Source organism: Rossellomorea sp. FS2 (assembly GCF_047915635.1).
Taxonomy (GTDB): domain Bacteria; phylum Bacillota; class Bacilli; order Bacillales; family Bacillaceae_B; genus Rossellomorea; species Rossellomorea marisflavi_A.
Window position 1 is genome coordinate 331,052 of record NZ_JBLRVS010000007.1, and the last position, 56,379, is coordinate 387,430.

A 56,379-nucleotide genomic window follows, 5' to 3' on the forward strand; every position below is an offset into this window, starting at 1 on the left:
CAGCTGAAGCGGCTCACCGTCCACCCCGCAGGAAAGCGAACGACCGCAGCGGAACGGAACGAACCCTTCCACCCACCAGACTGCCCAAAATGGTTTCCACCCCTCCCCGACAGGGTAACCCTAAAACACAAGGAGGAAAAAACATGACCATCTTTCATAACCAAGCACTGCAAAACCAGCACATCCTCATAACCGGTGCCACAGGAGGCATCGGTCACGAAACGGCCATCGCCGCCATTGAGGCAGGGGCGAACGTCACCGTAACCGGGCGGAACGAAGACAAACTTGCCAAACTCAAAGAATCCGTCCAGTCCCCCCATAATCTCCACGTCTTCCCCGCAGACCTGACCAAACAGGACGACCGGAAGCAGCTCATCTCCCATGCAATTGAAGCGTTCGGTCCCATTACTGGACTGGTCAACTCTGCCGGCATCGGGGGCGGCGACCTTGTTGAGAAACTCTCCGATGAAGACATGCGCACCATCATGGAGCTTAACTACTTTTCCCTCGTCTCTATCACCCAGGACGTGTATCGAGGTATGAAGGAACATGGAGAAGGATCCATCGTCAATCTATCGTCCCTTTCCGGCTTACGGGGAACACATGGAAACAGCGCCTACAGCGCCTCCAAATTCGCTGTCACTGGCTTCACCCAGGCATTCGCCCATGAAGCCATCGAGCACGGCGTGAGGGTCAATGCGGTGTGTCCTGGCTATGTCGACACCGAGATGGGACAAAAAGCCATCGCCTCAAAAGGCAAACGGGAAAACCGCACATATGAAGAGCAGCTGGAAGTCGCAAAGTCTGGAATTCCATCCAACCGGCTGACTTCTCCCCGCGAGGTGGCTAACGTCATCCTTTTCCTGCTGAGCGACGCCGCCTTCAATGTGGTAGGCGAGTCCATGAAGATCTCAGGTGGAAGCGTCATGAGATGATAAAAAAGGAAGCCGCCGATTGCTTCGGCGGCTTCTCTCATTGTTCGTTTTTGATCTTTTCTTTAAGCTCCTCGATGTATTTCTGTTTTTCTTTTTCATTTTTCAGCGTGTCGGCGTTTTTATCTTTTATATAGTCCTGCAGTGCTTTCTCAATGTCTTCTTTCGTGGCGTTCTCAGGTATCTTACCTGATTCTTTCAGCGTTTTGATGATCTGTTCATCGTTGGCTATGATATCCAAATGTTCAACACCCTTTTCTGCCTCGGGAACGACGGTTTCTTCCGCATCGTCCTTCGGCTTTTCTTTAGATGATCCATCTGTACCGCACCCGCTGAGGATGACGGCCAGACTCATGACACCAGAGAGGATCAAGCGCGTTTTCATGCAAGCACTCCCTTTCAAAGGACTGTCTAGTAACCTTCTACTTTCCAAGTGAAAAAGCCTTCTTCCCGGGAAAAGAAATGAAATTAGTGCCATCCTCACTTTTAGCTGATGCCTTAATATGGTTTAATTAGTAGTACATTGGTATGAATAGTGGATGACAGGTTGTTTTTTTATAACGATTTTATTCTTTATATAGTAAAAGGCGAGATTTCTCTCTCTTTTTTTTACTACAAAACCGAACATACGTTCTAATGGTGGTGAAAAAAATGGACACATTGATGACCCGGTTTTACAAGCATTACCCTCATCTCAAGCATAACAAAGCGGTCGATTCGTTTATCAGCAAGCAGGAAAACAGAACATTGATCGAACAGTTCCTCCTTGAACCGAACGCTGAAAGGGAATACGAATTGAACGAAGCATTCAAGTCCCATTATTTTGATATCCGTTTTACGGCCTATGTGAGTTCCTCCCTGTATTTCCATAGTGTCAATTTTGATAAGAAGCATCGGACGTATTCCGAGCGGCATCCTCTCACTCTTGATAAGAAAACCGATCAGGGGGACGGGCAGGCGTTCATCGATCTTGTTCCTGATCAGTCGGACAGCCTGTCGCCATTCATGAATTACTCGACACTGGCAGAATGCCTTGAGGACGACGATCTTCTCACAGGCTACAGGGCACTTACAGAGAGACAGCAAAGGATCCTTGACCTCGCTTACGTCCAGGAATGGAGCGACACGGAAATCGCTAGGAGCATGGGGGTATCCCAGCAGGCCATATCCAAGAGCCATAAAAAGGCTTTGAATGCATTACGAATCCTATTACAGAAAAAGGAGTAGATGCAATGGGCGCACTTTATGAAATGGTAAAAGAAGCACAGGCTACAGGTGAATATGAAACAAAGGTGATTACGTCATTCGAACCGAAAATCAAGAAATCCCTCTACATGACCCGTGCTGAAAACCGTGATGATCTTGAGCAGGAGCTTAAAATCAAGATTATTCACTATGTGAGGGAGTATTCGATGGACCGCATTCCAGGACTGTTTGATTTGGAGTAATGACAATGATCGACCGGCTGAATCCAGCCGGTTTTTTTATGCCTTGTTTTCGAATTTTTCCAGGGAGGTTGTAGTTCTGCTCCCTTCTCTTTCTTTAGTAAGTGTAAGGCAAACGAAACGGTCGCGATGAGGTTGGGATGACTTCAATCGCCGTACCGCATCCCTTTGGTTTGTCTCTTACCATTCATATCATAGGGAGAGATGTTACATGAACTGGACAAGGACAATGAAGCAAGGTGACTCTGGTAACGATGTTCGAGAATTGCAAATCCGGGTGGCAGGATGGGCAGCTGCCTCGCCGGCAAAGACTCATGTGGCCGTTGATGGCGTATTCGGTGCAGGGACTGCAGCAGCCGTCAAGCGATTCCAAAGCGCTTATGGCCTGACAGCAGACGGCGTTGCCGGTCCTCAGAGCCATACTCAATTGAACGCACTGGAAGCAAGTGACGGATCGACTGCCCACTTCAACTTCTCTGAATTTTATTCCAAGGACGGAAGCACCTTCAATGGAGGGAACGTCGGATCCACTCAGGTCAGGGAGAATATCCGCCGCCTCATGTACAAGCTGGAAGCACTTCGCAAAAAGCTCGGAAACCCTCCCGTCACCATCAACTCAGGATTCCGAAGCATCAGTCATAACCGCAGTGTAGGAGGAGCCTCGAACTCCCAGCACACCTACGGGATCGCAGCGGATATCAACCCTTCCGGAAAGACCCCTTCACAGGTGGCGGAAGTGGCCAAAACATGCGGATTCAGCGGAATCATCAAATACAATACGTTCCTGCACGTCGACAGCCGCGCGGAATACTCATACGGCGCCCAAACGTACTACTGGGCTTAAATCAACCTTAAAAACAGGAGGAATACCATTATGCCAATCATCGTACTAGACCCGGGACACGGCGGCTCTGATCCAGGAGCCATCGGGAACGGTCTTCAAGAAAAGAATCTTGCTTTAACGATCGGACTTAAGGTGAAAGCCTATCTCGAATCCAATTACGGCGCGGATGTCCGCATGACCCGCTCCACCGACGTCTTTATCGAATTATCCCAGCGGTCCGCTTTTGCCAATGGACTCGGTGCTTCTTACTTTGTCTCTCTTCACCATAATGCAGGCGGTGGAACTGGATTTGAAAGCTTCGTCTATACCGGCACGAGGGAAACTGAAACCGGCCGCAGGCAGGATGTCGTCCACGCTGAGATCATGAAGTTCTATTCCCAGTATGGCCTCCGTGACCGCGGCAAGAAGGTAGCTAACTTCGCCGTACTTCGTGGAACGTCCATGCCGGCCATCCTCCTCGAGAATCTGTTCATGGACAGCGTGAATGACACGAATCTATTAAAAAGTGCATCGTTCATCCAGGGATTATCGAATGCCATCGGCCTTGGCATTGCCAAAGCACTTAATCTGTAAATCCAGGGCGGGCTTCCCGCCCGCTTTCTTATAAGGAGGAATGATCATGGATTATTCTGTGTTCGTCCAATTGCTCGGTAACTTCGGATTCCCCATCGCCGTCACCCTTTTCCTGCTCGTTAAATTGGAGAAGAAGCTTGAGCAGTTGGAGCAGGCCATTCAGGCCCTGTCCCAGACTTTCTCCAAAGAAGACAGGCAGTAAGGAGGTTCATGAATGTGATATCATATGTATCCAATTTGGTCGCCATCGGGATCGGCATGGTGGGGATCGGACTTTGGTTGAGTCAGTTCCATGCATGGATGGCTGTGCTGCTTCTGATCGGAAGCGTGCTGATGTTAAGAATGGATAAGAAGGGTTGAGCGCCGGGGCTCTGCCCTTTTTTTGTTGCAAAAAAAGAGACCTGAACGGCCTCTTTATCTATTGCTTTCCTTCAATGGTGGAAAGGTCCACTTTATACAGTTTGTCATCCTGCTCTCGCGGGATGCCCCTTCCGTCCGTATTATTCGTTGTGAAATAGAGAGTTTCCCCATCTACATGGACATCGCGGATCCTGCCAAAGCCATCCAGCAGATCAGTGACCTCTTTGGTGTCCGGGTCGAACTGCTTGATGCTCTGTCCTGCGAGGGTCGCAAACAGGAGCTTCCCTTCACTGAAATCGGCTCCCGACGGGGCCCATGATGGCTCACCTGAATGAGCGAGAGGAGGAATGGTCCCTTCCTTTTCTTCGTCACCCTTTACATCCGGCCAACCGTAGTTTGCCCCTTTTTCAATCATATTGACTTCATCATAGCCTTTCGGTCCATGCTCCGTCGCATATAGGGTCTCCCCATCCCAGGCCAAGCCCTGTGGATTTCGATGTCCATAACTGTACAGATAGCTATCGGAAGGATTGTCGCTCGGGATGCTTCCGTCGAGATTCATCCTCAAGATTTTCCCGCCAAGGTATTCGGGATCTTGAGCCTTCTCGTCATTTGTGGCATCTCCTGTAGTGATATACAGTTTCTCATCCGGTCCGATTTTGAGACGACCTCCATGATGGAACTGACCGCTCGGGATCCGGTCGAGAAGAACGTCCTTCTCCTTCCAGGATTGATCCTTCCTTTCAAGAAGGACAACCCTGTTATAAGGGGAGCCTTCATCGTCATAGGTGTAATAGGCATACGCTTGCTGATTTTGAGCAAAATCCGGATGAAGGACAAAACCCAACAGGCCTGCTTCCGGGTTGTCCGATAACGGCTTTTCCAGGGAAACGTCCTTTTTCACTTTCTTCCCGTCCTGTACTTCTACAATGGAACCTGTCCTCTCGGTTACATAAAGCGTCTCTCCGTCTTGGTCGATGGACCATGGAATGGAGAGCGAATCGGCTACGACTTCATATTCAACGCTTGGTTTTTCGACTGATGCATGTTCTTCCTGCTGTTTTTCCTCCTGATCGGCACATCCCGCGATCAGGACCAAGCTGAAGATGATCCATATGAATGGATGTTTCATGCATTCAGCTCCCTTTATGATTTTTCACCAGTATAGCCTGTTTTTCTTCATTTCAGTCCTGTTCCGACTGCTCCATTGCGTCCAGGATCGCTTTTGCCACACCGTCTTCACGGTTAGTAGCCGTCACGTGGGAACAGAATTCCTTCACTTCAGGGAGGCCATTCCCCATGGCGACCGGACGGCCCACAACCTTCATCATGGACAGGTCGTTCAAATTATCCCCTATGGCCATGGCGTCTTTTACATTCAACCCTTTTGATGATAATACTTTTTCAATGGCTACCCCTTTTTGTGCGTGGATGCTATTGATCTCAAGGTTGTTCTTACCTGAAGAGCTGACGGCAAGATACTTCAGTTCTGCCAGCAAAGATTGGGCCTGCTGAAGCTTTTCCCGATCTTTGGAGAATACGAGGAATTTGAAGACAAGATGTTCCGAATCTTCGAAAAGGACTTCATAATCTTCCACGACATTGATGCGACCTTCGTCGTACCTTTCCTTCGCAGCCTGCCTCACCTGTGCTTCAGATACGTCGGGATTCGAGGTCTTGAAGATGTCGATGATGAGATCGATCCCCTTCTCATAATCTTCTGTGTATGTACCCTGATTCGTATACACCTCAAAATAGATACCGAGCTCGTTCAGTCTTGCCGCGATTTGCCTCGAATGATCATCCTCGATTCCCGCCTGATAGACGATTTCCCCATCAGCATCCCGGACCTCGGCTCCATTGGCACAGATGATATCACAGTCGATCCCTGCCTCTTTCACAACATAGGAGGCTTCTTCGTAAGAGCGGCCCGTTGCCACAATCACTTCAATTCCAGCTTGTTGGGCTTTCAGGATTGCCTCTTTATTCCCTTCGCTGATTTCTTGTTTTTCATTCAATAATGTTCCATCCATATCGCTTGCTATGCTTGTAATCATTGATCAGACACCTTTCTTTCAGGAAAATATTCTTAATTAGGTTATTGTATCATGAACCGCTATCATTTATTAGTTTGCACCACTCTACTTGAAGAAAACCCCTTTAAATGAAAGGGTTTTCAAACCTTTTATAGAACTAAGTAGGGATATCAATTTTTCACATAGCCTAAAGGAGTGACATTCATTGAAGAAACTCACAGCCCTATCGAACCGAATTATGCAGCGCTATCTGCCAGATCCATTCTTATTCGTCATCATCCTTACCCTCTTTGTTTTTGCTTCCGGAATCATTTTTACAAAGAGTTCACCCGTCGACATGGTTAAATACTGGGGTGAAGGCTTCTGGGGGCTTCTTGCCTTTTCCATGCAAATGGTGCTTGTGCTCGTAACAGGTTATGTCCTTGCAAGCAGTCCCTTATTCAAACGACTGCTGGGCTATCTTGCTTCACTGGCAAAATCACCGGGGTCGGCCATCATCATCGTTACCCTCGTCTCTCTCGCAGCGAGCTGGATCAACTGGGGGTTCGGCCTGGTCATCGGCGCCCTGTTTGCAAAGGAATTGGCCAAACGGGTCAAAGGGGTTGATTACCGCCTCCTCATCGCAAGTGCATACTCCGGTTTCGTGGTATGGCACGGTGGATTTTCCGGTTCCATCCCTTTATCGATCGCGACAGCGGGCCATCCTTTCGAAGACAAGATGGGGGTGATCCCAACAAGTGAAACGATGTTTGCGGCCTTCAATATCTTTATTGTTGTCGCCCTCTTCGTCATTCTTCCCATCGCCAACCGGCTGCTTATGCCTTCAAAGGAAGATACCGTTTCCGTTGATCCATCCTTGTTCAATGAATCTGCAGCCACCGCAGAAGTGGTCGACCCTACTCCCGCCGAACGGTTGGAGAACAGTTCGATCCTATCGGTCATCATATCCCTTCTCGGAATAGGGTTCATTGTTTACTATTTCATCAATAATGGGTTTGCGTTGAATTTGGATATCGTCAATTTCCTTTTCTTATTCCTCGGGATCCTCTTCCACGGAACCCCTAAAAGCTACCTTGATTCCGTGCAGGAAGCCATCAAAGGGGCAAGCGGCATCGTCATCCAGTTCCCGTTCTATGCGGGGATCATGGGAATGATGGGGGCTTCGGGATTGGCCGTACTCGTTTCCGAGGTCTTCGTGTCCATTGCAAATGACACAACCTTTTATTTCTTCGCCTTCCTGTCAGCAGGGATTGTGAATTTCTTCGTCCCGTCCGGCGGCGGCCAGTGGGCCGTACAGGCACCCATCATGCTTGATGCGGCACAGGCCCTCAATGCGTCGATTCCCAAGACGGCCATGGCTGTGGCGTGGGGGGATGCCTGGACGAACCTCATCCAGCCGTTCTGGGCCCTGCCGGCTCTCGCCATCGCCGGTCTCAAGGCCAAGGATATCATGGGCTTTTGCGTTCTGATCCTGATCGTGAGCGGTGTCGTCATTTCCATCGGACTCCTGATATTATAAATACACACAAAAAAGGCTGTTCTCATCTGGAGAGCAGCCTTTATACCTATCATTTACGAGATTCTATGAAATTACATTTCATTCTCTCTTCTTCTCAACAGCTCCACTTCCAACATCTCGATGAACTCTTCTTCCAGTCCTTCTTTTTGTGCCATTCGGTGGGCATTGGTTAATTGCTCTTCAGTAAGTAATGTTAGTGATTGCATCTACTACACTCCTGACTAACCTAGTTATGGGTTCCATTTACCCCTAATAATCCCTATTAAACCTATTTACCAGAAAAATATAATTTTTTCCTTTTCCTACTTTTTCTATCGGCTCAAGACGGGACTTATGAATGGGTTTCTAAAAAGAGTTGAAATGATTGACCCATAGGTTAGAATAAAGTTGTAAGCGTTTACTCGGTTTAAATAGAGGCAGGAAATTAAGATTTCTTCAAAGGTTGTTTACCAGAGAATCTTTTTGGGAAGATAATCAAAGGCATCTATTGTTAACCAGTTTGAAGTAGAGTATGGACAATTAAATATGTATGCATTAGAATGAATAATGTTTCATTTTTCGTCATTACTTTTTTGAGGTGAACCTATGAATCCGCAACAACGCTTTACACTTGGACAACAGCTACGTTTTATCATTCCCTCTTTGTTGGGAATTTTATTATTTATAGTTCCTTTACCTGTCGACGGTGAAGTGACGATCCCGATTGCCGTTCTATCGAATGCACTGCTGGATGCGATCGGCCCCGTGATTCCTTATGTCATGACCATCCTGATCGCCTTGACGATCATCGGCACGTTCATCACCAAGGCTTTTAAACCGGCGGTCATCATGGACTCACCGTTTTTCAAGACGCTGTTCAATGTTACGCCCGTCTGGTTCGTCATCAGGATCGTCGGCGGTATCTACGCTGTCATGACCCTTTTCAAGTTAGGGCCGGAGTGGATATGGTCAGAAGACACAGGGGGACTGCTCCTGAGCTCGGATGGGCTGATTTCCATCCTGTTCTGCGTCTTTTTATTCGCCGGACTCCTTCTTCCCTTACTGCTGAATTTTGGTCTTCTTGAGTTTTTCGGTTCCATCCTGACGAAGGTCATGAGGCCGATCTTCAATCTGCCAGGTCGATCCTCCATCGACTGTCTGGCTTCGTGGCTGGGCGATGGGACCATCGGGGTCCTGTTGACAAGCAAGCAGTATGAGGAGGGCTTTTATACGAAGAGGGAAGCAGCGGTCATCGGGACAACGTTTTCCGTTGTATCCATCACCTTCTGTCTGGTTGTCATTTCGACGGTCAACCTGAGTGAATTCTTCTTCCCCTTCTATCTGACTGTGACGTTCTCCGGCCTTGTTGCGGCAATTATCCTGCCGCGGATCCCTCCACTGTCCCGCAAGCCTGATACGTATTTCAATGATCAGGAAGGGAAGGATACAGCAGAGACCATTCCTGACGGATATACCCGTGCAGGCTATGGCTATGAACAGGCTGTCCTTCAGGCAAAGAAGAACAACAGTGTGTCAAAATTCATCACAGACGGCATGAAGAACGTACTTGATATGTGGATGGGCGTAGCCCCGATCGTCATGGCGATCGGGACGACGGCACTCATCGTCGCGGAGAACACGAAGTTCTTCGAATGGATTGGTATCCCCTTCATCCCGGTACTCGACCTCCTTCAGATTCCTGAAGCAGCAGAGGCTTCAAAAACGATCCTGGTCGGTTTTGCGGATATGTTCCTCCCTACCATTTTCGGTGCAGGCATCGAGAGCGATATGACCCGGTTCATCATCGCCTGCCTGTCCGTCACTCAGCTGATCTACCTGTCAGAAGTCGGGGGACTGCTCCTCGGATCAAAAATCCCTGTATCCTTCTGGGATCTGGTGGTCATCTTCCTTCAACGGACGATTTTGACTCTACTCATCATCGTCGGGATTGCCCATCTCTTATTCTGACTTATACGAAAGGAGTACCCGGAACGGATCGGGTACTCCTTTTTTCATGATGGGGATGAGCAGCAAGTATAGACGTCTTCCTTACTATCCGTACCACTTCTGATATTGTTCCTGTAGTGCCGTCAGGGTCAGTTCCAACGTGGAAGGAATCGGCCAGTCTGCATGTTTCATGAACGGATCGCTTCCGATTCCTACCGTGAACATCCCTGTCTCAAGAAGGCCTCTTAATCCAGCTTCCCCGTCCTCGATCCCGACACACCTTCTTTCTTCGACTCCCAGCAGCTCCTTCGCCTTCTGGAAGATCTCGGGATCAGGCTTCCCCTTAGTAAGGGAAAGTGGATCGATGGTGTATTCAAATGCCCAAGAAAGACCGGTTTTCTTCAGGACCTCTGGTGCGTTCCGGCTGGAAGAGGCAACAGCCATCCGGATTCCATTCTCCTTTAGTTCTTTCAAGAAGGATTCCATACCAGGGAGGACATGATCAGGCGTCAGGGTATCCATCAGTTGCAGGTAGCGTCGATTTCTCTCCTCCGCCAGCCGGATTTCCAAGTCCTCTTCAATCTTCTTCCCCGCTTCCTTCCATACGGTTCGGATGGTCTCCCTCCTGCTGATTCCCTTCAACCGATTATTCTGCTCCCATGTATAGTCGATGCCGAATGGAAGCAGGGTATCCCTGGTCGCTTCGTAATAAAGGGGCATCGTATCCGTCAGGACCCCATCCATATCAAAAATGACTGCCTCGATCGTTTTCATCGTCAACCTCCTGTATATGAATTGAAAAGCCTGCCATCATGGTGCTGACGGCAGGCGTGCATGGATGGGGAACCCGATTGTGACACGGGTCCCTTCCCCCAATTCTGATTCGATCTTCAAACTTCCTTTATGACCTTCGATAATTTTTTGACTGATGGTGAGTCCAAGGCCCATGCCTTTTTCCTTGAGGGTGAAGAAAGGTTCTCCCAGACGTTCCAGCCTGTCTGCAGGAATGCCTGCTCCCTGATCCTGTACAGTGATCAATATCTCTTCCTCCAAGCAGTGGGCCTTGATGGTAATGAGCCCCTCTTCCATGGACTCGATGGCATTCTTCGTGATATTGATCACGACTTGTATGCACTGATTCCGGTCCCCGACGATCTCGACCGGCTCCTGGGGCAGGTCCACCTTCAGATTGATGCCTTTCATCAGTGCTTCATGTCCCATCACTTTGCCGACATAGTCCAGCACTTCCCTTATATCGAATGGACGTGATTCCCTCAGATGCGGCTTCGACAAAATGAGGAGCTCTCCGACAATCTGATTGATGCGGTCCATCTCGGTGCTCATGATGGTTAAGTAACGGTCTGAAACATGTTCGTTTTCCTCCAAAAGCTGAATGAATCCTTTTATGCTTGTAAGGGGATTACGGATTTCATGAGCGATACCGGCTGCCAGTTCACCCACGACGGACAGCTTTTCATTTCGAAGAAGCATCTCTTCTGCAACCTTTTGCTGGGTAATATCCCGGCCGATGATGACAAGGCCCTTCCTCTCCCCGGATGAATGGAACAAGGGGACCTTGATCACATCAAATGTCTTATGCTCACCGGAAGGCAGGACAAAGCTCTCTTCGCAGCGGGTCCCTTTTTCACCCCAGGCCCTTTCATCCGATTCAATACAGAAATCAAAGGCGTCTTTGAAAAAAGGGACAAGCTCTCCCAGCTCTCTGTCGGTCTTTCCGATATAATCGATGCCTTCCAGGTTATAGAGCTCCCTCCCAAACTGGTTCACTTTCATCCATCTTCCCTCTCCATCCTTGAACGATACAAAGTCCGGCAGGGAGTGGAGGAGGGTGGAAAGTTGATTCTCTTCCTCCAGGAGGGTCTCGTGGACAGAAGAAAACGTAAGGGCTTTTTTGATAGACTGATAGAGTAAACTTAAACCGATGCTCGCAACTACGGGAATGGCGATCAAAAGGGCCACCCCCTCAAGAACAAACACCATGATCATAGCGGAGAGGAACAGCACGGCTGACAGGACCAGTCGCATAATGATATAAGAAATGTCATATGAGCGCACGTGCCTTCCTCTCCTTTCACCTTAGAATAGATTGAACATATACGGTCCGATAAGTGATATATATAGAAGGATGTAGGTTCCCATGAAGTAAAACACTCCGGCAAACGGACCCCACTCCTCATTTCTTCCAAACTTCCATACAAGGGCCGTCAGTAAGCTGATCACGATCATCACTGCATAGCCACTGCCGTTGAAGCTCAAGAAGCCCGGTGCGACTTGATGAAAATAATCCCCCATCGCCTTGCCTGTATAGGTGAACGGCATGATCAAGAAGATCAAAATGGTGACATATTCCGCCATGCTGATGCCTTCCTTCTCCAATACATTCGGTTTGAAGATATTCAAGAGAATCAGGATAAATAAGGAAGGAAGCACCCAATAGAATGAGGTCAGCCCCGTTACCAAACTTGAAAATAGCATAAGAGTCCCATTGAGTAAAGCCTCTTTGACGGACGCTTTTGTCCAGTGCAGACTCGATTGGGTCACCTCGTCATTTTGCGAAGCGCCATATAGTTCATATGTACCACCATTGTAATTGAACCAAACCACTTCATTGTCTGATAATGGAAGAGGTGATTGTGTCAAATGCCTCGTGGTGTTCAGGCGAAAAGCCTGATAAGAGCCATCTTCATTCGGAACGGCCTTATAAAGGGCAATCGCATTGAAATCCCCGATTTCCTGCCCCTCTGCAGTGAGCAGCAATGTGGCTTTCCCATCGATCTCGGCCAGTTGGATATCTCCCGGTGACTCCAGATCGAGCCCATTGTCTGCGTTGACGAATCGGATCTTTTCTGGCTTTTGAAGCTCATCGCCCACCTTATCGACAGGCAGATTCACCTTATACGTCGCCGTGGTCAATTGCCCTTGTGAGCGGGCTGTTTCACTGTAGAACAACGTCAGTTGCCCATCTGCTATCTCATAAGTCGCATTTTCAACTTGTTTACTAGAGTTCTTCTCCAGAAGCAAAAAAGGGGCGCTTACATGATGCTCTTTATCAATATAATGGAATTGTACATGGGTATCGTCTGCCTTGGTCTGAACTACGGAATCCCCATCCTTACCGATGGTCACACGATCAATCTCCTGTTGAAAGGAATGAAGCTTACCAGCATCTTCTGTTTGAGGGTCCATTTCGTAGAGCGTGCCACCCGTCCAATAATACACACGGTTTTCACTCGTTTGAAGGCCTGTGATCCCTTCTGACAGGACGGAATTCTTCCCGCCTGCATAGGACACTAATTTAGTATCCTCATAGTAGATGACCTTCTTGCCATCAGTCCAATAGGGGTAACTGCCGGAAACATCGACGTCAAGCTTCAGCTTCTCCTCGACCCGGAGTCCTTCTTTAACGTTGAGCTCCTGGATCTCTCCTCCACTTGAGACGAAGAGGTCCCCGCTTTCTCTGAACAACTGCGGCCTGTCCTTATATGATTGATCAAGGTATACCGAACGGCTCCAATCCTTCTGAGGGGGCTCTTTCACCTTCAATAACTGATGGAGGAACATCCCTCCGATCATAAGGATGACCAATGCCATTGGAATACCCAAAACCTTCAATTTTTCTTTCACTGTTCATTCCCCCTGCTTTAAAAGCATATTCTCTATATACACTTCTGAATTTTAGCACAATTAGTGCCTTTATTCACTTAATTTTCCATATTAAGGTATAAAATAGAGAGTAAGGGCTATATAAGATATACCACATCCGCTATAATATGTCGAAAAAAAACCGCTCCTATTCATATCGGAGCGGTTTTCCATTTCTTATATTCTTTTTTCGACCTTCAGCTTATGAAGCATATCGGCTGTCATCTTCGACAGGTCATACGTGCAGCTGAATCCCCACTCTTCCACCGCGGCGGAAGAATCGATGGCATCCGGCCAGCTTTCAGCGATGGCCTGTCTGACGGGATCGACCTGGTAGTCGATTTTGAAGTCAGGCTGATGAACCTGGATGGCCTTCTCGAAATGCTCAGGCGCTGCGCTCATGGCACTTACGTTGAAAGAATTGCGGTGGATGAGCTTCGATCCATCCGCTTCCATCAGGTTGATGATGGCATCAAGTGCGTCCGGCATATACATCATATCCATGAAGGTACCCTCACCGATATAGGAAGTGTAACGATTCTGCTTGATGGCTTCATAGTAGATTTCTACTGCATAATCCGTCGTCCCTCCACCCGGAAGCGTTTCGTATGAAATCAAGCCCGGGAATCGCAGCCCCCTGGTATCCACACCGAATTTTGTGAAGTAATAATCCGATAACAATTCACCGGACACTTTATTCACCCCGTACATCGTCGTCGGTCGCATGATGGTATCCTGCGGTGTCGCCTTCTTGGGTGTACTTGGTCCGAATGCTCCGATCGAGCTTGGGGTGAAGAATTGACAATCCAATTCCCTGGCCGTTTCAAGGGCATTGACGAGCCCTCCCATATTCAAGTTCCATGCAAGCAGCGGCTTTGCTTCGGCTGTAGCCGACAATAGGGCGGCAAGGTGGATGATCGTATCGACTTGGTTCGTCTTGGCTAGCTCGAACATGCGCTTTTCATCGGTTACATCCAGCTGCGCGAAGGGTCCCCCGGTCACAACGGGACTGTCGGCCTCCCTGATATCTGTTGCCAATACGTGATCCGCGCCGTAAACCTCGCGGAGACGGGTCGTAAGTTCCGAGCCAATCTGTCCCAACGCACCGGTGACAAGAATCTTCTTCATCTTAGTTCCTCCTGTATATCGTTGATGATAAGGGAATTAAAGGATTCCCAGCTCTTTTCCGACTTTTTCATATGCTTCGACCGCTTGATCAAGCATCTCTTTCGTATGGGCTGCCGATGGCATATTCCGTACCCGACCCGTTCCGCGGGGCACTGTAGGGAATACGATGGACTTCGCATAAACCCCTTCTTCATACAGGCGCTTACTGAAATTTTGGGTAGCCTGCTCATCACCGATGATGACAGGAGTGATCGGCGTTTCAGATTTCCCGATATCAAAGCCAAGCCCTGAAAGTTTTTCCTTGAGGTAGGCACTATTTTCCCACATTTTGTCCTGCAGTTCCGTACTGTTCATCAACAAGTCCAGCGCTTCCGTACACGCGGTCACATCCGCAGGCGTCAGGGATGTCGAGAATAAGAACGGGCGGGATCGCACCTTCAACCAGTCGATCAGGTTTTGAGTACCGGCCACATATCCACCTACTACCCCGATGGCTTTCGACAGCGTACCCATTTGGAAATCGACTTTATGAGAGAGACCGAAATGCTTCACTGTACCGGCCCCTTTACCAAGAACACCGGAACCATGGGCATCATCCACATAGGTCATGATATCGAATTCCTCTGCGATTTCGACGATTTCAGGTAGCTTGCATACATCTCCGTCCATAGAGAAGACCCCGTCCGTGATGATCATGATTTTAGCGTAAAGACCCGATTCTTTCGCTTCCTTCGCCTTCGCACGCAAATCTTCCATATCCGAGTGGTTGAATCGGATGATCTTGGCACGGGACAGACGGCATCCGTCGATGATGGACGCATGGTTCAATTCATCGGAAAGAATGGCATCATGTTTATCCATCACCGCAGAAATGGCTGCCATATTGCAATTGAAGCCCGATTGATACGCGATGGCCGCTTCGGTTCCCTTGAATTCAGCAAGCTTTTCTTCCAGTTTCACGTGAAGGTCGAGTGTTCCGTTGATTGTCCGGACAGCACCTGCTCCGACACCATATTCTTTCACCGCTTCGATGGCCACTTTTTTCAAGCGCTCATCTGTTGCAAGTCCAAGATAATTATTTGAAGAGAGATTCACAAGTTCCTTGCCTTTAATCGTAATGACGGGTCCGTTTGCCCCTTCCAACGGATCGATTTCATTATAGAGACCTTTTGATTTTAGATCCTGCAGATTGTCCTGTAAGAAATGGTCCAGGGTTTTACTTGTCATCTTTGTGACCTCCTTGTTTATGTAAGCGTTTTATAGACAATTGTGCACTCCAGAAAGACATTCACTAGTATAATATTAGCTATTTTCATACCATTTTACACAGATAAGTTTAACATGTTTCTCCATGATGGACAAAATAATTCTTTCGGAAATGGGGGATTCTCTGTCTATGATGATGTCACTAGTATGCGGTTGGCGGGACAAATTGATTCCTATAAAAAAAGAAGCCGACCCTAAGGCCGGCTTCTTGATGATCAGTGCTTCTTCTTTGGTTTTTTCTTATCCTTCAATTTGACTTCATACGTGAAATCGACTGGGTTTTTATCATGTGGCGGAGCTGCATAGGAAGTAATCATATAGTTACTTCCATCCTTGAAGAGCTGTCGAAGCTTCAAGGCATTGGTTTCCGTCACATTGAATGGGTCAACCTGAATGACTTTATACTTGGTTTTCGGGTTCTTTTTGTTGCCTACCTGTCTTTCATTGATGAAGGTAACCGTATATTCCACGTACTCTCCTAGGATTTCCGCTTTCGATTTAAAGACGTCCAGATTGGACCCATCCTGCTTGAAGCCGATTTCCGGGATCTCAATATTATCAATGAACCAGCCTGAGTCATTATAGCCCCAGTCCGTCAGATAGCGGAAGGAGATCAAGATTTCCTTCCCGGCGTATTGATTCAAATCAAATGTTTCTTTTTGCCAGTCTTCATAGTGACCGGTGAAACCAGGAACATTATCTTTGATTTTAGGATATCCCTGTCCATCCACATCCGAACGGGTATTTTCGTTCTCAAGCGATGTCCATGTCTTCCCATTATCTTCAGAAACTTGGACCATAGCGTAATCCCATGCTTCTTCAATATCGATGAAATTGTCGAAGGAGAGGGTGGCTTTGTCCACTTTTGACAGATCTGCTTCTAATACGATGGCACTGTCCAGTTCGTCCCCTTCATTAGCCCAGAGCACTTTGTTGCCCGACCCTTTGGGATCATCGACGCTTTTCCATTTGACCGGAAGGAAGTCCACTCCATCGAAATTGATCGTGTCGACCTTCCCTTTAAAATCAAGCTCTTTGAAGTCCCCTCCCCATGCAGGGACCCCTTCTTTTTCATACTCGAGCGCTTTCTCATAATCAACGGTCTTGCCGCGCTTCGTGCCTTTACTGTCGACAGGTAGATCCCTCAGATCGATGCTGTCGAAATCATACTTCCCTCCAGAACCGTCATCAATGGCGAGGGCCGTAATGAAGTGTTGATAAAGGGTGGTGAAGTCCTCCTTCGCTCCATATTCCTTCAGCATGTGATCGACACTCTCAATTCCATGCTTCTGGTCTGTGGCAAGATCCCTGATGAATTCCTGCCCATACTTATCGTACATATAGAGGGTGAAGAGATAGACCTGTCCATAGTCTGCAATCGTTTCCGGTCCTGTTTCCGCACTGCGGTGTTCATCCCAGTTCACCAGGGAGTTTTCCGGGTGATCAAGATAGAAGTTCACAGAACCCTCATTGGAACCATATCCTCCGAGGAACTCGGAGAATGTCGACATCCCTTCATTCAGCCATGTCTCTTCAGCCGGGTCGTTATCGGCATGGATCAAATGCTGGAGTTCATGAATTGTCGTACCGAAGAAGGTATTCTCGAGCCTGGTTTCCCAGCTGTTCGTATCAATCGTGATGATGTTCCGGTCCGTATAGTTTTCAAGGGTCTGCCAGAAGAAGCCTGCCACGAAGAACGGATAGCTAGGATCGTAGTAGCCGTCATCCTTGATGTTGTCGACCAGCATGATCACCTTGTCACTGCCCTCGTAATAGTTATCCGGCAAGCCAACCATTCTTGGAACGGTGGCATTTGATCCATCCAACTCATCCGGCATGCCGAAGAAATCCGTCGCAGTCGGATAGATGTTCGAATCGAACTCATCCTTCAGTTTATCTACCTGCTCCTGAGTGACCACATGGGGAGGACGGGGATCTCCTTCAGGGAATGCAAGGTCATTCGCCACCCAGATCTCCACGTTGTCGCCCACACTTCTCAGAGTGAATTGTTTGAATTCCAGGTCCCGATCAAGGAATAGCTTTGTCCCTCCGTCGTATGTAAATTCACTTGTCTGTTTATTGCTCTGGGCTTTCACTTCACCTTTTTGATCGAACTTGAACTCTTTCACCTGTTTTTTCAGCTTTCCTTCAGCTTTATTCAGGAAGTTTTCGTTTTCAGACAGTGACTCAAGATGACCATCGATATCGATGCGATCACCGTATCGCTCGGTGTTCCAGTTGGCAGTTGTCGGAGTGGACTCGGCCGAGACCTCCTGTGAGAATGGTGCCAACAGTCCCAGTGCCAAAGCACCGGTGGAAAGAATGGAAAACAATTTAGTTTTCAAATACATAATCCCCTCTCTATGAGAATAGTTATAATATAAGCGAAATAATCATAACACACTAAATTTTCAGAATATATAAGCCGAAAGTTTCTTCTCTCTCTTCGTTATTTATGGTATTTTCTGATATTACGCTTATAACTGATACTGACGATCTATGGTTTCGACATGGTTCGATGATCCTTATACGTTGATGCGTTTAAAACAGGGCCTTTTCCCCCATCCCATCGACGAAATCCCATTCTCAACTGCAAAGGTTAATTGAAAGTGGGGATACCCGTCGATTGATATCGAAGAATACAGGACAGGGCATTAAAAAAACAGCCCTATCTCTAAGGCTGCTTTCCTATTCTATGCTCAAGCAAAGCTTCATTCATCCGACGCAACGCCATGTCGATTCTCTCTTTGGGACAGGCAATGTTCATTCGGATGAACGCACTGCCGGTCTCTCCGAATTTGAATCCTTCATCGAATTTCACTCTGGCCTTCTCCAGGAAGAAGGTACAAAGCTCTTCACCGCTCATGCCGAGTTTCTGACAGTCGATCCAGATCAGGTGGGTGGCTTCCGGCTGAATCGCCTGAAGTTCAGGCATGTATTCCTTGATGTAATTCAATACATACTGTTTGTTATCCTCCAACACCATTAGAAGTTCTTCGAGCCACGGAATCCCTTCCTCATAGGCAGCGATGGTGCCTTCAATCCCGAATACGTTGGGACGCATCAGCCCGAAGGATGTGAGCTTCTCTTGATAACGCTGCTGCAATTCCTTATTCGGGATCATCAGTATGGACGTCTGAAGCCCGGCGATGTTAAACGTTTTGCTCGGGGCCGAGCAGACGATGGTACGATCCCTCACGGAAGGATCCGCCTGGATGAAAGGAAAATGCTGATTCCCCTCGAACACGAGGTCGCCATGCATTTCATCTGAAATGATCCAAAGATCATGTTCTTTCGCAATCGCCGCTACCCGCTCCAGCTCTTCTTTTGTCCACACCCTGCCGACAGGATTATGGGGACTGCAGAGGATCAGGACCTTTGCTTTTGAAGAACGCGCTTTTTCCTCCAAGTCATCAAAGTCCATCTCATAGCGCCCATTTTCATAGAGAAGCGTATTCTTCAGAACCGTGCATCCATGCGCCTCGATCGTGCTGTAGAATGGATAGTAGACGGGATCCTGCAGGATGACGCCATCCCCCGGCTCTGTGAGGACCGAAAGAAGGACGTTGATGCCCGGAATGATCCCAGGACTGAATGAAATCCATTCCTTCTGGATCTTGATGCCATACTGCTTGTCCCACCAGCCGATGATCGAGTCGAAGTACCGGTCACTGAAGGTGGTATATCCATAAATTCCATGAGCAGCTTTCTTTTGCAATGCCTCCACGATGGCAGGGGAAACCTGAAAATCCATATCTGCTATGCACATCGGTATGACATCCTCCTGTGGATACGACCATTTAACCGAGTGGGTATTCGTTCTCTCGATGCAATCATTCCAGTTCATGTTCCCTTACCCCCTGATTTTGTTGATATGCTTCATTCCTTCGCGCTCACTGAGCGGTGCGAGATCTTCGTTTTCTATAAAATCCTCCACCGCCGTCGGGTTTGTCTTCGAGTACTCCCGGAGAGCCCAGCCGATCGCTTTTTGGATGAAGAATTCCTTGGAATCTTGTTTTTTCCTGATATAGCCGAATAGACGGTCTTCATCGGTCTTATCTTTATATTTCAGCTGATAAAGGATGGCCGACCGATTCAGCCAGATATGATCTGATGTGATCCACCGTTCAGGATATCCTCCATCTCCATGTTTCAGGAAAATGGATCCTGCAAGGTTCGGGGCGATGCCATCAATGGTATCCCACCAGGACTTTTTGACGATGAGCTCTTCAAGGAGCGGTAGATGGTCAAGGGTCAGCTTCTTGACCTTCCTTGAAAGGAGGTAGAGAGCGGCATACTGACACTCCCGCCCCGGTTCGTCCCAGAGCAATTTCGTGACGGAAGGCAGCTCTTGCAGAGGGGGATCCCCGTACTGCTTGACAAAGTCCTTGAGAGCAGCGTTGCGCTCAGGCGTTTTGATGCCATAAAACGAGAACTGATTTCGCATATACGCTTCCATCGGCACCCGGTTTTCTTCTGATTCCATCTCTTTGAAGCATCGGAGGAGGGTGGCCGTATATGTCCTCACATGACTTGAACATGCGAGACAGACCCTAAGTTCCTCATCTCCCTGATAAAAGCCATTCTCACAATAGATGTCACACCCGCATGCTTCACAATTTGTCACAAGCTCTCTCATCCCGGTTCCCCCTCATTCTGCTCAAGCTACCCTGCAAGGGTTGCATCCTCTCGATGACGTGCAATCGTTGTCTCAACCCAATTCCTGCTCATGGGCAAGGACCAGCCTACCACCTGTCCGACACCGAGAGCGATCACGATCGTTCCGAACCCTACGGGGCCGCCAAGCAGCCAGCCTGCAATCAATACGACCAGTTCCATGCCGTTCCTCACCCACTGGACGCGCCAGCCGGTCTTATCCACGATTAAGAGCATAAGACTGTCCCTGGGGCCAGCTCCCAGTCCTGCAGCTACATAAATACCGATCCCGATTCCCATGATGATGATCCCGATACACAGTACACCTGCCTGTATCCATAAAGACGAAGGGTCAGGAAGAAGATAGTTGAAGATGTCTATAAAAATCCCCACAAGGAGCATATTGATGAAGGCACCCAGTTTCGGGATTGATTTTGTCATGATCCCGGTGAAGGAGAGGATGACGATTCCCGCAATGATCGACCAGGCCCCAATGCTCAATCCGGCATTCAGGAATAGCCCATAATGAAGGACGTCCCATGGACCGATGCCAAGATCCTTCCCTTTAATGGTCAACGTAATGCCGAACGCCATGATGATCAACCCGACAAAGAAAAATCCCCAACGGGTCATCCGTTCCCTTTTCATTTTCTATCACTCTTTCTCTCTTTCATAATGCACCCACTTTACCACATATTCACCTTCAAAGAAATTTCACCAAGCCGATTGGGTTTGTTGGATATTCATTATGAAAAAACGAATTGGATATCCGGATGAGATTGAGTTGAACGCGCTTTCTTCACTCCTTCCGTCATTCCCCAAAATTCGACCCCCTAAAACCGAACAATACGACTGGATTCTTGTTTTATATTCGTGTTATAATCATTTTGCATCTATTAAGCAGTGACTGGCGAAAATGTGGAAATGACCACAAGGGAGCTGCGTTCATATACCCATTTGCCGTTCGCCTGGGCATAATGATTGGGCCATATCCATGAGCTACACGATAACAGCCTTAAAACATTTCAGGAGGGATCGCAATGGAACCATTGATCTTAAACGGAAGTAAAGTCGCAACAGACGTAAAGGAACAATTAAAAATACGTGTTGAAGCATTGAAAGAACAAGGGGTTACCCCATGCCTTGCCACCGTACTGGTAGGAGACGACCCGTCCTCTGCCACATATGTCAAGATGAAGGGGAACGCCTGCGCGAAAATCGGTATGGAATCAAGAAAGATCCATCTCCCGGCAGAAACGACGACAGAAGAGTTATTGGCCGTCCTTGATGGACTCAATGACGATTCTACGGTCCATGGCATCCTTCTCCAACACCCCGTGCCGTCCCAAATCGATGAGCGCGCCGCTTTTGAACGCATTTCCATCGAAAAGGATGTAGACGGTGTAACCAGCCACGGCTTCGGTCAAAACGCATTGGGCTTTGGTGAATTCCCGTCCTGCACCCCGGCAGCGATCATGGAAATCATCGATTACTACAATGTAGACCCCAAAGGAAAGCACGCCGTAGTGGTAGGAAGAAGTCCGATCCTGGGTAAACCTGTCTCCATGATGCTATTGAACCGAAACGCCACGGTGACCACGTGTCATTCCTATACAGAAAACCTCCCCGCCCTCCTTGCTGATGCGGACATCGTCGTTGCAGCAGTAGGTAAACCAAACTTCATCCAAGGAGATTGGTTGAAAGAGGGAGCCATTGTCCTCGACGCCGGATACAACCCCGGAAATGTGGGCGACATCGATTATGAAAGCTGCTATGCAAAAGCATCGGCCATTACACCCGTCCCTGGTGGTGTCGGCCCCGTAACGATCTCCATGCTGTTGAAGCAGACGGTGGACGCAGCTGAAAAATACGGAAAAACCAATTCATGATGCACCCGACCGCCCCTAAAGGGCGGTTTTTTTATTTTACTCTCCCAACGACTTATGTTTTCCAACCAGTTCGGCAATCATGGTAGTGACGTAATGAAAAGGAGCGTGAATTCATGAATCATCAGCATCCGGAACCTTATTGGAGGAAGGATATCCACCTCCCCTCCTACCCAAAGCTTGACCGTAACCTCAAGGTGGAAACGGTCGTGGTCGGTGGGGGCATCGCTGGGATCACCACTGCATATTTCCTTGCCAAAAGCGGAAAGAAGGTGGCTCTGATCGAAGCAGACCGGTTATTGAATGGGACAACCGGTCACACGACAGCCAAGATCACAGCGCAACATGGCCTTATATACGATGAACTGATTCAGCATTTCGGTACAGAATACGCCAGGCATTATTACGAATCCAATGTGAAGGCGCTGGACTGGATCAGAAATTTGGCAAAAGAAGTCGACTGTGGCTTCAGTGAACAGGATGCCTATGTCTATGCGGAAACGAATGAGTATCTGCAGAAGGTACAAAAAGAGTATGAAGCGTATCTTGAACTTGGAATCGACGGAGAACTGGTGGAAACCATCCCCCTCGACATTCCCATTAAACAGGCCATCGTCATGAAAGGGCAGGCCCAGTTTCACCCTCTGAAATTCTTTAAGCACCTCATTGAATCCTTTATTGAACTTGGCGGTCAAGTATTCGAACAAACCCCTGCCGAGACCATTGAAGACGACACGGCAACAAAGGTCATAACATCGAGCGGTTATCATCTGGAATGTAATAAGGTAGCGATCTGCACACACTTCCCCTTCTTTGATGGAATGGGGCTTTACTTCACCAAGATGTATGCGGAGCGCTCCTATATCATCGGAATCAAATCGGAGAAAAAATTCCCTGGTGGAATGTATATCAATGCGGAAGATCCTTCCCGTTCCTTCCGCTCGGTCGTGCATGAAGGCGGGGAGCTGATCCTGATCGGTGGAGAGAATCATAAAGCCGGGCAGGGCAAGGATACACAGGAACACTATGAATCCTTGGAGAAATGCGGAAGTGCGGTGTTCGGGAAATCTGATACACTTCACCGGTGGTCTGCCCAGGACTTGATTTCAGTTGATAAAGTTCCTTATATCGGAACACTCACAGAGAAGCACCCTACCATCTTCGTAGCCACGGGCTTCAAAAAATGGGGGATGACGACCGGACCTTTATCGGGAATGATCCTGTCCGATTTGATACTTGGTCATCATAATATATACGCTGACCTCTACACCCCTTCACGATTTGTCGCCGACCCAAGCATTAAACACTTCATCTCGCAGAATGCCGATGTGGCCAAGCATCTTATAAAAGGAAAACTCCAGATTCCATTCAAGTCTTCCCGGGACCTCAAGAACGGGGAAGGAGCTGTCGTCTGGCATGGAGGGAAGAAATGCGGAGGGTATCGGGACGAGGAAGGCAGGCTCCACCTCGTGGATACCGCCTGTACCCATTTAGGCTGTGAAACTGCTTGGAACCAAGGTGATCTTACATGGGATTGTCCTTGTCATGGATCGCGTTTTTCTCCTGAAGGTACAGTCATTGAAGGACCAGCCCAAAAGCCGCTTCCATCGATTGATGAATAATCTATGACCCGGGAAATATTTATCGCAGGATATGACAAAACTAATTGAAAAGGGACCGCTCAAGCGGTCCCTTTTCAATTAAATAAGATTCTGAAATCCCCATACCCTTCTTCCTCAAGCAAATCTTTCGGGATGAACCGGAGAGCCGCTGAATTGATGCAGTACCTCAACCCGTCAGGTCCTGGTCCGTCGGTAAACACGTGGCCAAGATGGGAATCGGCTTCCCTGCTGCGGACTTCCATACGTGTCGAACGATGACTGAGGTCATACCGTTCCGTCACACTTGCATTCATGACAGGTTTTGTAAAGCTCGGCCATCCGCATCCACTATCATACTGATCCCTCGAGGTGAATAAAGGCTCCCCGGAGACGATATCGACATAGATGCCTTCTTCCCGGTTATCCCAGTACTCATTCTCATAAGGAGGCTCCGTCCCATTTTCCTGGGTGACACGGTATTGCAAGGGAGTGAGCGTCTCTTTCAGATAAGAACGGTCTTCTGGCCAATGTTCCTTTATAAACGCGTCCCTTCCAGACCCCCGTTTATAAAGGGCATAGCGGAACATATTCTTTTTATAGAAATCCTGGTGGTACTCCTCCGCTTTGTGAAATACAGCAGCAGGAAGGATCTCTGTTGCAATCGGCTTTGCAAATTTCCCGCTGTGTTGAAGCTCTTCACGCGATTTCACCGCCGCGATCCGCTGTTCTTCGGAGTGATAAAAGATCACCGTTCGATAGGGTGTACCCCGATCATTGAATTGTCCTTCAGCATCCGTGGGATCGATCTGCCTCCAATACACCTCCAGAAGCCGTTCATATGGGAAAAGCGAGGGATCAAAATGAATTTCGACTGCCTCCACATGGCCGCTTTCACCCCTCACGACCTCTTTATAGGACGGAGCATCACCTTTGCCTCCGGTATATCCTGAAGTAACGGAAATAATCCCATCAAGTTGATCAAAGGGCTCGACCATGCACCAGAAGCATCCTCCTGCAAATGTTGCTTTCTCCACCAGAATCCCTACCCTTCGAAATATAGATGATAATGATTGCTGCAGCCCGGATTGAATGGAGCCTGACAGTGAGGACAAGAGGACTGACAGTTCATATACTGCAGGATACTCAATTCCGATCGACACTTCCCACAAAGGACGGCCTTCTCATTCCACTCTTCCCGTCCCCATAAAACCGGCTCATGATCAGTCATTTCCTCATGGCATTTGTGACATGGATAGTAGGTGTCACAGCATTTGAATTTGATGGCGATTATATCCTTTTCTGTATGGTAATGTCCGCATCTTGTTTCTTCATCGACGTTTATGCCTTTGACTGGTATCGCTTGATTGGACATATTCATCCCCCGTTCAGATTCGTCATTCTCTTCCCCCATACTATACAATATTCATAAAGAAGGAGGGAAATAAAATGAAAATCATCGTCTTTGGCGCAACAGGTGCCACCGGAACAGAAGTGATGAAACAGGCAAAAGAACGGGGATTGGACGTGACGGCGTTCGTGCGGAATCCTGCCAAACTTCCCGATCATTCAACCTTCATCCAGGGAGACGCTACGGACAGAAAGGCTGTCCAGGCAGCGCTGCAGGGACAGGATGCGGTCATTTCTTGCCTGGGGGCATCTGGTCTTGGAAAGACAACACAGCTCAGTATCATGACCGGTCATATCCTCTCCGGCATGCAGCTCTACGGAGCGAAATCGATCCATTATGTCGCCTCTGCCGGCATTGATCATGAAATATCAGGATTACAAGGTAAGTTGGCCCAGTTCATTCTGCGCAATGTGCTGAAGGACCACCGGGAAGCCGTTTCCCTGATCAAGGACAGTGGATTTCGCTATACCATCGCCCGACCCATGCAGCTGATCAATGGACCTTTCACAGGTGACTATCGGACTCACCCCGCCTCCATTCCTGAAGGAGGAAGGAAAATATCCAGAGCGGATGTTGCCCATTTCCTGTTGGAAAGCCTCCACCACGACGCGTATGCCAACGCATCAATCGGCCTTGCCTATTGAAGGACTTTCGGGGTGAACCCCGGAGGTCTTTCCCCCAATCTCTTTCATCCCTCACAGTGCGTTTCCCTTTGTAAAAGCAAAAGGTTTTCAGACAGGTTGGTTTTGTGGTATATTACTTCGAGTGTCTAAACAAAATCAACTACGGAGGTGGTCTTATCAAGACTGAACAACCGACCAAGACCGCTCCTTCTTACACAAAGACGGTTGCATTCCTCAGCCTGACCATATGGCTGGTCGTCATGAACACGACCATGTTCAATGTCGCCCTTCCAAATATCCTTCATGAGTTCTCTTTGAAGCCTTCAGAGGGTGCTTGGATCGTATCGGGCTATTCTATCGTCTTGGCGATCGGGACGATTACGTATACACGCCTGTCCGACTATCTCCCGATCAGGCGCTTGATCATCATCGGGATTGTTGTGTTCGGTTTGGGTTCCCTTTCTGGTTTCTTTGCCGATTCATTCTTATGGTTACTGCTGTCCCGTTTGTTCCAGGCAGCCGGTGCCGCGGCCATTCCTGGACTGTCCATGGTATTTGCCAGCAGATTTATTCCAATGGCGGTACGGGGTCGCGCCCTTGCCATGATCGCCTCTGCATCGTCCCTCGGCTTCGGACTTGGACCTGTTGTAGGAGGAGTCATCACTGACTATCTTAACTGGAATTATCTCTTCCTGGTTACCCTTCTCGTCATCGTCATGATTCCCGTCCTTTATAAGCTGTTGCCCGCTGAAACAGTCCGAAAAGGCGCATTCGACATATGGGGAGCCATCATGACCGGAGTGGGTGTCACATTCTTCCTTCTCTTCATTTCCGGATTCAATTGGATTCATCTCGCAGTAGCCCTTATATTCTTTGCGGCCCTGTGGATCAGGATCCATAAAATCGAACTCCCTTTCATTCAGCCAAAACTGATCAGGGATAAGGGCTATAGGAAGATCTTGTACATGAGCTATATGGGGTTCGTGACGCACTTTGCCATTCTGCTCGTCATGCCCCTTATGCTAAAAAGCATCTTTGACAAGAATCCGACCACTATGGGATTGATCATCTTCCCGGGTGCGATGCTTTCGGCTGTTGCCGCCATCTATGTGGGCAGACTGATCGATAAGTACGGGAATATGCGTGTGATGGTGATGGCCCACTGCCTTCTCCTGATCTCGACCATCCTGTTCTTCTTCCTGTCACCGATCAGCGAATACATGATCATGCTCGCCTATATGTTCACGAGCTTCGGATTCTCAAGTCTCTCTTCAAGTACCACAAACGAAGTCTCCCGCGTGGTGAACAGGGATCTTGTCGGATCCGGAATGGGTATGAAGCAGCTGCTTCACTATGTCGGCAGTGCTTCCGGCTCGGTCATCGGAGGCTTGATCGTAGAGATGGGCGGAGTCGATTATGGTGTCGATGCGTTCAGGAATACGTTCCTTGTCCTCATCATCGCCATGATCCTATCCTTCCTGATCCTGATGTTCTATCATCGTCAATTAAAGAAAACGGTATGATTCCCAAGCCCTGCGCCTTCAAGCGCAGGGTTTTTTCGTATCGGCAGGAGCGTGCTGAATAAAATAACAATGCCTGGGTTCCCTTCTTACCTTTGTGGGTATAGTAGGAAGGACATTATATATAGAATAGGGGAGTCCATTTGAAAAAGCGCCCATGGTACAAAAAGAAACGATGGTTGATCGGTCTTGCGATCATCATGCTTTTATCAACCATCATGTTTTATCAGCGCACCAAACCTCTGCCTGACGGTGTTTCATACGCTGGAGGCATCCATTCCATTCCTGAAGAAGACGTTGAGTTCATCTACGACCTCACGTATCAAAAGGATGGAAAGGAGGAATACGATCATTCCATATTTGATGAAGTCAACAAAACCGTCAGTGAAGCAGAAGACTTCCTGATTCTCGATCTTTTCCTCTTCAACGGCTACACGAAAAACGACCGGAACTATCCTAAGATAAGCGAAGAGCTATCAAAGACGATTCAGGAACGGATGAAAGAAAAACCCGATCTTAAAGTCGTCTTCATCAGCGATGATGTCAATACAACATACGGTTCCCATAAAGCCGACCAGCTCGAACCGTTGAAAGAACTCGGTGCCGAAGTGATCTTCACTGATCTCGATCGTCTTCGGGACCCGAACCTCCTGTATTCAGGCGTGTGGAGAGCCGGTATTCAATGGTTCGGACAAAAAGGAAATGGGTGGCTGCCGAATCCCATGGCCCCATCGGCCCCTGAAGTAACGGCACGATCATACCTCAAACTGCTGAATGTAAAAGCGAATCACCGGAAAGTGGTAATCAGCGAGAAGGAAGGCATGGTCCTTAGCGCCAATCCTCACGACGCCAGCGGGTTCCATTCCAATATCGCGTTCAGGGTGAAGGGGGACATCCTCAAAGATATGATCAAGGCCGAAAAGGCCGTCGCCGCTTTCTCAGGAGGAAATATGAACGCGTTCCCTTCTGATAAGGAAGTGGATGAACTCATCACCCATGTAGAAGCATCTGGTGGAAAAGAAGTAAAAGCACAGATCCTTACTGAGAGAAAGGTCCAGACCAACGTCGTGAAGGCACTCGACAAGGCGAAAGAAGGAGATGAGGTGTGGATCGGCATGTTTTATCTGGCAGACCGTGATATCATTGACGCCATTGAAAACGCAGCAGATCGCAAAGTAGATGTTCGCATGGTCCTTGACCCGAACCAGAATGCGTTTGGACAGGAGAAAATCGGATTGCCAAACCTCCCCATCGCATCAGAGCTGAACAAGTTGGATAACGAACACATCTCCATCCGCTGGTACAACACCAACAAAGAGCAGTATCATACCAAGTTCATTTATGTAAAAGGAAAAGAAAGCTCCACCGTCATAGGAGGCTCAAGCAACTATACGTCAAGGAACCTCGATGACTATAATCTCGAAGAAAACATTCTTTTCACAGGAGCTCCGGACAGCCGTCTCATGACAGATGTAGATGATTACTTACAGCGCATCTGGAATAATGAAAACGGAACGTATACCGTCGAGTATAAGAAATATCAAGATAAATTACCGATCTTCAAATACATCATGTATGTCCTTCAAAAAGTATTCCAAGTCACAACGTATTAGGGTTTAACCTCTTCTAAATGGGGAATATCTAAAGTAATACCAATAATACATCATAAAGGAGAGACAAACATGGGACTAATTATTTTCTTGATTGTCGGAGGCATCATCGGTTGGCTGGCAGGACTAATTCTAGGTAAAAATGTACCAGGCGGAATCATCGGGAACATCATCGCAGGAATCATCGGAGCATGGATCGGTGGAAAACTACTTGGAAGCCTAGGACCTGTCGTAGGAGGAATGGCTATCATCCCGGCATTGTTGGGAGCCATCATCTTCGTATTTATCCTGAGCCTCATCTTACGCTCCACTAGAAAAGCAGCACACTAATAGAGGGTTTAAATCCCTGAGCAAAACGCGGTCACAGAATATTCTGATCGCGTTTTTTTGTGTTGAGTATATATTCTGATGAATATAGCTTTCTGATTTTCATGGGAGGGTATGAAATATGCAGACCGTTCCTTTCCGCTCTTTATTATTAGTCGAAGTTTTCGTTAGAACGTACTCGAATCTTTGATCAATCAGTGCGGAAACCAATAAACCACATCCCGCTTCTGTATGTGGGCGAGTAGAGAATAGGATGACCGCTCCTTTCCGCTGCAGGGCCTTGCTTTCCGCGGGGAGGCAGTCGAGCCTCCCTCCATTCCCGCAGGAGTCAAGTCCCTTCCGCTTCAATCCGCTCTTCGCTTTGGACATGGTTAGATTGTCAGAGAAGGAATAAATGGTGATGTCCAGAAAACTTCGAAACATAATAAAAAGCAGCCCGGATCAGGCTGCTTTGGTTTTCTTGGCTTTTCGTTCATTCATGATCTTTCTTACTACAGGGTACACGACTGGAGCCCATTTAATCACGTTTTTAACGAGTCGTTTCATTCATGTAACCTCCTTTATACTTTCCATTTACCCGGATCGGGTATGGAGGAAACCTATATGAAAAACCTTCCATACCCAGGGTTTACTTACTTTTTGACTCTGAGATTTTCCCAAGGAAGAATCCATCGATTTCGGATAATTTACCCCTCCAGAGGATTTTCCCCTTGGAAGGGGTGGGTTTGCTGTCACCACAGTAGACCTTTGCATTTTTAAGATGGATGAAATTCGCTTCTGACGGCTGATTTTCTTCTACCGCTTCACCGGCACCAGAAAGTTCTTCACTCACTTTCTGGGCTACTTCACTTCCCTCCTCGAATGCTTCGCTTAACGTCGAGAAGTACTCGGTTGCAGAGATCATGGTACCCGTCACCACAGCCCCTTTCAGGTTCAGTGTGATATCGAGGGAGAAATCATGTTTATTGGCAGCTATTGCGAAAAACTCCAAGATACTATCCTTATCCGTATGCCCGCTCATCTGGTCACCGCTCCTTCCATTCCCTGATCATCGGTCAACTGCATCTGATTACGATAGTGTGTCGTCATCGCTGGATAGCGTTGTATCATCGTCATCGTCTTTTTTGGAAGATTTCTTTTTAGACTTTGAGGAAGATTTTTTTGTTGAACCTTTCTTCGCTTTAGATGACTTGGATTTTGTTGATTTTTTCTTGCTGGATGGTTCATCATCCTCATCCTCGTCATCTTCATCATCTTCTTCGTCTTCTTCCTCTTCGTCCTCATCCGCATCTTTAGCAGCTTTACTTTTCTTTGTGGATGTTGCTTCTTCCTTTTCGTCCTCGTCTTCTTCGTCCTCTTCTTCCTCATCCTCTTCATCTTCACTTGATTGAGTCAGTTGATTCAATTTTTCCTCAAGCTGTTGAAGTCGATTTTGCAGAGATTCATTTTCCTCTTTTAGAGCTTCATAATCCGACCCTTCCCCGCTTTCATTGACTTCTTCCTGATCTTCCTGATCCTCATCTGTTTGATCACGCTTGAACAGATTGGCGGTTGATTGTTTCAACGATACGACAGCTTTCCGTGATGTTTCTTTTGCAGAGTTCCCAATTTCCAACCCTTTGCTCTTCAGCTTCTCCTGATCGATCTTACTAAGAAGTTTTTTCCCGTTTTCAGGCGTTGCCAGGTATCCGACTGTGGCTCCAAGAAGGCTTCCGGCCACTGTGCGTGTAATCGGACCGCTCTTACGTGTCTTTTTCTCTTCTTTGTTTGATTGAGTCGTGTTTTCTAATTCAGTGTTTTTTTCTGCCATTATGGTTCCCTCCAAAATAATTATCGTTTTATGGTTTATCCGATTTTTCAAATCGGTTCTTTCAATGCGATAAGATATTCAAATGATGATTTCAACTGGTTCGCCTTCATTACACTTGGTTGAGGCGGTTCGAACTGCTAAGCTGCTTCTCCAGAGATTCCAATCGTTCGGATAACTTCCGGTTCTCTTCTTCAAGGGCTTTTGCCTGTTGGTTTTCGGCTTTGGAACTCAGGTAAGGATCATTTTCCCACCAGTCCATCCCAATTTCTTTTGCTTTATCAACCGATGCTACGATGAGACGGATCTTGATGGTCAATAGCTCCACATCTGCGATTCCGACGGTGATATCACCAGCGATGACAACACCTTTATCAAGGACTTTCTCTAACACGTCCACGATGGTGCTTGATTGCATGGAATGTTCCACCATTTCTCCTCCTCTCTTACATCAGGCTTCCTAGTGGTCCAAGGTCGATGTTCAGATCCTCTGCATCAAGGCCGAAAACTTCCTTCAGTTCTTCCATTTTTTCTTCCAGGTTCATCAAAGCGACTCCGAGGTCTTCAATTTGCTGATCGGTCAGTGTGCCTCCTTCCACCCTGCGCATGGCATGCCTTTCAACGATTTGCCTGAGGAGCTCCACAACCGTCAACACTAGCTGTGCCAAGCCTTGCTCCGCTTTATCTGGGTCGAAGTTAATCCGTCCACTTGTCTGGCTGGCCGGTTGCATGGATCAATCCCTTCCTTTCGTGTTCCAATTGTTCTGAAGATATGGTCTTACGCGTTCCATTTTTATGTTGGACCAGGGTTTCCACTGAAGAAATCAGCACCCGAAGATCGAGGTAAACAAGGTCCACTCCCGCGATCGAGATGACCAAATCCCCTTTGATGGCAACACCTTTGTCCAAAATGATATCCAAGATGTCAATTAACGCGACATCCTTATTCTCGATAGATTCCCTGACGGTCATATGCTCATCCCCATTCTATGAGAAACTTGAAAAATGATAGGGTGGCCATGGACCCGTTGCTTCGAATGTCCAGCCCGCTTCCTTCCACTTGCTTTCAGACTGTTTGATTTCATCAACGAACCGATCGACTCCCTCTTTTGGAAGGAAGTAGACGCTGTTCCAAGCCATTTGTTCAGCTCGTCCAGTAACATCCTTACCCCAGTTTTTTTTCACTGTTCCCTCGGTTGCGTATGATTTCAGCCGTTCATGAAACTCCTCGCACATACGGTTCTTTTCATTTTCAATTACTTTATTTTCAAGCTGTTCCATTTTCTTCTTTTCGAAAAACTGTCTTCCCTTAGGGAGCTGTTTGATTTCCTCCCACTTCTCCGTGATGGAGGGGTGACTGATTGTTTCTTTGAGACGTTTATCGTCACAAAAGATTTTCACATTCCATTCTTCCTTACCTTCAAGATCTTTGAAGGCGTCCTTCAGAGAGGAAAGATGATTCCCCACTTTTTCCTTCAAACTGTCTTCATGCTTATAGATCGTGCAGAACTTCAGGGGAATGATGGTGTAGCGCTTTGACATCATCAGGACCGTTTCGTGGTGGTGGAATGCCTTATCCTGCAGCCACTCCATGTCATTCTCAATCTTGTTCTGGAGGACGGACTCCGAATATTCTTCATCCGGCAGGCCACATACGATGGCTGTGATCCCATCGATATCCAACGCATAAATATCATGTTCCCCGTCGAATCCCTTCATGGTTGGGACGGGCTCAACCTCCACCTCACTTGAAGGGACCAGTGCGTACAAGTAGAGCATGCGAGCTAACCTCCTTTCTTCTTCGTTAAATCTTCCCATTGTTCCATTTCCTTTGTTTTCGCTATTTCGTAACGCATCAGAAGTTCGTCTTCTTTGACTTGAAAGGCTTCTTCAGAAATCTCTCCGAGTTCGAACATCATCTGTAACTGGATCAGCTTTTGTTGGATGGTCGGCAGGTCGTAGAGCTCTTTGTCTGCTTCTTCCTTGATTTTCTCACCGACCTTTATGACGAGATTCAAGGGTGCCGATACAAGTTTGTGAAGCATTAGGCTTCCTCCACCTTCAATCTGATATTGACGAAGTTATAGGCTGGCCACGGACCGCTGTAATTGAAATCCGCTTTATCCTTCCAAGACTCATGTGCCTTGTTGACCAATTCATCGAATTCCTTTTCTTTATCCCGGTCAATCAAGAAGGCTGCATTCAGAAGCATCCGCTCACTTGATGGATCATTGGCTTTTGCCGATTCAGCTGCTTCCTGAAGGGGAGCAAAAATCTCTGATTTTATCTCTGTCTGAAGGTTCTGGAATACTTTCTGAGCCATCCCACCAAGCTGGATGCGCTCATAGTAACCCGCCGATTCAGATTTCCCTTTCAGTGATGTCGACATTTTTTCAACACCGGGAGATTCTTTTACGACTGATTCCAGCCACTCAGATTTCCCGATAACTTTTAAGCCGATCTCGATTTTCCCTTTAATGGCTGGGAATAACGTTTCAAACTGCGGATAAAGGTTTTCTAGGAGTGCCTCCACGTCTTCCTTCGATCGGAATACGTTCCCGAAGCTGATGGGAACGACCGTGTCACTCTGTTCCATCACCCTGGAGATGACTTGTTGGTGCATCATAAGGTTCTCCCGTTTGGGATGATAGATTTTCTGAGGGACCTCTGCTGCCACCATGGATGCATCTTTATAGGAAATCAAAAAGATGTCCCGCTGTTCTCCTTCCAGTTCCACTTTGCCTAGATCCATTTTCCCTTCGTGCCCGATGGCACAAAAGATATAAATCCCTGTTTCTTCACTCATCTGAATTCTCCTTTGACGTCATGTTCTTGCAAGCTTCCAACACGATTTTCTTTGCCTCTTCTTCAGGATGATCGGATTCAATACTGCGGCTCAGGGAATGGGTCGTAATATCCAAACAAAGGCGCTGAAAATCCTGATCATCCCCTTGTATGGGAATGTCCTGTTCCAGTGCGATCCGCGCGATCATCAGGGAGGCGCGCAAACTTGGCCCGCCGAGTCCATCGCGGCAATGACTGCGAAGCTCTGCAATCAAATTCGTAATCTCACGAGCTTCCGAAAGCACAAGATCCACTTTCTCAGAAACGATATGGGCTTCTTCCTCACTGGTCTTGAAACCGATCGGAATCGTGATCAAGCGGTCCAGAAGGGCATCCTGAGTTTTGTATACGCCTGCATACTCAGATGGGTTGCTTGTGAAGATCATCCTGAATTCAGGATGAACCCTTATGAACGGCTCTGTCCGTTTCGAACCGTAGAGGGGAATGACCCCTTCTTCCAATATGGAGAGGAAAAGATTATTCGTTGTCGGTTCGGATCGGGTGAATTCATCGTATACAAGCGTATATCCATTTTTTACAGCTTCCAGGAGACGACCGTCCCTCCAGTTCTCTGTGACCTGTTCATCTTTCTTGTAAACAGATCTGACGTAGTTATCCACTGTCTGTTTGCTTGAATAACCAATGAAATCCCCGATAAGATCACTGTTGTTCAATTCGTGGTTTCCATGCATCAGCATGACCGGACGCCTTCTTTTCTTTGCCAGCGTGAGGGCGAGGGATGTCTTCCCTGTTCCGGATGGCCCCGTAAAATGGACGGGATAACCAAGCTTCAAATAACTCATTGAGCGGCTGATCAAGTCGGTGGTCCCTTCATCTTGGACATACGATTTGCTGCCTTTTTGGATCTTCTGGGTTAAAACCGTCACTACCCATTCCTCCCGAATCTACATTTCCTGCCCGATGGCACTCCTGTACCTGACGTCCTTCCGTTTGAAGGAGATGACCTCCTTGTCTTGATTGAGAAGGACATCATACGTTCCGAGCATTTCATCTTTTGCGTATCGTTTCATATATTCTTTCTCTTCGACTACTTCCACTGTGAGCCTCCAGCCCTCATCTTCCGTCATTTCAACAGATGTAACCTTATGGACCGGAGCTACATGTTCTTCGAAGAATCCTTTTACACTTTTCATGATTTCAGTGATTTCCATAATGTCCTCCCAGCTTGAACGCCTGACTACATCAGGTGAAATAGGTTAGATGCTGAACTGTGAGTTCCGTTCATTGGACTGCGTTGCCAATCCTTCTTCCTGTACTTCATCACGGAGCAACCCGACGGCTTCCGCGTAACGCAACCACGTATCCACACTCGCGATCACGACTCTCGCCTCGATGGTCAAGATCTCTATCCCAACAACGGAAACCCTCGCAAATGCGTCAATTACAATCCCCTTATCCAAAATGCGGTCAATGACCTCTGCCAAACTGGAACTATCCGTACTTTTTTGAATCGCCATACCTAAATTCCTCCTTATGAAGTAATGGTTTTAATATCCTTGGACGATTTGATGTTTTCCGAGCTTTTGATATCCGTAGAGCTCTTGATAGACTGGGAGCTTTTGATGTTGCTGACGCCTTTTAAGTTCTTGGCGCCCTTTCCACCCCGGTCATCCGAAGAAGACATCTTTTCCTGAAATGCTTCGCCCGCTTCCTTGGCCTTTTTTAATTTTTCACGTACAGATAATAGGACATCCTGCACCTTGTCTTCTGCATTATCTGCTTTGCCATGGACTTTATCAGCGTTCTTTTCCTTGGCGTCCTCGAGCTTTCCGGATGCTTTCTTTGCTTTGGATTGGACGGTTTCTTCCACTTTTTCGACCGCTTTTTCCTTTGCCTTGTCCTTGAGCTTATCCTTTACGGATTCCGGAGCATGTTCATAGGCTTTTTTCGCCGTTTTTGTCGCTGCTTTTTTAATGGGATTCCCCACGGGATCACCTACTATTTCTTGGAGTCGACAAGTTTATTCAACATTTCTTCAATTCGTTCGAGGCGTTCATTCAAATCCTGATTATCTTCTTTGATCTGCTTGATTTCGTCGTTTTGGGATTCGTTTTCACCCGAGCCCTTCTTCTCAGTCAGCTTATTCTTCAGTGGGGACAGAACCCCACTGTCCATTTTACTGAAGTAGCCTGAAGCTGTTTGTCTGAGGGAGATCATCGCCTGTTCTGTGACGAACTCCTGGGCCGTCCTTCTCAATTCCTTTGTAGCGGCCTTCATCAGTTCAGATTTCCCAAGGCTTGCTGCCATCTTTTTCGTCGTACCCGGATTTGAGAGCAATCCAAGTCCGGCTCCGACCACTCCGCCGATGATTGCATATTGCATCGATCCGTTCACGTTTTCTTCTGTAGATTCTGTCTGCTTCTTTTCTTCTGATTGTTTGTTACTTGCCATGCCCATCCTCTTTTCTGTTCGTATTTTGTTGTATTTCAGATACTGCTTTACACGCTGAATGATTCAGTTGACGAGGTCTGGTACCCGATTCCTTCTTTTTCGACTTCATCCCGCAGGAGGCCCACTGCTTCTGCATATCGAAGCCACGTATCCACACTAGCGATGACCACCCTGGCCTCCACGGTGAGGATCTCTATCCCGACTAGGGATACTCTTGCGAATGCATCAATGACAATGCCCTTATCCAGTATCCGGTCGATCACCTCTGCCAGGCTCGAACTGTCTGTGCTCTTTTGAATGCTCATTCAAACTGACCCTCCAATTCGTCATGCTCAGGTATCTATTCAATTTAGTCGATGTTTACCTCCATTCCATCCACCCCTAAACCAGAAAATAATGGGTAAAGACTATTTCAGATGCATCTTTTGGCGAATCCAGTCGACATGTAATATTCCACGGCTTTCAAACCCTTGTGAATGCACACTCTTCCTTTCGTTCAACCAGTTATATTACAAATGTGTTACAAATATCAATAATCAAATTTCCTGCTCATTGAATGGGTTTTTCTTTGTGAACTGCCTTTAACAGTAGATCTTTTGACCTAAAAAAGAAGGCTGCACCCATAAGGATGCAGCCTTCTTTCATTTATTCATTTGTGATAAGAAATCACCCAGAAGATCGTCGAGACTCTCTTCTTCAGATTCATCCGCTACCGGTTCCTCAGGTTTCATCGCACTTTCCCAGTCGAATTGATCAAGATCTTCATCCGATGAAGGAAGATTGAATTCCTCAACCGGGGCCTCCTCTTCCACAGGTTCGAAGGTGGCACCAGCCGCCTCTTCCTGAAGATAGAGCGCCTCGTCTATATTGAGGGAACTGCTGTTCAAGGATGCGAGTAATGAAGCTGTCCTTACAGGATTCGACAGCAACTGGTATACAATGCTGCCGAGCAGCGCCTCCGAATGCTCATGTTTCAACCAATCTCGTTGAGACTTATCAAGCCCCTTCGGCAAGGGAATTGTGATGGCTTCCCGCTGTTTGGAGAGGTTTTCGTTCACGCCGTTGACAACGAGCTCAGCGATGCGACTGGAGAAATTGCGCCTCTCCGTTTCTTTGAGCTTCTGAAGATGTTTCAATATGTGATCCGGAGTATCCGAAGGAATCCTGAAAGTAATCGGTTGCCCTCTCGACATCCCTTTTCCGTTCATATCATCACCCTATTTTGATTTCGCCAGTTTTTGTTCTTCTTTCACTTTATCGGCTTTTTCACTCTTTCTTACATAGTCAGAGATGAGCTTGTAGTATGCATGGACCATCATCCAGATACTCTCTTTTTCATCCTCGAAGAAGTCGATGTTATAGCCATCAAGATTGTTGTTCAACGTCTTGATATATTCCTTCAGGACACTCGAACCGCCCCCGATGAAATAGCAGATTTCGGTTTGAGAATTCTTTTGCCACATATTTCTGAGATGGCGATATTGCTTTTTGGCCAGTTCAAGCATGATGCGATCCACTATATCGTGGACACTTGTCCTGCTTCCCTTCACCATAATGTGATTGCGGTCACTTTTCTTCGTGATGATTTCTACGACGTCGCGTCTGCTGTCAAGCTCCACGCCGTGACGGGAACGGATTTCTTCCCTGATCAACTCGAGTGACTCAGAGACCCCTAGATTGAATCCTTGGGCTTTGTCATCGTCGACTTTACGGTCTTTAATGACGGCGATATCAGTCGAGAGACCTCCTATATCCTGAATCAGGATGCGCTTATCGATCAGTTCTTTATTAATAATGTTTCCGTTGTTATCCATTACCAGGTTGATGAACGCTGCGAAACCTTCCGGATACACCTTCACTTCATCAAAGCGGATATTGACCTTCACACCTTGATACTGAGGGGTGACCAGGAATTCTACCTGATGAACGGATCCAAGAAGTTTTGAGCGGTATCCGACATCCTTCCCTTCCTTTACTTCACGGAGCGGAAGTCCGGTACCAAGCGTATAATTTGCTTCGATTACTTTATTATTCTTTTTGAATCCATCGTGTGCTGCTGCATCAAGCGCAAGGGAAGCGAAGAGCATGACGAGCGTTTGATCTTCTTCCGATTTGCTGCTTCCTGGATCAAGTTCTGTCGAGTTCGTACTTTTCGTTGCGAGATTTCCTACACGATAGATTGCATTATTATCTTTGAGAGTAGGGGAGTGGACACGGATATGTATACCGTCTAGTGGGCTTTGAGCGTCCAGCTCTTCAATTCCGATGATAGGACGATCTTCAATATCCCTTGCAATGACATTAGGGATGTTTACTTCTGATTCCAATTTACCAAATACACCTTTAAGAGAGTCGTTACCTACATCAATTGCGGCAATACGAGTCGTTGTCATACTAGCCATCCTTTCCCGAGTAAGAATTTGTAAAATTAGCACTCTTACTTTCAGAGTAAAGGATAGAGGGAGCGCGGTCAATCCTACTTTCTATCTTTAATTCTGGAAGAAGCATCCTGCATTTGTGTACAATTATGTATCGTTGTATACGAATATTGTACACATGCCTTTAAAACAGCATGTATACACTTTTGTGTACTTGTATACATTTTTGAATACAATTGTGTACAATATTGTAAACATGTAAACTTTTTTGTTTACATAACCTATCAAACTGTTTTTCCATTAAAAAGGAAATGTTCCTAGCATCTCTTTTTCCCGAAAATTAGTTTCCACCCTCTATCATCTTCAGTCAAAGAAACTCCCATCCAGCCCGCTGAAAGCAAATCCTGTTGCTCCTGGAATTCCTCCATGGCCACTTTCTTAAAAGGAGGAAGGATCTCAAACTCTCTCTTGAGATTCTTTACGAAAATGTACCGCCAGCTGCCACCGTATTTCCGTTTCAGACCGCCAATCATCAGTCCCTGTACAAATTTGTCTTTTAAACTAGGAATATTAAATGGGGCCACCGTACAGCAAATATAATCAATATCAGCTCTCGATCTTGTTAATTCCTCCATAATTAACACGCCCAATAGTTTTTGCAACCCATTGCCGCGTACCTTCTCAGAAACGAAAGAAGTTTCCTGATACACCACGTTCGACCATTCAGAACGCGGAATTGCTACGTCCTTCCCCAGGTGGTTGTTATCAACAGGAGGGAATAAAACCGCCCTCGCTGCGACAAGACAACCCTCCACGTACACTCCCAGGATCAAGCCGTTCCCCTTCAGGATATAGTCGAACTCTTCTTCAGATAGGGGCTGAAGACTGGCCGGTTCCGGCAGTCCAGATCTCACAGATTCCTGTAAAGAGAGTAGCTCCCCGCTCCCCTCCCCCTGTACTACCTTTACAACATAAGGGATGTGATGCTCGTTTAACGTACCAGTATGTATGATGGTCAAATTGATTCCTCCCATTTTTCGCAACCTCCCACTAGTGTAGTAAAGATTAAGGAAGGTGAATAGTCGCCTTGTGCTGCTTCAAATAAAAAAACCGCCGTAAAGGATTCGAACCCTTTGACGACGGCCATCTTCTGGATTATTGAGCTGTATACCCACCATCAATGACAACGGCTTGTCCTGTGACGCTTTTTGCTTGATCACTTGATAAGAACATAGCGTAATCTGCGATTTCTTTCACATCCAACAGACGTTTTTGTGGAACGAGCGGGTAGATGACTTCTTCAAGGACTTTTTCTACTGGTACATTTCTAGAGCTTGCAATATCCTTCATTTGTCCACGAACGAGCGGAGTGTCAACATATCCCGGACAGATGGAATTGACGGTTACACCATCAGCTGCGGATTCGAGTGCTGCTACCTTCGTAAGCCCAATGACACCGTGCTTGGCACTATTATAGGCTGCTTTACCTGCAAAGCCGATCAATCCATTGATGGAAGAGATGTTGAGGATACGTCCGAACTTCTGCTCTTTCATAATGGGAAGGACGTGTTTAATGGCGACAAACGGTGCCGTCAGCATGATTTTTATCATCAACTCGAACTTTTCTGTCGGGAATTCTTCAATTGGGGATACGTGTTGAAGACCGGCATTGTTGATGAGAACATCGATGCGGCCATATTCTTTATGGGCTGCCTGGATCATATTCTTAATGTCTTCCTCGCTTGTCACATCTGCTTTCAAACCAATTGCTTCATATCCAAGATCTTTTAATTCCTGCGCTGAAGCTTTGACACCCTCTTCGTTAAGGTCGGTCAATACGACTTTACTTCCATTTTCGGCGAAGGTTTTACCGATTTCGTATCCAATTCCACTTGCTGATCCTGTGATGACTACTACTTTGTCGTTTACCATGATTCAAACACTCCTTGTTGGTTAGATATCTGTTTTCTTTTACCCATTTTTTCCTTTTTCCAATACTTACAGTCTGCTTTAGATGATGCCGAGAGACGCCATGATGATGGCAACGATGACGGCAATCGTCGGGATGATCAACCCTACGATGAATACGTCTTTGTAGGTTTCCTTGTGCGTGACGCCAGTGACTGCCAGAAGCGTCAAGAGGGCGCCATTATGAGGCAGGATGGATGCTCCCGAGGCAATGGATGCCATGCGGTGGAAGGCTTCAGGGCTGATGCCCGATGACTGGGCGAGTCCTGAATAGGTATCGCCCAGTGCCTGCATGGCGATTCCCATCCCGCCGGAGGCTGAACCTGTGATCATGGCAAGTACCTGTACGATCAGGGACTCTGAAATCAAGGGATTATCTGAAAAGCCAAGCAGGACATCGGTGATTCTGTCGAAATCCGGAACACTTGTCACAACTGCCCCGAATCCGACAGCGGCACTTGTGTTGATGATGGCCATGACCGACCCCTTTGCCCCTTCATTTACAGACGGAATGAACGCCTTATACTGCTTGGCATTCGGGATGAGAATCAAAAGGATCCCTGACAGCAAAGACGGAATGGGATCCCATTTCACACCGTTCAACAGGATGACGACGACTAAAAGTGGTAACAGGGATAAGATCCAATGTGGCAGAGGGCCATCTTTCTCCACTTCTGTTGAGTTTTTCGGTGCGATAAAGTGCAAGCCCGAGGAGGCGAGTCGTTTCTGTCTCCAGGTGAGCCAGAAGTATCCCCCCACTGCCATGACGATGGTCGCCCCGATACCCATGAACGTTCCTGCCATAGGCGTCGTTCCGAACGTTTTCATGGGTATCAGATTCTGGATCTGCGGTGTTCCCGGCACTGACGTCATGGTGAACGTGAATGCACCAAGTACGATGGTCGGGGCAATGAGGTTGCGGGTGATATCGGCTTTTTTGAATAGAGCCAATGCAATCGGATAGATGGCGAATACGACCACGAAGAGGCTGACGCCCCCGTACGTAAGGACTGCGGAAGCGACGAGCACGCCGAGGATGGCCCTCTTTTCACCGATGATTCTGGTGATTTGGAAAGCAACTGATTTCGCCGCTCCCGTGTCTTCCATCAGTTTTCCGAATACGGCTCCAAGAAGGAAGATCGGGAACCACTTCTTTGCGAAGTCGACAAAACCTGACATATACGTGTCGGTGTATGCGTCCATCAGATCAAGGCCGCTTAACAGTGCGACGATTCCCGCGACGATGGGGGCCACCCAGATGATGGACCAGCCTAAATATGCGAAAAACATCAGCAGTGCAAGGCCGATGATGATACTTAACAATGAATTTCACCTTTCTTTCAAGGACCTTGGTCCTGTTCATAAAATAGACACAAAATGAATGCATTAGAAATTTTACTCCTCCCATTTCGATAAGTAAAATGAATTAATACTATAATTAGTATGCATAATATCTATATAAAATGGAGGCGAGTTCCCATAGATATCCGTCAACTCACCTACTTCAACGAAGTAGCCAAACATAAAAGCTTTACCAAAGCATCACGGGTCCTTCACCTGTCCCAGCCTACCCTCAGCAAGATGGTGAAGGGCCTTGAGGATGAGCTGGAAATGGAGCTTATCGACCGGTCATCCCGGCAAATTCAGCTGACAGAGGCCGGACAGATCGTCTATGAACAATCAAGCGTCATCCTTGAATCACTCGACCATCTGTCCACTCACCTGTATGATCTGATGCACTTGAAGAAAGGGAAAATCAAAATTGGAATCCCACCGTTGATCGGGTTCCTATATTTCCCCAAGCTGATCAAGTCATTTAAGAATCAGTACCCCGATATCGAGATTCAGCTGATCGAGCATGGGGCCAATCAGGTGACGCAAGAGGTGAAGGACGGTCTTCTCGATCTTGGGGTCATCGTCATGCCCCTTGATGAGGATTCACTCGATATCATTTCCATCATCGAAGAGCGGTTGCATTTGTTTGTTCATTCGGATCACCGGTTTGCAGCTCGTGAATCCATCACGATGAAAGAGCTGGAGGAAGAAGAGTTCATCTTATTCAGCGAAGGATTCACTCTTCATGATCGCGTAATCGAATACTGCAAGGAAGCTGGATTTAGCCCGAAGATTGCCTACGAGAGCTCACAGTGGGATTTTATCAACGAAATGATCGGAGAGAATCTCGGGGTGTCCATCCTTCCCCAGTCCCTAACGAAGAAACTGAAGACCTCTTCCGTCACTTCTGTCCCCATCAAGTCTCCCGGGCTGCCTTACAAGTTGGGTGTTGTAACGAAGAAGGGAAGGTATGTATCCTTTGCGTCCAAGAAATTCATTGCGCATATGAATAATCATTTCTCTCATTCATAAACTTCATATATCATATAATATATATGTATTTTACTCATAGTTTCTCCTGCGTTATCGTAGTAGGTGCAGATCACAACAGGAGGGATTCAACATGAGTAAGTACGAAGCCGGACTGGAAAAACTGATGGAATACACCCTTTCAGGCAATAAAGACGTTCCCAGCCACCTTAAGATCTCAGAGGACTTGGAGAGCATCGCACCTGATGTGGGGAAATACATTATTGAATTCGCATATGGAGACATCTACTCACGCTCCGGTTTGACGAACCAACAGCGCGCATTGATCACGATTTCGTCCCTTGTGACCCAAGGTACGGAGCCTCAATTGGAGCTTCATATCAATACGGGCCTGACGGCAGGACTGACGGAAAAGGAAATTGTAGAAGCTATCATCCATTTGATCCCTTACACAGGCTTCCCGCGCGTGCTCAACGCCCTTGAAGTGGCCAAGAAGGTCTTTGCCCTGAGAAAAGAAGAGTAACACTCAGAGCGCCCGTTCATCGGGCGCTTTTTTCATTCCACAGGCATCCGTTATTGTATAATGATGGAAGGGGTGAGGATCATGAATCATAATTATGTACTTCATGAGTGGGGAAAGGATTTTCATTGGGAAGGAACGGGACAGATGTCCATAAAAACCTTCAGACGAGGGCGTGCTCTCTATGAAGCGAACGGTGGCTTCTACAGCGTGGAAGAGAATCGATATCTGCTCGTGAATGAGGGCGAATATTCCCTCCATATCGAGGAAGAGGAGCCTGTTGAATCATTCTGCCTCTTCTTCCGATCAGGCTTTTATTCAGAAGTGTCTCGGACGTTGGAAGCCTCCCAGGACCAACTGCTCACAGATCCTTTCAAACCTGTTGGAGAAGATGGATTTTTTGAAAAGACCTATCATCTCGGGCCACGTCTTGAGAAGATGCTTAGACTGACGAAGCACGCCCATCACGACAGGGAACTTGAAGAATCCTTTTATTCCGTCATGGAAGCCATCCTGGCCGATCAAACCACTGTTCCTCAAGAGCAGGAGCGTTTATCTTCTTTAAAGCGGTCAACACGTGAAGAACTATTCAAAAGGCTCAGCAGGGCCAACGAATACATACGAGCCTACTGTCATACAGCCCTCAACCTTGAAGACATAGCGCGCGTTGCCTGTCTATCTGCCAATCACCTGCTCAGAAACTACGGGCAATTGTTCGGTGTCACGCCAAAACAACACCTGATGATGTACCGGATGGACAAAGCCAAACTCCTCCTGAAAGAATCCTCTAAGTCCTACACAGAGATGGCTTATGATCTCGGATTTTCAAATTCAGCATCCTTCAGCCGCTCTTTTAAGCTCCATACAGGATTATCACCCAGGCAATATTTTAAAAAAGGTGATTTTTGATAAGTATTGGCGGCGAAAATCAATTACGATGGTGGAAACACACGAAAGGTGGACATAAAATGATCAAATCAGTCGGACAAGTCGGGATCCCCGTCAAGAACATCGAGAGGGCGACAGCCTTTTATCAGGGAACCCTGGGACTCCCGCTTCTCTTCCATACGGATACAATGGCCTTCCTGCAATCAGGGGACGTAAGGATCCTCCTCACCTTGCCGGAAAAGCAGGAATACGACCATCCTAGCTCCGTTGTGTATTTCAATGTGGACAGTACGCGTACTGCTTATTTGGAGTTGAGGAATAAAGGCGTGGAAGTCTCCGGGGAACCACATGTGGTGTCCAAAATGGGGGAAATTGAGACGTGGATGTGTTTTTTCAAGGATTCTGAAGGGAATACGCATGCATTAATGAGTGAAGAAAGAGCTGAATAGCATATGTATAGCACGAAAAAGCCGGGAATCCTGAATCGATTCCCGGCTTTTTCATATTCGATTACGCTTTTTTCATGTTCTGACCTGCACGTGCCCAGGCAATCATCACCGCGATGAGAAGCAGGAGACAGATCCCTGCAAAGATGATGATGAGGAGAGACAGAGAGGATGATTTTTCCCCCTGCTCTTCCAACGAGCCCAATTTGGCCGTTTCGGTTTCACTGAAGAGCTTCAGATTATCGGCTTTTGCCTTGATGGTATTCGTATCTTTTTCCGTTCCTTGAAAGAGGGCATCCAATCGCTCTTCAGATGTTTCACTCCCGGCACCATCAAAGGTCAATCCCTTCTGCTCTTCAGGAATGGTGCTCCGTTCGTTGTTATACAGATTCCTTTCATGAATCAGGTCTGTATTTTTCCGGAACTTATTATCCTGATAATCATTCGGGACGAGATCTTCAATATCCGTATTGGCAAGTACCGGAGCCCCTGTGAAGAGGAGGCTTGCGAGAATGGCCACCAGAAGGATTTTAGCCTTCATAGGCTTCATCACCCTTGCCGCCCCCTCCATGCCCCTTATTGCGTCCCAGGAGCACTTGTAGGACGACAAGTGCCGCCAGGATGAGGCCCATGATGAGAGCGGCCTGTCCGAACTTGGAATCCGTGCCGTATTGAATCGATAGATACACTGTCGACATCGGATCTTTAAAGCTGAAGTTCGGCGTTGAAAGGGCGAGAAGCGGCGTGACAAACAGAGCGACGATCGCGACTGAGATGAACCAGCCCAGGAGGCGATGAGTGACAAAGCCCATCCGGACCAGTCCTGAACCTGTCAGGAGGAGCAGGATGGTGAATACCGTCCACTCCACTTCGCGCGATTCTCCAAGGGAATAGATATCGAGTCCGTAAAGACTGATCAGGAATCCTACAATCAAATTCAGCAGGAGGAACAGCACTCCCTGGAGCCAGAGCGGTACACGCTGGAAGTAATAGCTTGTATAGCCGATCATAAGGCTCGAGATCAGGATGATGAACAGGATGACGACCGGAGGAATCACGCTGTCTTTCTTCTCCTGAGGTACGTCTCCATTCACCTTCAGTGGATTGGTAAGGAAGTCATATACGTATCCGTTGGATTGACCGTCAACAAATGCGTTCCCGAGGATGCTGAATACATCATCACGCACCATTTGCGTGGATGCGACATTCGTCGCCCACTTGTTGTTCAGCGTATCGGCATCATTTTGTACGTTGGCGACATTGGATTGCAGATCGGTCGTATAGGATACAATCGTACTTTGATTGTCCTGCACATTCGTCAGGAACGAATGGATCGTCTTGACTTCACTCACAACCTGCTGCTGATTTCCGACGACTTCAGTGCCTGATGCACCATTGTTCGGAGTCGGAGCGGTTTGTTCAGGCTGCTGGATGCGCTGAAGCACTTTTCCGGCATCCTGGCTGATGGCGTTTAGGTTTTCTGTGAGTTGTTTTTGGTTATTATTGAGGGTTTCATTGTACTCTGCCATGAAGACGGTAAATGAATCCTGAAGGGTGTTGAGTCCATCCTGGGTGGTCAGAAGCCTGTTCGTATTCATGTCTTCCCACATGGCTTTTTCCCCATCGGTTACAGAAAGGATCCCCATGACTTCATTTCGTACATTTTCATCATCAAGTACGGTCTTCTTCACTCCATTTTCCTGGAGCATCCCGTTCAATACAGCTTCATACTGATCCAAGTACGCATAGTATTTGATCAAGTCCATGAGCTTATAATTATTGATGCCCCTTGCGAAATAGCCGCCAAGCTCTTCTTTTCGTTTAGAGGACAGGGCCGGTGACTGAAGGATGGATGCTTCCTTGGCATCAATCTCTCCGACGATATTCATGATGTTGTCCGAGAACATTTCCAACTGTTTCGTCAGGATGTCATTATTCTCGTTCAGTTCTTCGATATGCTTTTTCAGCGATTCTTTATCGGCAAGCAGTCCGGTAACCTTTGCTTCGAGCTCTTTGATGCGCTCACCGAGACCGCTGTTCTGATTGGTCAATGCCTCTACTTCTTTAAGAAGCTTATCCACTTCTTTCTGAAGGGGATTTTCTGTGTTCGTGTTCTTTTGGTCGAGGCTTGACTTTACCCCGGCCAGGCGCTCACCAAGGGGTACCAGCTTTTGAATAGCCTCGGTCAACTGTTCAGGAGTTGGTACTTCCTCCCCGGAGAGTATTCCTTGAATGGCTGCCATATCTGCGGAAATTTCATTAAGCTGTGCAATTTCCGGAGTCAGGTCAGGCGGGACAGGTGCAGAATCTCCCGGTTTTCCCGGTCCATTTCCATTTCCAGGGTTTTCACCGTTGCCTTCACCTGGTGCATCAGGGTTTCCTGGATTGCCTGGATCCTCATTCCCCTCTTCATCATCGGATTCCTCAGGCATTTCAGGCTTCACCGGTGGATCAAAGATCACACCGTCCCCCTCGGAAATTTTATTGTTCCATTCCTGGATCGTCCCCTGCAGATTATCCAGTTTCCTTGTATCCTGCAGTTGCTGGTAATAGTCCAATACTCGGTCCTGGAAGCTGTAGAAATCCTGAACTTGGCGATCGACCTCAGCCATTCGGTTCTCTTTCAGCGCAGCAAACGCATTCTGGTTGTCCTTCATTTTTGCATTCAGCTGCTCCATGCCGTTATCGATTTGACTGCCCTGCTGTCCGAACAGCTCTTTTTGCTTCATATACATCGGCTGGGCGTTTTGAGTAGACTCGTCGATCATTTGTACCGACTGGGATTGCACCTCGGCAAGGAGCTGCTTTTGGTTATCCTGGTATTCCCGGTACTGGTCGACGTACTCAACGAATTGAGTCAGCCTCTCCCGGAAGGACTCGAGGGTATTTTCCTGTTCAGGCACACGGCTGTCTGCCTGCTTGATGGACTCCTGGAGCCCGAGAAGCATGTTTTGTTGCTGTTCGATCTGGCCGGCAAGATCCTTGGACGATGGCTTGTAGAAAGCAAGCATCGTTTGCTGGAAGGTTTGCTCCTTTTCAAGGATTTGATCGAACTCATCTCGGACATTTTCCATATCCGCAGATACGTAGTTCCAGTAGAGGGTGGACATTTTGTTGTTCACTTTTTTACTGGCCGTTTCGATTTCACGTAGGACCCTTTCTTTATTCACTGAATTCAATTGGGTTTGCACTTTGAAGTTCAAATTGGTTTTAACCGGTCTTTCTTCATCATAGGTCATTATCTTTTCAGAAAAGTCGGAGGGGATGTAGACCACTGCATCATATTTCGATGTTTCAAGGCCGTTCTCACCCGCACTCCTTCCGACGACCGTCCATTCATAGGAAGACTCATCACCGAGTAATGATGTGACGTCGCCCCCGAACTGCAGGGATTCCCCGTCCACTTCAGTACCCGCATCTTCATTGACGATGGCAATCGATTGGGTGGCATTCTTCTCTACCTTCAGAGGGTTATCACCGACAGAACGAAAGAAGAGTAACGGTGTGGCCAGGATCATTAAGATGGCTACCAAAAGTTTGACCATGCTTACTTTCTGTGTCATGCGAGTACTTTCCTTTCTGTTACCATGAGTGGTATTTGTAATTTGATTTCCTTGCTGTTTTCGACATAGTAGCCGAAGCCCGGTTGAATATCGGGTTCCTTTCGGTCATAGCTGAGCGTATAAAGGGTCTGCTCGGACTTCTTCATCAACACGATGGCCTGTCTGATCTGTTTCAACTCGGTGGTGAGTGCGTCATACCCTTTGGACAACTCATTATTGCTGCCGCTCATGATGATATAAAAGCCCAGGTGGGAGTAATTCTTCATGCATTTGACGATGCGATCCTGCAGTTTGGTATCCACATTCTGAAGGAATCTTCCATACCCATCCGCCATGAGATAGATTGGCGGGAATTGAGGAAGGGAGTTTCCGTCGGTGATGGACTGGTTGTATTGTTCTTCCCTTGCAGCGAAGATCTCTTCGGCTTTCGTCAGCCAAATATCGATATGCTCGCGGTTTTCCATATAAACCACCTTGTCCTCTTTCATCATGTGGATAAGACCCCTGTCGATGGAATCGAAAATGGCCAGATGCTCCGTATCCTGTTGAAGGATCGTATTGGCCATCACCTTCAAGACGTTCGTCTTTCCTTTTTGGGCTTGTCCGAGGACGAGGCAGTGCTTGGTCTTCTGGAAATTGACATAGACCGGTTTGACCGTCTCTTCGTTCAAGCCTACAGGCAGCAGTCCCTGTCGCTGGGTTTGGTCTGTATACTGTGTGAAATTGACCATGGTCAGTTCTGTTGGAAGCATCGGAACCGGTTCTGGAAGGCTCATACCGGAATATTTCTCCCGCAGGAACTGGACGTCTTCTTTTAACCGGTTCAATTGTTCATAGTCATCCTTCCCTTCTGAAGGGAGGAAGATCTGGGAGAAGAAGGCTGTGTCCTTTTTGACGATGGCACGGCCCGGAATGGCTTCCGGTTCGAAGTCGACGCGCCCAACCAGGGTCTGGGTCTCCGTTTGGTCCATCAGATAATGAGCAATCTTCGTCTTCAGGTTATTCATCAATGATTGACGGACGGAGTTCACCCGGGTCGCTGTAAGAAGCATATAAACCCCGAGGGATTGGCCGTCCCTCGCCAGCTGATTCATCTGTATTTCAAAGTCCATCATTTCATCTTTGACAATGTCATAATTATCGATGGTCACGAAGAGGAGGGGCAGCTTCTCTTCGCTGACCGTGTTGTACATCTTGATGGAGCTTACCTCTTTTTGCTGGAATAACCGTTTCCTGTTGGCCATTTCTTCATCCAGGATCGACACGAATTTTTCAATCTTCCTCTCCTGATCAATGAGGAAGTAATCGGCCGTGTGAGGAAGCTGTTTCAATGGGAGAAGCCCCCCATTGCCGAAGTCGAGGAGATAATAGTGAACCTCTTCTGGCGTTAAGCTCCTGGCCATCCCCATGAGGAGCGTGATGGCCGTTTGCGTCTTCCCGTAGCCTGATGATCCGAAGATGCCGACATTGCCGTCCTCGACCACTGTATACCAGTAAGGCGATTGACTTTGTTTCTCCGGCTCATCGATCGTTGCCAGGAAGACCTGGTTTTCTTTAGGCGAGGTCTCCCTCGGCAAGTACAATCGATCAGCCAATGGCGGCAGCCAAGGGCTCTGGAGTTTCTCGATATTCATCGCTGACTGCATCTCTTCGATGCGATCCACGACGGCGTCGATCTCTGATTGCACATCTTTTTGACCACCCGGGCTGGATGACACTTCGGATAGAGGAATGAGGCCAAGGTCGGTCACGATGGCCACCTCATCTTCCGCTTCATAGGAATCCTCCTGATACGGTGCACCGCTCCATGCCGATTGGAATAGATCGTATACTTCATTATTTCCGACTTGGAGATAACCACGGCCCGTCACGGTAATGGCAGCTGCATCGGAATTTTTAAGGATTTCTCGACTATCTTCCGAGTTCTGTACTTTCAATGCCACCCTGAACCGGGCATTACTCCAGATCTGATTATCGATGACCCCTCCAGGCTTTTGAGTCGCCAGGATCAGGTGGACACCGAGGCTCCGCCCGATACGGGCAGCGGAGACAAGCTCCTTGATGAAGTCAGGTTCTTCGCTTTTCAACTCTGCAAACTCATCGGAAATGAGGAAGAGATGCGGAAGCGGCACTTCGGTTTTTCCTTGCTTATATAAACGGGTGTAATCATTGATATGATTGACTTCATATCGGTCGAACAGGCGCTGGCGCCGCTTCAGTTCACTTTTGATGGAAGCAAGGGCGCGGTTACTGAAGTTCTTGCTCCCTTCGATATTGGTGATGGTCCCCAACAAATGCGGAATATCCTTGAACGGCTGCGCCATTCCCCCACCCTTATAGTCGATGAGCAGGAAGGCCACCTCATGTGGATGGAAATGGACCGCGAGTGAAAGGATATAAGTTTGCAGGAACTCACTTTTCCCTGATCCCGTGGTACCTGCAAGGAGTCCATGGGGGCCGTGTGCCTTTTCGTGAAGGTTCAACTCCACGAGGTCTTCCTTTCCTTTCAGTCCCACCGGTACGGCGAGGGACTTGGCCGATTCCCTCGTCAGCCAGTTTTCCTTGATCGGAAGCTGCTGAACGTCGTTCGTTCCGAGCATCCCCAGGAACGACACACTTGTCGGGATTGAATTGGTCATCCCGATCTGATGGTTCAGTGTCCTTAGCATGCGGGCATAACGCTCATTGCCTTCCCGGTCGTAAGCATCCAATTTGAACGGGATCTTGACCGCTTTCTTCTTCTGAATCAAGATATCCCCCTGCTGATCATTGATGTACCGGACAAGGGTATGGATATTTTCCGACAGGCTCTCCTTTGCTTCCGCCGCGAAAATGACGGACATCCCGAGATGGGCATACTCCCCTTCAAGATACTGAAGGATTACGTGGTCGGAGATCAGCTGATGGTTCGTGACGATGAACACATAGTGGGGTGAATAGATCACCTTTTCCTTTGCATCATCGTCTATATCCCTTTCCCTCAACACTTCATAGATGGAAGACAGAATCTGATCGCGGGTCTTTTCGTTATAAATGAAGCCTTTGGCATAGGATTGCGGGAGTTGGAAATGGGGCAGATATTTCATCCATTCCCACTCGCCGTATTCTTCTTCGTCAAAAATGAACACGAAGCGAAGATCATGATAGCTGTGGAAAAAGGCAAGCTGTCCGACCATCTGATGAATTTCGTTCTTGTAGACGGCTTCCTTCCCGATCAAGCCGATTGCCCCGAGGCTCAGTTCTGCTTTGACGGGCAGATGGTCGATCTCACTATAGACTTCTTTCATTTTTTGAGATTGCTCCAATAGATCATCCATTTCCCGGTTGGCCATATCGCTTGAGCTCAACGAAATGGTGTAACTTGCGGGAACCTTCCCTGTCCCAAGGCGGAACTCAAGAAAGTCGGGGCTGTCAAGGGTCCTTTCCCACAAACGGTCAGAGAGCTCTTCCGTCAGGTACTTGATCCGTTCATACGACGGATAATGGAACTGGAGCACATCGGTCTGCTTCTCGGCGAGGTCCTGGAGCTCCTGCCGTTTATTTTTCAAATAGCTCGTATATACGCGCTCCCGCTTTTCTTTCGCCTTTTTCCTTGTTGATTTATCCTTGAAGAACTGAACGGTGGACGTAATCAACGTCGTGGTGAACATGACAAGCGAGATGATGATGAAGATCCCCCTTGGAATCACAAGGGCAATGAAGCCCATGACAACAAGCATGACAAGCGGCGGCAGGATGATGATCCACAAGCTGCGTCCCGAGTCATCAGATTCCTGGCTTGGGAACGACAGCTGCACTTTTTCTTCGGGAAGGTCATAGACCATCCGGGGCGTCCGACGATAATTCGGATACTTCTTCTTCATCTCGGACAACGGCCGACGGGACTCGGGCAGATCAATCCCCATCTCCCCTACTCCATGGATAGAGATCAGATCATCCTCCAACAAGGAGATGGTCACATAGGGGGTGAAGACCATATCTCCCGTGCGGATCTCCGTTTTTTTTCTGATCCGCTCCCCGTTCAAGTAAAACGATCCGGAGTCTGGATGCAGCACCCATCGTCCGTTCTCCCCCCTGTACCATTCTCCCGATACTCCCTCATGATGGGGCATAGCGATATGCACACCCGTCCGAGAACCTATGAACATCTCTTCCAAATGGCCGATGAAGTACACATTGTCTTCTTCCGCAAGCGGGGCTATGAGAATGGAAAGTTTCTCACTGCCAGCCTGGCACGTCCATTCCTTTCCGGGCTTGATCTCTTCTTCCAAATCTCCTTTGATCCGGAACGATGAACCGAGCTTTTCAATAGACAGCGTTTGCCATTCGGTAGGGAGGGAAGGAAGGGTCACCGAATCCGTGAGATTGCGCCCGATCGTTACCGTTTCCCTGTCCGTATTGATTCTGTAGTACTGGTACTGTTCCTTATATAAAATCCACAGGGCATACATTCAATCACCCACTCAGTCTGTTTTTTTATCATCTTTCTTCTGCTGATCTTTCTTCTGCTGATCTTTTTTCTGGTCTTCTTTTTTCTGATCGTCAGCTTTAGGGGCCTCTTTTTCTTTCTGTTCGGCATCCTGTTCTTCTTGAGGAGCAGCATCTGCTTCCTTCGCCTGCTCTTCCTCAGCCGCTTTTTCTTCCTCAAGTTTCTTCATTTCTTCTTCGTACTCATTGATTTCACTTTCAATATCGTTCAGCTTTTGCTGTCTTTCTTCACTGTCCAGCTCGCTATCGGACTTCACCTGTTCGCGATACTTAAGCAGGCCAAACAGGATCAAATCCCGGTCTTCGAGGAAACGGGCTGTATCAAGGGCTTCCTTCGCCTTTCCGCGTCCGATATTGATCCAGTACTCGTAGTACATGGGGTCGGACTGCAGGGAAATCGTATTCCTGACGTTCTCCTTCTGATCCTCTGACAGGGACTCATTCACAATATAGGAGAGGGCCAGCTGATACTGGGCAACCTTTGGAATATCGTCGATGTCATAAGGCTCCAATTCAGTGACGACATCACTGTATTTGTTCAATAAGAAATTTTCCTGAGCGGAAACAATGCTCTCCTGCTTCGGGTTGATGAAGAAGAATGAATAGATTGAATAGATGATGGCTGGAACCAATAGTATGGATACACCCAGCAGGATATAGCGGTTGGTCTTCCATTTCTTTTTACTGATGGACATATAGGATGCAGCCACTTCCTTCGCGTCGAAGATACTCTTATTCAGTACATCTTCGAGTTCTTCGAAGGTGGCCGTTTCCATGATGGCCCGTGTCACTTCGGAAAGTTTGATCGTTTCACTAAATTTGATATAGTCATCGAACGAGAGCTTCGGATCGGCTATGAAAGCAGCCATTGCCTTCGTTTCCCTGAACAGGACCTCTCCGTCCTTTTCATATGGAGGAAGGCTCTCTTTCACTCCGTAGTGCAGGAAGTGAGGGCTTAATCCCTGGTCGAATACAATATTCCCGGGGCTTACTACTAAATGAATCCTTGAGAGTCGGTGCTGCTGCACCCTATGGACAAGTTGGAGTGCCGTTATCAGCCTTTCCTTCTCACCGATATTCAGCTTTTCAGAGGCAATATATGAGGCAGGGATGGTGTGGGAAATGCTCAGTTCATCATTTTCCATCCTGATTTCCTTTTGAATGGTCGGATCCAGGTCTTTAAGGAACATGATTTCTCTGACATGGTCCAATTTAATCTTTTCATTCTGAAACACGAACGTGATGACGTCTTCAGTCCGGTTCACAACAATATCAAGCTTTTCTTCTAGGTACGTCCGTTTCGTTTCGGCCATGGTCATTGTTCTCCTTTATAAAATTTCAACCCGGTCACCCGAGAGAATCTCGGCCTCATTCAGGCGGGCGTTTCCTGAAATGACCCGGTCCTTATTGGCGATCCTGATCCAGTATCCTTCCCTCGGTTCCGAGGTGAGCTTTTGGGACTGCCATACGAGGTCGATGAGTTTCTTGACCGTATGGTAATTGGATAGACGAAGGTCAATGACCTTCCCCTTCTGATATCGATTGAGATCGACGGTGATTTCTATGTACATCGTTCATTCACCTCATAAAGAAGGAGCGCTTCATCACGTTAAGCGCTCCTTGATTGAAATGTCGTCGGAAATGATTATCCACGAATTTGGCTGGCGATTTGATTGTCTGCATCCTCGATGGCTCTTGCAGTATTTTTAAGTTGTAGTGAGATATCTCCTAGCAACTCTTGCATTTCAACGAAGGACGGACGGAGGCGCTCATATTGATCGCTGAAGGCACGGCTTGATTCACCTTCCCACATTGATTCAAGTTCACGGATCATTCCATCAAGATCGCCGATTTGGCTTTCGAGTTTACCTTTTTCGTTTGAATAACGGCCTGACATACCATCCAATTCTGCTGGGGTTACGCGAATTCTTCCTGACATGTAATTTCCTCTCCCTTATAACGTTTTTAGTTGGTAATCATCTATATAAAGTCTGAATACCCATAACAAAGAATAGATTCCTTTTACTGACAACTTCATCTAACATACTATTACAATCTTACATAAAAACACAGATTTTACTCCCAAAAGGAAACTTTATAACTATTAAAATCTCAGGTTCCTTAGGAATAATGTAATGTCATGCTTTGTCGATTAGGTCTTTCCGACCTGTCGAAACGACAGATATCGACACACCCCTTTTCAGACATCGGGATACGCTGACGCACTCAGGCTGATACGGTTACAAGTACTTACTATATATCCTGATATTTACTTTTATAAACCGAAATTTTCAGAAATTGTTAAACTTTTTGGTTCTAAGGGTGGGGGACCAATTCCTGCAGAGGGATTAAAATCCTTCTTCCAACACGCAATCACTTCCATTCAGTCAAAAGGAAACACATAAGAATGGCCGATATTTCTGGTAAAACCTTTCATTATTCGGTAAAATTTTTTAAAAACAGTATTGTGGTGGTTTAGTTGTTTACATTGCTTTTGATCGAAGATGATACAAGTTTATTCAATGAGATTCGTGACCGGTTGACCCAATGGTCGTATGAGGTCCACGGTGTGAAGGATTTCAGTCTGGTAATGGAGGAGTTCGCAGCGGTTCAGCCTGACCTGGTGATCATTGATATCCAGCTGCCGAAGTTCGACGGTTTTCACTGGTGCCGGATGATCCGCTCCCACTCCAATGTGCCGATCCTCTTCCTCTCTTCCCGGGACCACCCGATGGATATGGTGATGTCGATGCAGCTAGGGGCCGATGACTTCATCCAGAAGCCTTTCCACTTTGACGTGCTGGTGGCAAAGGTGCAGGCAACGCTCCGGCGGGTCTACAACTATAATGCCGAAGTCGTCAATCTGAAGACCTGGTGCGGGGCAAAGGTTGATTATGAGCGGAATACCGTGGACAACGATGAAGGGAACATCGAGCTGACAAAGAATGAAATGTTCATCCTGAAGCTCCTGATCGAGCATAAAAACCGGATCGTCACCCGTGATGAGCTGATCAACAAGCTGTGGGACGACAAACGGTTCATCAGTGACAATACCCTCACAGTGAATGTGAATCGCCTGCGTAAACGCCTGGACGAGATCGGCCTGGGGCAAAACATCCTCACCAAGGTGGGACAGGGGTATATGGCCGTTGAAGGAGATCCTTCATGATCCGGGCATTTATGTGGGAGAGGAAAAGCTGGATCCTCATGTTTATCTTCCTCCAGCTTTTCTATCTCGGAATTGCCTTCCTTGATGCAGCCATACCGGTAGCCTCCATTCTTTATATCTCCTTCCTGTCCTCTCTTTTCTTCCTCGGATTCCTTTTCTTCCGCTATCAGAGGGAGACCCGTTTTTATAAAGGCTTGGAAGAATGGAGCCGGAATTTCACGATCAGCGGGGTCCCGGAACCGGATTCT

At 47.5% G+C, this 56,379-nt stretch carries 63 protein-coding genes, 1 pseudogene and 1 riboswitch (1 of these 65 running past the window's edge); of the genes and pseudogenes, 22 read left to right on the top strand and 42 right to left on the bottom strand.

Translation table 11 applies throughout. From position 1 onward, the window contains the following. Positions 1–143: 143 nt before the first annotated feature. Complete coding sequence (locus ACNA6I_RS21010) at positions 144–935, top strand: SDR family NAD(P)-dependent oxidoreductase (RefSeq protein ID WP_148794478.1); 792 nt, start codon at positions 144–146, stop codon at positions 933–935. A gap of 37 nt (positions 936–972) precedes the next feature. On the opposite strand, the gene ACNA6I_RS21015 is transcribed toward ACNA6I_RS21010, so the two are convergent. Further along, positions 973–1,317, bottom strand: a complete 345-nt coding sequence (locus ACNA6I_RS21015) for a hypothetical protein (RefSeq protein WP_370296135.1) — start codon at positions 1,315–1,317, stop codon at positions 973–975. 266 nt (positions 1,318–1,583) lie between these two features. Here ACNA6I_RS21015 and ACNA6I_RS21020 point away from each other — a divergent pair, with 266 nt between their 5' ends. The 7 genes and pseudogenes from ACNA6I_RS21020 (at position 1,584) to ACNA6I_RS21050 (ending at position 4,154) form a co-directional block, all read left to right on the top strand. After that, a complete protein-coding gene (locus tag ACNA6I_RS21020) occupies positions 1,584–2,159 on the top strand; it encodes a sigma factor-like helix-turn-helix DNA-binding protein (protein WP_347321101.1) in 576 nt (191 codons plus the stop codon). A 5-nt stretch (positions 2,160–2,164) separates the two neighbouring features. Further along, entirely contained in the window at positions 2,165–2,380 is a 216-nt protein-coding gene (locus ACNA6I_RS21025) for a hypothetical protein (RefSeq protein WP_416314122.1), read from the top strand. Positions 2,381–2,606: 226 nt separating this feature from the next. Continuing rightward, positions 2,607–2,732, top strand: a pseudogene (locus ACNA6I_RS21030) (peptidoglycan-binding domain-containing protein); the annotation flags it as partial. 72 nt (positions 2,733–2,804) lie between these two features. After that, complete coding sequence (locus ACNA6I_RS21035) at positions 2,805–3,221, top strand: YcbK family protein (protein ID WP_373921157.1); 417 nt, start codon at positions 2,805–2,807, stop codon at positions 3,219–3,221. Positions 3,222–3,251: 30 nt separating this feature from the next. Further along, a complete protein-coding gene (locus ACNA6I_RS21040) occupies positions 3,252–3,794 on the top strand; it encodes an N-acetylmuramoyl-L-alanine amidase family protein (protein WP_053429702.1) in 543 nt (180 codons plus the stop codon). Positions 3,795–3,840: 46 nt separating this feature from the next. Next, a complete protein-coding gene (locus tag ACNA6I_RS21045; RefSeq protein ID WP_048004785.1) occupies positions 3,841–3,996 on the top strand; it encodes a YvrJ family protein in 156 nt (51 codons plus the stop codon). Between the two features lie 8 nt (positions 3,997–4,004). Next, the gene (locus ACNA6I_RS21050) at positions 4,005–4,154 is read left to right on the top strand and encodes a hypothetical protein (RefSeq protein WP_156450689.1); all 150 of its coding nucleotides are present in this window, start codon (positions 4,005–4,007) and stop codon (positions 4,152–4,154) included. Positions 4,155–4,212: 58 nt separating this feature from the next. Here the strand turns inward: ACNA6I_RS21050 and ACNA6I_RS21055 are convergent, their stop codons facing one another. Both ACNA6I_RS21055 and ACNA6I_RS21060 read right to left on the bottom strand, forming a co-directional pair. After that, positions 4,213–5,286 carry a PQQ-dependent sugar dehydrogenase gene (locus ACNA6I_RS21055; protein ID WP_416314123.1) on the bottom strand — a complete coding sequence of 358 codons (1,074 nt, stop codon included), beginning with the start codon at positions 5,284–5,286 and terminating at the stop codon, positions 4,213–4,215. A 52-nt stretch (positions 5,287–5,338) separates the two neighbouring features. Continuing rightward, positions 5,339–6,211, bottom strand: a complete 873-nt coding sequence (locus ACNA6I_RS21060; RefSeq protein WP_416314124.1) for a Cof-type HAD-IIB family hydrolase — start codon at positions 6,209–6,211, stop codon at positions 5,339–5,341. 184 nt (positions 6,212–6,395) lie between these two features. Here ACNA6I_RS21060 and ACNA6I_RS21065 point away from each other — a divergent pair, with 184 nt between their 5' ends. Further along, complete coding sequence (locus ACNA6I_RS21065; protein ID WP_367080426.1) at positions 6,396–7,709, top strand: short-chain fatty acid transporter; 1,314 nt, start codon at positions 6,396–6,398, stop codon at positions 7,707–7,709. Positions 7,710–7,780: 71 nt separating this feature from the next. Here ACNA6I_RS21065 and sda read toward each other — a convergent pair whose 3' ends face one another. After that, positions 7,781–7,915 (bottom strand): sporulation histidine kinase inhibitor Sda, encoded by a 135-nt coding sequence (sda, locus tag ACNA6I_RS21070; protein ID WP_148794474.1) that lies wholly within the window; start codon positions 7,913–7,915, stop codon positions 7,781–7,783. 379 nt (positions 7,916–8,294) lie between these two features. On the opposite strand from sda, the gene ACNA6I_RS21075 reads away from it, so the two are divergent. Further along, a complete protein-coding gene (locus ACNA6I_RS21075; RefSeq protein WP_416314125.1) occupies positions 8,295–9,656 on the top strand; it encodes a YjiH family protein in 1,362 nt (453 codons plus the stop codon). Positions 9,657–9,740: 84 nt separating this feature from the next. On the opposite strand, the gene pgmB is transcribed toward ACNA6I_RS21075, so the two are convergent. From pgmB to ACNA6I_RS21120, 9 genes are all read right to left on the bottom strand, one after another. Further along, complete coding sequence (gene pgmB, locus ACNA6I_RS21080) at positions 9,741–10,409, bottom strand: beta-phosphoglucomutase (protein ID WP_416314126.1); 669 nt, start codon at positions 10,407–10,409, stop codon at positions 9,741–9,743. Positions 10,410–10,445: 36 nt separating this feature from the next. Further along, positions 10,446–11,711 (bottom strand): ATP-binding protein, encoded by a 1,266-nt coding sequence (locus ACNA6I_RS21085; protein WP_231579062.1) that lies wholly within the window; start codon positions 11,709–11,711, stop codon positions 10,446–10,448. A gap of 21 nt (positions 11,712–11,732) precedes the next feature. Next, positions 11,733–13,247 (bottom strand): hypothetical protein, encoded by a 1,515-nt coding sequence (locus ACNA6I_RS21090; RefSeq protein WP_416314127.1) that lies wholly within the window; start codon positions 13,245–13,247, stop codon positions 11,733–11,735. A gap of 228 nt (positions 13,248–13,475) precedes the next feature. Then, positions 13,476–14,426: an L-threonine 3-dehydrogenase gene (locus ACNA6I_RS21095; RefSeq protein WP_416314128.1), complete on the bottom strand. Its 951-nt coding sequence runs from the start codon at positions 14,424–14,426 to the stop codon at positions 13,476–13,478. Positions 14,427–14,462: 36 nt separating this feature from the next. Beyond that, positions 14,463–15,653, bottom strand: coding sequence for a glycine C-acetyltransferase (locus ACNA6I_RS21100; RefSeq protein WP_048004778.1), 1,191 nt, complete (start codon positions 15,651–15,653; stop codon positions 14,463–14,465). Between the two features lie 254 nt (positions 15,654–15,907). Beyond that, on the bottom strand, positions 15,908–18,043 hold the full coding sequence (locus ACNA6I_RS21105) for an immune inhibitor A domain-containing protein (RefSeq protein ID WP_048004777.1): 2,136 nt from the start codon (positions 18,041–18,043) through the stop codon (positions 15,908–15,910). 323 nt (positions 18,044–18,366) lie between these two features. Beyond that, on the bottom strand, positions 18,367–19,539 hold the full coding sequence (locus ACNA6I_RS21110; protein WP_048015000.1) for a MalY/PatB family protein: 1,173 nt from the start codon (positions 19,537–19,539) through the stop codon (positions 18,367–18,369). 6 nt (positions 19,540–19,545) lie between these two features. Next, positions 19,546–20,331 (bottom strand): DNA alkylation repair protein, encoded by a 786-nt coding sequence (locus ACNA6I_RS21115; protein WP_148794471.1) that lies wholly within the window; start codon positions 20,329–20,331, stop codon positions 19,546–19,548. Between the two features lie 26 nt (positions 20,332–20,357). Further along, positions 20,358–20,996, bottom strand: coding sequence for a YczE/YyaS/YitT family protein (locus tag ACNA6I_RS21120; RefSeq protein ID WP_048004775.1), 639 nt, complete (start codon positions 20,994–20,996; stop codon positions 20,358–20,360). Between the two features lie 245 nt (positions 20,997–21,241). After that, positions 21,242–21,329, top strand: a riboswitch (ZMP/ZTP riboswitch). Positions 21,330–21,388: 59 nt separating this feature from the next. Between ACNA6I_RS21120 and ACNA6I_RS21125 the strand changes: the two genes are divergently transcribed. Next, positions 21,389–22,237: a bifunctional 5,10-methylenetetrahydrofolate dehydrogenase/5,10-methenyltetrahydrofolate cyclohydrolase gene (locus tag ACNA6I_RS21125; RefSeq protein ID WP_048004774.1), complete on the top strand. Its 849-nt coding sequence runs from the start codon at positions 21,389–21,391 to the stop codon at positions 22,235–22,237. A 113-nt stretch (positions 22,238–22,350) separates the two neighbouring features. Then, on the top strand, positions 22,351–23,856 hold the full coding sequence (locus tag ACNA6I_RS21130) for an FAD-dependent oxidoreductase (RefSeq protein ID WP_048014144.1): 1,506 nt from the start codon (positions 22,351–22,353) through the stop codon (positions 23,854–23,856). A gap of 74 nt (positions 23,857–23,930) precedes the next feature. On the opposite strand, the gene msrB is transcribed toward ACNA6I_RS21130, so the two are convergent. Together msrB and ACNA6I_RS21140 are read right to left on the bottom strand one after the other, a co-directional pair. Beyond that, positions 23,931–24,875: a peptide-methionine (R)-S-oxide reductase MsrB gene (gene msrB / locus ACNA6I_RS21135; RefSeq protein ID WP_269454528.1), complete on the bottom strand. Its 945-nt coding sequence runs from the start codon at positions 24,873–24,875 to the stop codon at positions 23,931–23,933. A gap of 2 nt (positions 24,876–24,877) precedes the next feature. Next, positions 24,878–25,207, bottom strand: coding sequence for a CHY zinc finger protein (locus tag ACNA6I_RS21140; RefSeq protein WP_053072422.1), 330 nt, complete (start codon positions 25,205–25,207; stop codon positions 24,878–24,880). 74 nt (positions 25,208–25,281) lie between these two features. Between ACNA6I_RS21140 and ACNA6I_RS21145 the strand changes: the two genes are divergently transcribed. From ACNA6I_RS21145 to ACNA6I_RS21160, 4 genes are all read left to right on the top strand, one after another. Next, on the top strand, positions 25,282–25,887 hold the full coding sequence (locus tag ACNA6I_RS21145; protein WP_416314129.1) for an NAD(P)-dependent oxidoreductase: 606 nt from the start codon (positions 25,282–25,284) through the stop codon (positions 25,885–25,887). A 104-nt stretch (positions 25,888–25,991) separates the two neighbouring features. After that, positions 25,992–27,389 carry an MFS transporter gene (locus tag ACNA6I_RS21150; RefSeq protein ID WP_231579059.1) on the top strand — a complete coding sequence of 466 codons (1,398 nt, stop codon included), beginning with the start codon at positions 25,992–25,994 and terminating at the stop codon, positions 27,387–27,389. Positions 27,390–27,529: 140 nt separating this feature from the next. After that, positions 27,530–28,999: a phospholipase D family protein gene (locus ACNA6I_RS21155; RefSeq protein WP_416314130.1), complete on the top strand. Its 1,470-nt coding sequence runs from the start codon at positions 27,530–27,532 to the stop codon at positions 28,997–28,999. A gap of 69 nt (positions 29,000–29,068) precedes the next feature. Next, entirely contained in the window at positions 29,069–29,326 is a 258-nt protein-coding gene (locus tag ACNA6I_RS21160; protein WP_063191081.1) for a GlsB/YeaQ/YmgE family stress response membrane protein, read from the top strand. A gap of 99 nt (positions 29,327–29,425) precedes the next feature. Here the strand turns inward: ACNA6I_RS21160 and ACNA6I_RS21165 are convergent, their stop codons facing one another. From ACNA6I_RS21165 to ACNA6I_RS21265, 21 genes are all read right to left on the bottom strand, one after another. Further along, positions 29,426–29,746: a hypothetical protein gene (locus ACNA6I_RS21165; protein WP_416314131.1), complete on the bottom strand. Its 321-nt coding sequence runs from the start codon at positions 29,744–29,746 to the stop codon at positions 29,426–29,428. An 18-nt stretch (positions 29,747–29,764) separates the two neighbouring features. After that, the gene (locus ACNA6I_RS21170; RefSeq protein WP_231578687.1) at positions 29,765–29,869 is read right to left on the bottom strand and encodes a hypothetical protein; all 105 of its coding nucleotides are present in this window, start codon (positions 29,867–29,869) and stop codon (positions 29,765–29,767) included. 82 nt (positions 29,870–29,951) lie between these two features. Beyond that, a complete protein-coding gene (gene gvpU, locus ACNA6I_RS21175) occupies positions 29,952–30,344 on the bottom strand; it encodes a gas vesicle accessory protein GvpU (RefSeq protein ID WP_048004767.1) in 393 nt (130 codons plus the stop codon). Positions 30,345–30,392: 48 nt separating this feature from the next. Then, complete coding sequence (gvpT, locus tag ACNA6I_RS21180; RefSeq protein WP_048012086.1) at positions 30,393–31,133, bottom strand: GvpT/GvpP family gas vesicle accessory protein; 741 nt, start codon at positions 31,131–31,133, stop codon at positions 30,393–30,395. Between the two features lie 109 nt (positions 31,134–31,242). Then, on the bottom strand, positions 31,243–31,563 hold the full coding sequence (locus tag ACNA6I_RS21185) for a gas vesicle protein (protein WP_048012087.1): 321 nt from the start codon (positions 31,561–31,563) through the stop codon (positions 31,243–31,245). A 13-nt stretch (positions 31,564–31,576) separates the two neighbouring features. Then, on the bottom strand, positions 31,577–31,861 hold the full coding sequence (locus ACNA6I_RS21190) for a gas vesicle protein K (RefSeq protein WP_048004764.1): 285 nt from the start codon (positions 31,859–31,861) through the stop codon (positions 31,577–31,579). Beyond that, positions 31,827–32,102, bottom strand: a complete 276-nt coding sequence (locus tag ACNA6I_RS21195; protein ID WP_048004763.1) for a gas vesicle protein — start codon at positions 32,100–32,102, stop codon at positions 31,827–31,829. Before ACNA6I_RS21195 ends, ACNA6I_RS21190 begins: the two co-directional genes overlap by 35 nt. A gap of 15 nt (positions 32,103–32,117) precedes the next feature. Beyond that, positions 32,118–32,909 (bottom strand): GvpL/GvpF family gas vesicle protein, encoded by a 792-nt coding sequence (locus ACNA6I_RS21200; RefSeq protein WP_063191293.1) that lies wholly within the window; start codon positions 32,907–32,909, stop codon positions 32,118–32,120. Between the two features lie 5 nt (positions 32,910–32,914). Next, positions 32,915–33,175, bottom strand: a complete 261-nt coding sequence (locus tag ACNA6I_RS21205; protein ID WP_048004761.1) for a gas vesicle protein GvpG — start codon at positions 33,173–33,175, stop codon at positions 32,915–32,917. Beyond that, positions 33,175–33,936 (bottom strand): GvpL/GvpF family gas vesicle protein, encoded by a 762-nt coding sequence (locus tag ACNA6I_RS21210; RefSeq protein WP_416314132.1) that lies wholly within the window; start codon positions 33,934–33,936, stop codon positions 33,175–33,177. The genes ACNA6I_RS21205 and ACNA6I_RS21210 overlap by 1 nt, the downstream gene beginning before the upstream one ends. Continuing rightward, on the bottom strand, positions 33,929–34,861 hold the full coding sequence (gvpN, locus tag ACNA6I_RS21215) for a gas vesicle protein GvpN (RefSeq protein ID WP_063191291.1): 933 nt from the start codon (positions 34,859–34,861) through the stop codon (positions 33,929–33,931). The genes ACNA6I_RS21210 and gvpN overlap by 8 nt, the downstream gene beginning before the upstream one ends. An 18-nt stretch (positions 34,862–34,879) precedes the next feature. After that, positions 34,880–35,146, bottom strand: a complete 267-nt coding sequence (gene gvpO / locus ACNA6I_RS21220) for a gas vesicle protein GvpO (RefSeq protein ID WP_048004758.1) — start codon at positions 35,144–35,146, stop codon at positions 34,880–34,882. Between the two features lie 45 nt (positions 35,147–35,191). Continuing rightward, on the bottom strand, positions 35,192–35,452 hold the full coding sequence (gvpJ, locus tag ACNA6I_RS21225) for a gas vesicle protein GvpJ (RefSeq protein WP_048004757.1): 261 nt from the start codon (positions 35,450–35,452) through the stop codon (positions 35,192–35,194). 14 nt (positions 35,453–35,466) lie between these two features. Next, a complete protein-coding gene (gene gvpQ / locus ACNA6I_RS21230; protein ID WP_048004756.1) occupies positions 35,467–35,922 on the bottom strand; it encodes a gas vesicle protein GvpQ in 456 nt (151 codons plus the stop codon). 11 nt (positions 35,923–35,933) lie between these two features. Next, positions 35,934–36,386: a GvpT/GvpP family gas vesicle accessory protein gene (gene gvpT, locus ACNA6I_RS21235; protein ID WP_063191290.1), complete on the bottom strand. Its 453-nt coding sequence runs from the start codon at positions 36,384–36,386 to the stop codon at positions 35,934–35,936. A gap of 47 nt (positions 36,387–36,433) precedes the next feature. Further along, positions 36,434–36,691: a gas vesicle protein GvpJ gene (gvpJ, locus tag ACNA6I_RS21240; RefSeq protein ID WP_048012091.1), complete on the bottom strand. Its 258-nt coding sequence runs from the start codon at positions 36,689–36,691 to the stop codon at positions 36,434–36,436. A 336-nt stretch (positions 36,692–37,027) separates the two neighbouring features. Continuing rightward, positions 37,028–37,579: a hypothetical protein gene (locus tag ACNA6I_RS21245; protein WP_231578688.1), complete on the bottom strand. Its 552-nt coding sequence runs from the start codon at positions 37,577–37,579 to the stop codon at positions 37,028–37,030. A gap of 24 nt (positions 37,580–37,603) precedes the next feature. Then, the gene (locus ACNA6I_RS21250) at positions 37,604–38,779 is read right to left on the bottom strand and encodes a ParM/StbA family protein (protein WP_079514180.1); all 1,176 of its coding nucleotides are present in this window, start codon (positions 38,777–38,779) and stop codon (positions 37,604–37,606) included. 302 nt (positions 38,780–39,081) lie between these two features. Then, entirely contained in the window at positions 39,082–39,798 is a 717-nt protein-coding gene (locus ACNA6I_RS21255) for a GNAT family N-acetyltransferase (RefSeq protein ID WP_416314133.1), read from the bottom strand. Positions 39,799–39,919: 121 nt separating this feature from the next. After that, on the bottom strand, positions 39,920–40,696 hold the full coding sequence (locus ACNA6I_RS21260) for a 3-hydroxybutyrate dehydrogenase (RefSeq protein ID WP_048004751.1): 777 nt from the start codon (positions 40,694–40,696) through the stop codon (positions 39,920–39,922). Between the two features lie 78 nt (positions 40,697–40,774). Further along, positions 40,775–42,055: a GntP family permease gene (locus ACNA6I_RS21265; protein ID WP_416314134.1), complete on the bottom strand. Its 1,281-nt coding sequence runs from the start codon at positions 42,053–42,055 to the stop codon at positions 40,775–40,777. A gap of 156 nt (positions 42,056–42,211) precedes the next feature. On the opposite strand from ACNA6I_RS21265, the gene ACNA6I_RS21270 reads away from it, so the two are divergent. The 4 genes from ACNA6I_RS21270 to ACNA6I_RS21285 all read left to right on the top strand — a co-directional run bounded on the left by ACNA6I_RS21270 (position 42,212) and on the right by ACNA6I_RS21285 (position 44,914). Beyond that, the gene (locus tag ACNA6I_RS21270) at positions 42,212–43,099 is read left to right on the top strand and encodes a LysR family transcriptional regulator (protein WP_048015690.1); all 888 of its coding nucleotides are present in this window, start codon (positions 42,212–42,214) and stop codon (positions 43,097–43,099) included. A gap of 91 nt (positions 43,100–43,190) precedes the next feature. Next, on the top strand, positions 43,191–43,580 hold the full coding sequence (locus tag ACNA6I_RS21275; RefSeq protein ID WP_048004749.1) for a carboxymuconolactone decarboxylase family protein: 390 nt from the start codon (positions 43,191–43,193) through the stop codon (positions 43,578–43,580). Between the two features lie 81 nt (positions 43,581–43,661). Continuing rightward, positions 43,662–44,486, top strand: coding sequence for a helix-turn-helix domain-containing protein (locus ACNA6I_RS21280; protein ID WP_063191286.1), 825 nt, complete (start codon positions 43,662–43,664; stop codon positions 44,484–44,486). A gap of 59 nt (positions 44,487–44,545) precedes the next feature. After that, entirely contained in the window at positions 44,546–44,914 is a 369-nt protein-coding gene (locus tag ACNA6I_RS21285) for a VOC family protein (protein WP_048004747.1), read from the top strand. Positions 44,915–44,975: 61 nt separating this feature from the next. Here ACNA6I_RS21285 and essA read toward each other — a convergent pair whose 3' ends face one another. The 6 genes from essA to ACNA6I_RS21315 form a co-directional block, all read right to left on the bottom strand. Then, positions 44,976–45,452 (bottom strand): type VII secretion protein EssA, encoded by a 477-nt coding sequence (essA, locus tag ACNA6I_RS21290; protein ID WP_187427008.1) that lies wholly within the window; start codon positions 45,450–45,452, stop codon positions 44,976–44,978. Next, positions 45,442–48,474 (bottom strand): type VII secretion protein EsaA, encoded by a 3,033-nt coding sequence (esaA, locus tag ACNA6I_RS21295; RefSeq protein ID WP_416314135.1) that lies wholly within the window; start codon positions 48,472–48,474, stop codon positions 45,442–45,444. Before esaA ends, essA begins: the two co-directional genes overlap by 11 nt. Continuing rightward, positions 48,471–52,925 carry a type VII secretion protein EssC gene (gene essC / locus ACNA6I_RS21300; RefSeq protein ID WP_416314136.1) on the bottom strand — a complete coding sequence of 1,485 codons (4,455 nt, stop codon included), beginning with the start codon at positions 52,923–52,925 and terminating at the stop codon, positions 48,471–48,473. Before essC ends, esaA begins: the two co-directional genes overlap by 4 nt. 12 nt (positions 52,926–52,937) lie before the next feature. After that, positions 52,938–54,275: a type VII secretion protein EssB gene (essB, locus tag ACNA6I_RS21305; RefSeq protein WP_416314137.1), complete on the bottom strand. Its 1,338-nt coding sequence runs from the start codon at positions 54,273–54,275 to the stop codon at positions 52,938–52,940. Positions 54,276–54,290: 15 nt separating this feature from the next. Next, a complete protein-coding gene (locus tag ACNA6I_RS21310; protein WP_048004743.1) occupies positions 54,291–54,533 on the bottom strand; it encodes an EsaB/YukD family protein in 243 nt (80 codons plus the stop codon). 74 nt (positions 54,534–54,607) lie between these two features. After that, complete coding sequence (locus tag ACNA6I_RS21315) at positions 54,608–54,901, bottom strand: WXG100 family type VII secretion target (protein ID WP_048004742.1); 294 nt, start codon at positions 54,899–54,901, stop codon at positions 54,608–54,610. A gap of 540 nt (positions 54,902–55,441) precedes the next feature. On the opposite strand from ACNA6I_RS21315, the gene ACNA6I_RS21320 reads away from it, so the two are divergent. Continuing rightward, positions 55,442–56,131, top strand: coding sequence for a response regulator transcription factor (locus ACNA6I_RS21320; RefSeq protein ID WP_048004741.1), 690 nt, complete (start codon positions 55,442–55,444; stop codon positions 56,129–56,131). Then, positions 56,128–56,379, top strand: partial view of a sensor histidine kinase gene (locus ACNA6I_RS21325; protein WP_063191282.1) — the beginning only. It continues 750 nt past the right edge of the window; only the first 252 of its 1,002 coding nucleotides appear in the window; its start codon is at positions 56,128–56,130; its stop codon lies beyond the right edge, outside the window. The genes ACNA6I_RS21320 and ACNA6I_RS21325 overlap by 4 nt, the downstream gene beginning before the upstream one ends.

What these genes read in the sequence shown, in the direction of transcription:
- ACNA6I_RS21010 (WP_148794478.1), top strand. Translation starts at nt 144, where the DNA reads ATGACCATCTTTCATAACCAAGCACTGCAAAACCAGCACATCCTCATA.
- ACNA6I_RS21015 (WP_370296135.1), bottom strand. Translation starts at nt 1,317, where the DNA reads ATGAAAACGCGCTTGATCCTCTCTGGTGTCATGAGTCTGGCCGTCATC.
- ACNA6I_RS21020 (WP_347321101.1), top strand. Translation starts at nt 1,584, where the DNA reads ATGGACACATTGATGACCCGGTTTTACAAGCATTACCCTCATCTCAAG.
- ACNA6I_RS21025 (WP_416314122.1), top strand. Translation starts at nt 2,165, where the DNA reads ATGGGCGCACTTTATGAAATGGTAAAAGAAGCACAGGCTACAGGTGAA.
- ACNA6I_RS21040 (WP_053429702.1), top strand. Translation starts at nt 3,252, where the DNA reads ATGCCAATCATCGTACTAGACCCGGGACACGGCGGCTCTGATCCAGGA.
- ACNA6I_RS21045 (WP_048004785.1), top strand. Translation starts at nt 3,841, where the DNA reads ATGGATTATTCTGTGTTCGTCCAATTGCTCGGTAACTTCGGATTCCCC.
- ACNA6I_RS21050 (WP_156450689.1), top strand. Translation starts at nt 4,005, where the DNA reads ATGAATGTGATATCATATGTATCCAATTTGGTCGCCATCGGGATCGGC.
- ACNA6I_RS21055 (WP_416314123.1), bottom strand. Translation starts at nt 5,286, where the DNA reads ATGAAACATCCATTCATATGGATCATCTTCAGCTTGGTCCTGATCGCG.
- ACNA6I_RS21060 (WP_416314124.1), bottom strand. Translation starts at nt 6,211, where the DNA reads ATGATTACAAGCATAGCAAGCGATATGGATGGAACATTATTGAATGAA.
- sda (WP_148794474.1), bottom strand. Translation starts at nt 7,915, where the DNA reads ATGCAATCACTAACATTACTTACTGAAGAGCAATTAACCAATGCCCAC.
- ACNA6I_RS21075 (WP_416314125.1), top strand. Translation starts at nt 8,295, where the DNA reads ATGAATCCGCAACAACGCTTTACACTTGGACAACAGCTACGTTTTATC.
- pgmB (WP_416314126.1), bottom strand. Translation starts at nt 10,409, where the DNA reads ATGAAAACGATCGAGGCAGTCATTTTTGATATGGATGGGGTCCTGACG.
- ACNA6I_RS21090 (WP_416314127.1), bottom strand. Translation starts at nt 13,247, where the DNA reads ATGGCATTGGTCATCCTTATGATCGGAGGGATGTTCCTCCATCAGTTA.
- ACNA6I_RS21095 (WP_416314128.1), bottom strand. Translation starts at nt 14,426, where the DNA reads ATGAAGAAGATTCTTGTCACCGGTGCGTTGGGACAGATTGGCTCGGAA.
- ACNA6I_RS21100 (WP_048004778.1), bottom strand. Translation starts at nt 15,653, where the DNA reads ATGACAAGTAAAACCCTGGACCATTTCTTACAGGACAATCTGCAGGAT.
- ACNA6I_RS21105 (WP_048004777.1), bottom strand. Translation starts at nt 18,043, where the DNA reads ATGTATTTGAAAACTAAATTGTTTTCCATTCTTTCCACCGGTGCTTTG.
- ACNA6I_RS21110 (WP_048015000.1), bottom strand. Translation starts at nt 19,539, where the DNA reads ATGAACTGGAATGATTGCATCGAGAGAACGAATACCCACTCGGTTAAA.
- ACNA6I_RS21115 (WP_148794471.1), bottom strand. Translation starts at nt 20,331, where the DNA reads ATGAGAGAGCTTGTGACAAATTGTGAAGCATGCGGGTGTGACATCTAT.
- ACNA6I_RS21120 (WP_048004775.1), bottom strand. Translation starts at nt 20,996, where the DNA reads ATGAAAAGGGAACGGATGACCCGTTGGGGATTTTTCTTTGTCGGGTTG.
- ACNA6I_RS21125 (WP_048004774.1), top strand. Translation starts at nt 21,389, where the DNA reads ATGGAACCATTGATCTTAAACGGAAGTAAAGTCGCAACAGACGTAAAG.
- ACNA6I_RS21130 (WP_048014144.1), top strand. Translation starts at nt 22,351, where the DNA reads ATGAATCATCAGCATCCGGAACCTTATTGGAGGAAGGATATCCACCTC.
- ACNA6I_RS21140 (WP_053072422.1), bottom strand. Translation starts at nt 25,207, where the DNA reads ATGTCCAATCAAGCGATACCAGTCAAAGGCATAAACGTCGATGAAGAA.
- ACNA6I_RS21145 (WP_416314129.1), top strand. Translation starts at nt 25,282, where the DNA reads ATGAAAATCATCGTCTTTGGCGCAACAGGTGCCACCGGAACAGAAGTG.
- ACNA6I_RS21160 (WP_063191081.1), top strand. Translation starts at nt 29,069, where the DNA reads ATGGGACTAATTATTTTCTTGATTGTCGGAGGCATCATCGGTTGGCTG.
- ACNA6I_RS21165 (WP_416314131.1), bottom strand. Translation starts at nt 29,746, where the DNA reads ATGTTTCGAAGTTTTCTGGACATCACCATTTATTCCTTCTCTGACAAT.
- ACNA6I_RS21170 (WP_231578687.1), bottom strand. Translation starts at nt 29,869, where the DNA reads ATGAAACGACTCGTTAAAAACGTGATTAAATGGGCTCCAGTCGTGTAC.
- gvpU (WP_048004767.1), bottom strand. Translation starts at nt 30,344, where the DNA reads ATGAGCGGGCATACGGATAAGGATAGTATCTTGGAGTTTTTCGCAATA.
- gvpT (WP_048012086.1), bottom strand. Translation starts at nt 31,133, where the DNA reads ATGGCAGAAAAAAACACTGAATTAGAAAACACGACTCAATCAAACAAA.
- ACNA6I_RS21185 (WP_048012087.1), bottom strand. Translation starts at nt 31,563, where the DNA reads ATGGTGGAACATTCCATGCAATCAAGCACCATCGTGGACGTGTTAGAG.
- ACNA6I_RS21190 (WP_048004764.1), bottom strand. Translation starts at nt 31,861, where the DNA reads ATGCAACCGGCCAGCCAGACAAGTGGACGGATTAACTTCGACCCAGAT.
- ACNA6I_RS21195 (WP_048004763.1), bottom strand. Translation starts at nt 32,102, where the DNA reads ATGACCGTCAGGGAATCTATCGAGAATAAGGATGTCGCGTTAATTGAC.
- ACNA6I_RS21200 (WP_063191293.1), bottom strand. Translation starts at nt 32,909, where the DNA reads ATGCTCTACTTGTACGCACTGGTCCCTTCAAGTGAGGTGGAGGTTGAG.
- ACNA6I_RS21205 (WP_048004761.1), bottom strand. Translation starts at nt 33,175, where the DNA reads ATGCTTCACAAACTTGTATCGGCACCCTTGAATCTCGTCATAAAGGTC.
- ACNA6I_RS21210 (WP_416314132.1), bottom strand. Translation starts at nt 33,936, where the DNA reads ATGAGTGAAGAAACAGGGATTTATATCTTTTGTGCCATCGGGCACGAA.
- gvpO (WP_048004758.1), bottom strand. Translation starts at nt 35,146, where the DNA reads ATGGAAATCACTGAAATCATGAAAAGTGTAAAAGGATTCTTCGAAGAA.
- gvpJ (WP_048004757.1), bottom strand. Translation starts at nt 35,452, where the DNA reads ATGGCGATTCAAAAAAGTACGGATAGTTCCAGTTTGGCAGAGGTCATT.
- gvpT (WP_063191290.1), bottom strand. Translation starts at nt 36,386, where the DNA reads ATGGCAAGTAACAAACAATCAGAAGAAAAGAAGCAGACAGAATCTACA.
- gvpJ (WP_048012091.1), bottom strand. Translation starts at nt 36,691, where the DNA reads ATGAGCATTCAAAAGAGCACAGACAGTTCGAGCCTGGCAGAGGTGATC.
- ACNA6I_RS21245 (WP_231578688.1), bottom strand. Translation starts at nt 37,579, where the DNA reads ATGTCGAGAGGGCAACCGATTACTTTCAGGATTCCTTCGGATACTCCG.
- ACNA6I_RS21250 (WP_079514180.1), bottom strand. Translation starts at nt 38,779, where the DNA reads ATGACAACGACTCGTATTGCCGCAATTGATGTAGGTAACGACTCTCTT.
- ACNA6I_RS21255 (WP_416314133.1), bottom strand. Translation starts at nt 39,798, where the DNA reads ATGGGAGGAATCAATTTGACCATCATACATACTGGTACGTTAAACGAG.
- ACNA6I_RS21260 (WP_048004751.1), bottom strand. Translation starts at nt 40,696, where the DNA reads ATGGTAAACGACAAAGTAGTAGTCATCACAGGATCAGCAAGTGGAATT.
- ACNA6I_RS21275 (WP_048004749.1), top strand. Translation starts at nt 43,191, where the DNA reads ATGAGTAAGTACGAAGCCGGACTGGAAAAACTGATGGAATACACCCTT.
- ACNA6I_RS21280 (WP_063191286.1), top strand. Translation starts at nt 43,662, where the DNA reads ATGAATCATAATTATGTACTTCATGAGTGGGGAAAGGATTTTCATTGG.
- ACNA6I_RS21285 (WP_048004747.1), top strand. Translation starts at nt 44,546, where the DNA reads ATGATCAAATCAGTCGGACAAGTCGGGATCCCCGTCAAGAACATCGAG.
- essA (WP_187427008.1), bottom strand. Translation starts at nt 45,452, where the DNA reads ATGAAGGCTAAAATCCTTCTGGTGGCCATTCTCGCAAGCCTCCTCTTC.
- esaA (WP_416314135.1), bottom strand. Translation starts at nt 48,474, where the DNA reads ATGACACAGAAAGTAAGCATGGTCAAACTTTTGGTAGCCATCTTAATG.
- essC (WP_416314136.1), bottom strand. Translation starts at nt 52,925, where the DNA reads ATGTATGCCCTGTGGATTTTATATAAGGAACAGTACCAGTACTACAGA.
- essB (WP_416314137.1), bottom strand. Translation starts at nt 54,275, where the DNA reads ATGGCCGAAACGAAACGGACGTACCTAGAAGAAAAGCTTGATATTGTT.
- ACNA6I_RS21310 (WP_048004743.1), bottom strand. Translation starts at nt 54,533, where the DNA reads ATGTACATAGAAATCACCGTCGATCTCAATCGATATCAGAAGGGGAAG.
- ACNA6I_RS21315 (WP_048004742.1), bottom strand. Translation starts at nt 54,901, where the DNA reads ATGTCAGGAAGAATTCGCGTAACCCCAGCAGAATTGGATGGTATGTCA.